Origin of the sequence: Azospirillum sp. B4 (assembly GCF_000333275.1) — a bacterium.
In the GTDB taxonomy this organism is placed as follows: domain Bacteria; phylum Pseudomonadota; class Alphaproteobacteria; order Azospirillales; family Azospirillaceae; genus Nitrospirillum.
In genome coordinates, this window is the sequence record NZ_BACU01000074.1 from 1 (window position 1) to 54,004 (window position 54,004).

The following is a 54,004-nucleotide window of genomic DNA, read 5'->3' on the forward strand; positions in this document are numbered from 1 at the left end:
AGCGCTTGGCGCAGGCGGCGCTGGACCGCGCCTACCAGGATCTGGAACGCCAGGTGGAGGCGCGCACCGCCGACCTGAAGGCCGCCCAGGCCGAACTGGTGCAGGCGGCCAAGCTGGCCATGATTGGCCAGGTGGCGGCGGGCGTGACGCATGAGCTGAACCAGCCGCTGACGGCCCTGCGCGCCCTGGCCGACAACGCCCGCCTGCTGCTGGACCAGGGCCGCAAGGCGGAGGTCAGCCAGAACCTGAGCCACATCGCCGGCCTGGTCGACCGCATGGCCAAGATCTCCGGCCAGCTGCGCAACTTCTCCCGCCGTAGCGAGGGGCCGGCCCAGCCCGTTCCGCTGCCTGGCGCCGTGCAGGAGGCGCTGGCCCTGCTGGACCGCCGGCTGAAGGAGGCGCGGGTCGAGGTGGCTGTGGAGGTGCCGGAGGTGACGGTGGCCTTCGATCCCGTGCGCCTGCAGCAGGTGCTGGTCAACCTGATCCGCAATGCGGAGGATGCGACAGCCGGCCTGGGTTCACCCCGCATCGCCATCACCGCCACGCCGGCCCTGCTGGACCAGCGTTCTGCCGTGCGGGTGGCGGTGGCGGACAACGGCCCCGGCCTGGACCCGGCCGTGCGCGACCGCCTGTTCGACCCCTTCGTCACCACCAAGCCGGGTGGCCAGGGGCTGGGCCTGGGCCTTGCCATCTCCCTGGCCATCACCCAGGAATATGGCGGCCAGCTGGAGGCCCGGGACGGTGCCGATGGGGGCGCCGTCTTCCTGCTGACCTTACCTTTGGTTCCAGTTGAGCATAATGACCCAAGCATCTGATTCCACGCCCATGGTCCTGTTCGTTGATGATGAGGAGATCATCCGGCTGACCGTGCGCCAGACGCTGGAGCTGGCGGGCCTGCCCGTGACGACGTACCCGACGGCGGAGGCGGCGCTGGCCGATCTGTCGCCCCAGACACCGGGCATCCTGGTGACGGACGTGCGCCTGCCGGGCATGAGCGGCATGGACCTGCTGTCACGGGTGCGGGCCGTGGATTCGGAACTGCCGGTGGTTCTGGTGACCGGCCAGGGCGACGTCTCCATGGCTGTGCGCGCCATGCAGGACGGCGCCTACGACTTCATCGAGAAGCCCTTCGTCACCGAGCATTTCGTGGAAGTGATCCGCCGCGCGCTGGAGAAGCGCGCCCTGGTGCGGGAGAACCGGCGCCTGCGCCAGGCGCTGGACCAGAACGCGGCGGTGGAAAACCACCTGCTGGGCCAGAGCCCGGCCCTGGTGCGCACCCGCCGCCTGGTGGCCGACCTGGCGGGCACGGACGTTGACGTCCTGGTGCTGGGGGAGACGGGCACCGGCAAGGAACAGGTGGCCCGCGCCCTGCACGAAGGCGGCCCCAGGGCGGCCCATCCCTTCGTCGCCGTGAACTGCGGCGCCATCCCGGACAGCATGTTCGAGAGCGAAATGTTCGGGCATGAAGCCGGCGCCTTCACCGGTGCCGCCAAGCGCCGGGTGGGCAAGATCGAATACGCCCACCGCGGCACCCTGTTCCTGGATGAGATCGAGAGCATGCCCCTGGGCCTGCAGGTCAAGCTGCTGCGGGTGTTGCAGGACCGGGCGCTGGAGCGGCTGGGCGGCAACGACCGGGTTGCGGTGGACCTGCGGGTGGTGGCCGCCACCAAGGAGAACCTGCTGGACCTGGCCAACGCCGGCCGATTCCGCGCCGACCTCTATTACCGGCTGAGCGTCGTCACCCTGACCCTGCCGCCCCTGCGCGACCGGCGGGAGGACATCCCCCTGCTGTTCCAGCATTTCGCCTTGCAGGCGGCCGCGCGCTTCCGCCGCCCCTATGCCGAGCCGACGCCCGCGCTGCTGCGCGCCCTGATGCTGAAGGACTGGCCGGGCAACGTGCGGGAACTGCGCAACGCCGCCGACCGCCACGTGCTGGGCCTGGGTGAAGATGAGGCGCCGGGCGCCGGGGGCGGCACCTTGGCCGACATCCTGGACGGGGTGGAACGCCACCTGATCCAGGAGGCCCTGCGCGCCAGCGGCGGCCAGGTGACACGGGCGGCGGAAACATTGGGCGTGCCGCGCAAGACGCTGTACGACAAGATGAAACGCCTGAGCATTGGTGGCACGGAATGAGTGGGGGCACCGAATGAACGCCGATCCCGTGATCCTGACCGTGGCGCCCAACGGCGCGCGCCGGGTGAAGACCGACCACCCCGCCATCCCCCTGACCCCGGCGGAGATCGCGGCGGACGCCGCCGCCTGCCTGGAGACGGGTGCCGCCATGATCCACATGCACGTGCGGGACGGCCAGGGCCGCCATCTGCTGGACGCCGACGCCTATGCCGCCGCCACGGCCGCCGTGCGCCAGGCGGTGGGCGACCGCCTGGTCATCCAGGTGACGACGGAGGCCGCCGGCATCTATCATCCGCCGCACCAGATGGCCGTCATCCGCGCCCTGAAGCCGGAAGCGGTGTCGCTGGCCATCCGCGAACTGGCGCCCGACGCCGCGCATGAGGCCGAGGCCGCCGACTTCTTCGCCTGGCTGGCGCGGGAGCGGGTCATGGTGCAGACCATCCTCTATTCCCGCGAGGATCTGCTGCGCTGGCACGACCTGCGTCGCCGCGGCGTGGTGCCGCAGGTGCCGCACTTCCTGCTGTACGTGCTGGGCCGCTACACCGCCGGGCAGGTCAGCGACCCGCGCGACCTGCTGCCCTTCCTGGCCCCCCTGCCCGATGCCGCCGACGACAACACCGGCGACGTGCCCTGGGCCGTCTGCGCCTTCGGCCGGCGGGAGAACGCCTGCGTGCTGACCGCCGCCGGCCTGGGCGGCCATATTCGCGCGGGCTTCGAGAACAACCTGCACCTGCCCGACGGCACGCTCGCCCCCGACAACGCTGCCCTGGTCGCCGCCGCCGCCCAGGGGTGCCGCCTCATGGGCCGGCCGCTGGCGACGGCGGACGGGGTGCGGGCGCGGTTCGGTTAAATTATCGCACATCCGCGATTCCAAAGAAGTCATTCGGCATCACCGCCCCCTCCGTCGCCTGCATGACGGCCCGCATGGCGGCGGCGTCGGGATGGCGCTGGCCGGTGCACCATCGGGCGACGGTGGAGCGGCTGCGGCCGATGCGGCGGGCGAATTCGGCCGCGGTGATGTTCCCGGCATGGAGGTAGTCGGCGAGCTTCATGCACCAAATAGTGCCTAACTGGCAACCATCTGTCAAATTATTGCCGTTATGGCAACTGACGCCGTGTCGCCACTATGGCAACTTCTGCGCATGACGATGTCCCCGCCCAACCGCATCCGTGAACTTCGTGAAGCCAAGGGGATGACCCAGGAACAGCTGGGCGCCCTGATCGGCACCGACAAGACGGTGATCTCCAAGCTGGAATCCGGACGAACCCGCCTGTCGCAGCCACGCATGATGGCGATCGCCGCCAGCCTGGGCTGCGGCGTGGCCGAGTTGCTGGAGCCCGTGGCGGCACATGCCCCCGCCGATTGGGGGCAGGACGCATCCGTGGAGGTGGCGGAGGTCGACATCTATGGCGACCGGCGCGGTGGCTTCCTGGCCAGTGACGACGGCCAGCCGCAAGGCTTCCGCGAGGATGAGACCGTCGCCTCCTGGCGCTTTCCCGCCACCTACCTGACCGCCGAACTGCAGGTGCGGGCCGCCGCCGTGCGCATCGTCGAGGTGCGGGGCGATGGCATGGAACCCACCCTGCTGCCCGGCGACCGGGTCATGGTCAACCTAGCCGACCAGTCCCCCTCACCCCCCGGAATCTTCGCCCTGTGGGATGGGCAGGGCGTGGTGATCAAGCGGCTGGAACTGATCATGGGCAGCCACCCGCCCCTGGTGGAAATCCGGTCGGACAACCCGCTACACCGCGCCTATGAGCGCGCGGCGGCCGACATCGACATCATCGGCCGCGTCGTCTGGGTGGGCCGTCGGCTGTAGGGCACTACCCGCCCTTGATGCGAAAGTTGCTAGCGTGGCAACTTATGGATTGACGAGCGGTTGCCGTTCAGGCACCGTCTGGACATCGCTTGTTCCGCCGATGTTCCCCTTCCGCACGCGCTGTCCGTTTGGAAGCCCTTTCCCTATGGAGAGGCTGATGACCCGTCTTGAACGCACGACGCACTTGTATTGGCAGTTGGCCCGCCTGGCGCGGCACGACACCTTCCTAGCTCTGGTGGTACGCGGCCTGGACGGGTTGGCGGTGGTGGCGCGCACGGCGCCCAGCTATCGCCTGCGCCGGGCGGCCGCGGCCCATGTCGGCATCGCCGCCCGTGCCCACCGCTTCTTGAACGCCGATAGGCTGGAGATGGCGGCGTTTCAGTTGACCGTGACACGCGGCCGGGGTCGCTAGGACAGCCCGACCATTCGGCGTGACGCTCCATGGTCCTCCGGGAGCCCCGTCCGGCACCCCGAGCTTGGATTCCATCTCCCGCCACCATCCTTCCGCCGCCATCGCGCGGATGCAGGTCTGGTCCGAGGCGAGAACATTTCAACACTAATCGTTAGTATCCTAATGTTCTTCGTATGGAACAAACCGAGCCCCATCCCCTTGTGTCTCCCCAGCATCGGGCCTTCGGCCTGACGCTTTGCCACCTTGCGCGGCGCTGGCGGCGGGAGGCGGACGCCGTGCTGAAGACCTATGGCCAGTCCGAGGCGACGGCCCTGCCCCTGGTGGTGCTGGCCCGCCTGGGGGATGGTATGCGGCAGGGCGAATTGGCCGATCACGTCGGGGTGGAGGGGCCGTCACTGGTGCGGCTGGTGGACATGCTGGAAAAGGACGGCCTGCTGGAACGGCGCAGCGATCCCCGCGACCGGCGGGTCAAGACCCTGCACCTGACGGTGGAGGGCCGCGCGCTGGCCGGCCGGTTGGACGATGTTCTGGATGGCATGCGTCAGCGCCTGCTGGCCGAGGTGACACGGGAACAGCTGGAAACGGCGCTGACGGTCTTCGCGGCGGTGGAGCGTGCCATGGGCTGCTCCCTGGGTGGAGCGGCCCCTGAGGCGGGGGGGGCGCCGTGACCCCCGTCCCGCCCCGGATTTCCTCCCTCTTCCGGGATGTCTGGAAGGGTGCGGGGGATTGGATGTTCGCCGCCAAGACGGCCGCCGCCGCCCTGGCCGCCCTCTACATCGGGTTCAGCCTGGACCTGCCGCGCCCCTATTGGGCGGCGGGTACGGTCTTCATCGTGTCGCAGCCGCTGGCCGGCGCCATGCGGTCCAAGGGCGTGTTCCGGGTGCTGGGCACGCTGATCGGCGCCGTGGCCACGGTGGCCATCATCCCCAACCTGGTGGACGCCCCACCCCTGCTGTGCGTGGCCCTGGCCTTGTGGACCATGGCCTGCCTGACACTGGCCCTGCTGGACCGCACGCCGCGCAGCTATATCTTCATGCTGGCCGCCTACAGCACCGGCCTGATCGGCTTTCCCACCGTCACCGACCCGGGGACCGTGTTCGACGTGGCGCTGGCCCGGGTGGAGGAGATCACCGTGGGCATCCTGTGCGCCACCGTGATCGGCAGCCTGGTTTTCCCCCGCGCCATCGGGCCAGTGGTCACCGGCCGGGTGGACGCCTTCCTGGCCGACGTCGCCCGCTGGGCGCGGGAGGTGATGTCGGGCGCGGAGGAAACCGCCATCATCCGGGCCGAGCGGCGCCGGCTGGCCGCCGACGCGGTCGAACTGCAGATGCTGGCCACCCACCTGGACTACGACACCAGCCCCCTGCACGGTATGAGCCAGGAGGTGCGGCAGCTGCGCCAGCGCCTGGTGATGCTGTTGCCCATCCTGTCGGGCCTGGGCGATCGCGTGCGCGCGCTGAAGGACGATGGCCGCGCCCTGCCCGCGGATCTGGAGGCCCTGCTGGCCGACCTGGGCGCCTGGGTGACGAACGTCGATGCCCAGGCGGAGACCACCGCCGGGTTGCGGGCCCGCATCGCCGCCCTGCGCGCCGCGCCCGGCGACTGGCGCGACGTGCTGACCCTGAACCTGCTGGCCCGGCTGAAGGATCTCATGGACGCCGTCCAGGACTGCCGCGACCTGCGCGCCTACATCCGCAGCGGCGGCCGGGTCCGCAAGGTACGCCGCCGCCGGGGCGGTCGCGCCGGGGCGGAGGTGGTGATGCATCGCGACCTGGGCATGGCCCTGTGGTCGGGCCTGGGCGCCGCCCTGGTCACCCTGCTGGGCGCCGCCTTCTGGATCGCCACCGAATGGCCGGAGGGCGCCACCGCCCTGCAGATGGCCGTCGTCGCCTGCTGCTTCTTCGCCTCGCAGGACAACCCGGTGCCCGCCATCGTCGATTTCGCGCTGTACAGTGGCGTGGCCGCCATCCTGGCCGGCCTCTACATGTTCCTGGTGATGCCGCACATCGACGGCTTCGTCATGCTGGCGGTGACCCTGGCGCCCCTGTTCCTGGTGATCGCCCGCGTCATCGCCAACCCGGCCCTGGCCGGGCGGGGCCTGGCGGTGGGGGCCACCATGCCCACCCTGGCCGGGCTGACCAACACCTTCAGCGCCGACTTCGCCTCCTACCTCAACGGCGCCATGGCCCTGGTTCTGGGGATGGGGTTCGCGGCCCTGGTCACGGCGCTGGTGCGCGCCGTCGGTGCCGAATGGGGGGCGCGGCGCATCCTGCGGGCCTGCTGGATCGACATCCGCACCCTGGCCGATCCACGGAACCCGCCGCCGGAGGGGGGGCTGCGCCCAGTCCTGGCCGGCCGCCTGCTGGACCGCATGGGCCTGCTGGTGCCCCGCATGGCGGCCCTGCCGCCTGGGTCGGAGGTGGCGGCCGTGGACGCCCTGGCCGACATCCGCACCGGCATGAACGTCATGGAACTGCGCGGCGTGCACCGTGCCCTGCCGCCCCCGGCCCAGGCGGCGGTGGACACCGCCCTGGCCGCCCTGACGGAGCATTACCGGGCCATCTGCCGCGCGGGTAGGCAGTTGCCGCCGGCGGCCGCCCTTCTGACCCGCCTCGATGACGCCATGGCCACGCTGATGCCGCTGCCCGACCGCCGGCCGCGCCAGGCCCTGCTGGCCCTGGCCGGCATACGCCGCGCCCTGTCCGACGGCGCGCCCGACCTGCCCTCTCCCCCCTCCAGCCCCGAAAGCCTGGCCGCATGATTGGCGAAATGGACATCCATGGCGTCTTCGTCTCCCCGCTGCTGGTGTGGGGTGTCGTCGCCTTTCTCATCTCCCTGGCCGTGCGCTGGGTGCTGCGCCTGGTCGGGGCCTACCGCCTGGTCTGGCACCGGCCGCTGTTCGATTTCGCCATCTACGTCATCGTGCTGGGCGGCGTCGCCGCCCTGTTCCCCACCGTGTTCCCCTGATCGCCCTGGACGTCGCCACCATGCGCAGCCTCATCACCACCCTGATCCGCCTGGCCGTCACCCTGGTCGTGGTCGCCATCGCCGCCCTGGTGAGCTGGCGTTTCTGGATTTACTACATGGAGGAACCGTGGACCCGCGACGGCCGGGTCCGCGCCGACATCGTGGGCGTCACTCCCGACGTCTCCGGCCTGGTGGAGGAGGTGCTGGTGCGTGACAACCAGACCGTCACCAAGGGACAGGTACTGTTCCGCATCGACCGCGCCCGCTTCGCCCTGGCCCTGCAACAGGCCGACGCCGCCGTCGCCGCCAAGAAGGCCAGCCTGGACGAGTCCATCCTGGAGCGGGACCGCTATCAGTCCCTGAGCGCGTCCGCCGTGTCGCGGGAAAAGCAGGAGCAGACGGTGGCCGCCGCCAAGGAGGCGGAGGCCGTGTACATGCAGGCCGTGGCCGACCGCGCCGTCGCCAAGCTGAACCTGGACCGGACGGAGGTGGTGGCGACCGTCAACGGCTTCATCACCAACTTCGACCTGCGCCCCGGCGACTACGTCACCGCCGGCAAGGCGGTCACCGCCCTGGTGGACAGCGACAGCCTGCACGTGCAGGGCTATTTCGAAGAGACCAAGCTGGGCCGCATCCATATCGGCGACAGGGTGACCGTGCGCCTGATGGGTGACCCGCGCGCCTTCACCGGCCATGTGGAAAGCGTGGCCGCCGCCATCGAGGACCGGGAACGGTCGGACGGCAGCAACCTGCTGGCCAACGTCAACCCCACCTTCAGCTGGGTGCGCCTGGCCCAGCGCATCCCCGTGCGCGTGGTGCTGGACAACCCGCCGGCCGACCTGCGCCTGATCCCCGGCCGCACCGCCACGGTGGCGGTGGTGGGTGCCGACGCCGTGCTGAAGGCGCCGTTGACCAAGCTGCCCCATCCGACCGACCCGCAAATGGGCGCCCCCCAGGCGGGCATACCGCAACAGCCGGCTGCCCCGTCGCCCAAGCCCCGCTGACGGGGCATGGCGTCGCACCCCCGACAGGCGGCGGGGGCGGCGCCGTTTAACCTCCTGGAAGCCCTGGGCCGATGGCCTGGGGCCGCGATGACGCGCGGGGGTAGGTCGGTATCATGGCGGTGGTCCCAGGGGCGGAAGGCATGCCCAGCGCGGAAGCCATCCGCGGCGCCATCGTCCGGTTGGAAGGGGTACTGGCATCGGGAGGCGGCTCTGTCGACGTCCGCTACAACCTGGGCGTCCTGCTGCAGGCCGACGGTCGCCGGGACGCGGCCATGGACCAATACCGCCAGGCCTTGGCGCTGGCCCCCTTCGATGCCCGGGTACACAACGCGCTGGGCATCGCCCATCACGACGCGGGCGACCTGGCCCAGGCCATGACCTGTTTTGAGGACGCCCTGGCCAGCGACCCGGACGACCCGCAGGCCCACAACAACCTGGGCCACCTGCTGCAGATCGAGAACCGGCTGGATGACGCGCTGGCCTATTTCGACTGGGCCCTGGCCCTGCGGCCGGATTATCCCGAGGCGCTGAACAACAGCGGCGTGGTCCTGCAGATGCAGGGCCGCCTGGACCAGGCCATCAGCCACTATCGCCGGGCGGTGACCCTGCGTCCCGACTACGCCGCCGCGCACAAGAACCTGGGCATGACCCTGCTGGCCGCCGGCCGATACGAGGAAGGCTGGGCGGAGTTCGAGTGGCGCTGGCGCGACGGGCAACTGGCCGGGGCCCTGCGCCCCTTCACCCAACCGCAATGGCGGGGCGAACCAGCAGCCGGCCGGGTGCTGCTGGTCCATGGGGAGCAAGGCTATGGCGACAGCCTGCAATTCTGCCGCTACGTCCCCCTGGTGGCGGCGCACGGCCTGCGCGTGGTGCTGGAGGTGCCGCTGCCCCTGGTGCGGCTGATGCGCCAGTTGCCGGGGGTGGAAGCCGTGGTGGCCCATGGCCAGGTCCTGCCGCCCTTCGACCTGCATTGCCCGATGATGAGCCTGCCTTTGGCGTTCGGCACCAGCCTGTCCACCATCCCGGCCTCGCCCCGCTACCTGGCGGCGGCGCCGGCGGAAGCGGAGACCTGGCGTCGGCGGCTGGCGGCGGAGGCACCGGGCGACAACCGGCCCAAGGTGGGCGTGGCCTGGGCGGGGGCCGCCCGCGCCGACACGCCCGATGTCGCCGTGGCCGACCGCCGCCGCTCCATGGGCCTGGCGGCCATGACGCCCCTGCTGGACGAGCACAGCGTTCGCTTCGTCAGCCTGCAGAAGGACGCGGCGGAGACGGAGGTGCCGGGCCGCCTGGGCGGCCTGATCGACACGGTGGTGGACTTCGCCGACACCGCCGGCCTGATCAGCAACCTGGATCTGGTGATCAGCGTCGACACTGCGGTCGCCCACCTGGCGGCGGCGATGGGCGTCAGTGTCTGGCTGCTGAACCGCTTCGACAGTTGTTGGCGCTGGCTACGCGGCCGGGATGACAGCCCCTGGTACCCCACCGTGCGCCAGTTCCGCCAACCCCGCCTGGGTGACTGGGGCACCGTCGTTCAATCGGTGCGCGCCACGCTCGTCGACACCTTCACATCCGGATCCCGTTCATGACCGCCCGCCCCGCTTCCCCCCAGACACCGGCACAAAAGGCCTTCACCGCCGCCTTGGCGCAGCACCGGGCCGGCCGGCTGGAGGCGGCGGGTGTCCTGTACCGCAAGGCCCTGTCGCTGGCGCCCCGGCATCCTGACAGCCTGCATCTGCTGGGCGTCGTCGCCTTCCAGCAGAAGCGGATGGCCGAGGCCCTGGACCTGATCGGCCAGGCGCTGGACCTGAAACCGGCCTTTCCCGAGGCGCTGAACAACCTGGGCACGGTGCGGGAGGCGCAAGGCGACATCGCCGCCGCCGCCGACTGCTTCGCCCGGGCGGTGGCGCTGAAGCCCGACTTCGCGGAAGCCTTGAACAACCTGGGCAACGCCCTGAAAACGCAAGGCATGCTGGAACCGGCGCTGGTGGCCCTGAACCGGGCGCTGGACCTGCGGCCGGCCTATGCCGAGGCCCACAACAACCGGGGCGTCGTCCACCGCCTGCAGCAACGTTGGCCGGAGGCGGAACAGGGCTTCCGACAGGCGCTGGCGGCCAAGCCGGGATACGTCAACGCCCTGTACAACCTGGGCCTGGTGCTGCGCCTGACCGGCCGGCTGGAGGAGGCCCTGCCCTGGCTGGAGCAAGCGGTGGACCGCGCGCCCGACCATGCCGAGGCCTGCTTCAACCTGGGCCTCGTCTTCCAGGACCTGGACCGGCACGACGACGCCCTGCCCCATCTGCGCCGGGCGGCCAGCCTGCGCCCCGACGATCCCGTGCCGCACGGCAGCCTGGGCACGACGCTGCAGGCCCTGGGCCAAACGCCGGAGGCGCTGCTGTCCTATCAGCGGGCCCTGGCGCTGAATCCGGATTTTCCGGACGCCCACAACAACATGGGCATCATCCTGCATGTCCATGGGCGGTATGCCGAGGCGGAGTCCTGCTTCTCCCGCGCCATCGCGCTGCTGCCCGATAATCCCAAGACCCACAACAACTTGGGGCTGGCTCTTCTGGCGCAGGGCAAAGGGGGCGAGGCCGTCCAGGCCTTCGAACGGGCCATCGACGCCCAGCCGGACTATGCCGAGCCCTACAACAACCTGGGCATGGCGCAGCATGCCGAGGGCGAGATGGATCTGGCCCAGGCCAACATCCAGGCGGCGCTGGCGTTGATTCCGGATTATCCTGAGGCCCACAACAACTTGGGTGCCATCTTTCAGGCGAAGGGTGAGCTGGATCAGGCGATCGCCAGCTTCCGTCGCGCCATCGCCCTGAAGCCGGACTACGGCGCCAGCCATAACAACCTGGGCATGTCGCTGCTGGCCGCGGGCCAGTATGCCGAAGGCTGGCGGGAGTATGAGTGGCGCTGGCGCACCCGCCAGATGAGCCCCTACGCCCGCCAGTTCCCCCAGCCGCAATGGCGGGGCCAGGAGGCGGCCGGCAAGTCCATTCTGATCCATGCCGAGCAGGGCCTGGGCGACACCCTGCAATTCAGCCGCTACCTGCCCCTGTTGGCGGCACGCGGATTGAAAATCACCCTGGCCGTCCAGCCGCAGGTGGCCCGCCTGCTGCGCCCCCTGCCGGGCGTGGTCCATATCGTGACGGAGGGGGAGCCCCTGCCCGCCTTCGACCTGCAATGCCCGATGATGAGCCTGCCGCTGGCCTTCGGCACCACGGTGGATACCATCCCGGCCCGGGTACCCTACCTTCAGGCAGACCCGGTGGACGTGGCGCTGTGGCGCGACCGGTTGGACCCGGCGGATGGAGCCTTGCGTGTCGGGCTGGTGTGGGCCGGCAATCCCCGGCGCGACCGCCCGGAACTGGCCGCCGTGGACCGCCGCCGCTCCGTGGCGCCGCAGCGGCTGGCCCCCCTGGGCGACCTCAGTGGCGTGCGTTACTACAGCCTGCAGAAGGACGGCGTGCCACCCGAAGGCTTCCCCATGATCGACCTGATGGGCCAGGTGGAGGACTTCGGCGACACCGCCGCCCTGGTCGCCAACCTGGACCTGGTGATCAGCGTCGACACCTCCGTCGTCCACCTGGCGGGCGCCCTGGGCAAGCCGGTGTGGGTGATGAACCGCCACGACAGCTGCTGGCGGTGGTTCCGGGGCCGGACCGACAGCCCCTGGTACCCAACGCTCCGCCTGTTCAATCAACCGGCGCCGGGGGATTGGGATGGCGTGGTGATGGCGGTGCGGGAGGCGCTGGTGGAGTTTCGTCGTACAGCAGCCGGGTAGCCGCGATAAGCCCCGCGACCAGCAACGCGTTCAACCACACCAGTCCAGGGGCATGGAAGACCACGGCTGCGGCCAACACCGTCAGATGGATGGGGAAGAATCCGATATAGAGCACCCAGCCTTTTCGGCCCGAGGGGCTGCCCCTCAGCCCCTTGACCGTGACAGCGCCCCGCTGAGGGCCAAACCAGCCCTTGCGCCATTCCCCGCCCATGAAAAAGCCCCCGCCAAACCCCTCATCGCAGGATCGGGCCAGCGGCTTGATCGGGCAAGGGCCTTTACGCGAACTCAGCCAGCTCCCCTTCCAACCCGCGGCTGCGGCAGGCGGCGGTCAGGGTGTTCAGCAACAGCACGGCGATGGTCATGGGGCCGACACCACCGGGCACCGGGGTGATGGCGCCGGCGATGGCGGCCGCTTCCTCATAGGCGACGTCGCCCACCAGGCGGGTCTTGCCGGCGGCGGCGGCTTCCGGGTCACGGGCCGGCACGCGGTTGATGCCCACGTCGATGACCACGGCGCCGGGCTTCACCCAGTCGCCCTTCACCATCTCCGGCCGGCCGACGGCGGCCACCAGGATGTCGGCGGTGCGGCACAGGGCGGGCAGGTCGGCCGTGCGGCTGTGGGCGATGGTGACGGTGCAGTCGGCCTGCAGCAGCAGCTGGGCCATCGGCTTGCCCACGATGTTGGACCGGCCGACGACCACGGCATGGCGGCCCTTCAGGCTGCCCAGGTGATCCTTCAGCAGCATCAGGCAGCCCAGCGGCGTGCAGGGCACCAATCCTGGCAGGCCCACGGCCAGGCGGCCGACGTTCACCACGTGGAAGCCGTCCACGTCCTTGTCCGGATCGATGGCGGCCAGCACGGCGGCGCTGTCGATGTGCGCCGGCAGGGGCAACTGCACCAGGATGCCATGGATGGCCGGATCGGCGTTCAGGCTGTGCACCAGGGCCAGCAGGTCGGCCTGGGTGGTCGACGCCTCCAGCCGGTGGGTGACGGAGTGCATGCCGGCGGCGTGGGTCTGTTCGCCCTTGTTGCGGACATAGACCTGGCTGGCCGGGTCCTCGCCCACCAGCACCACGGCCAGGCCCGGCTTCAGGCCATGGCGACTGGTGAGGTCGGCGACCTTGGCGCCGATGCGTTCCCGCAAACCCGCCGCGAACGCCTTGCCGTCGATGATGTGCGCCATGACCTGTCCTCCGCACCCGTGTTCAAAGGTGGCCGGACATTAACGGCAGCGCACCGCCGCGCCAATCCCCCCGGGGTGTTCCCCACCCGAACCCTGCCATGCGGCGCCCGCGCGGACAGGGGTCAGGTGCCCGCCTGGTATTTTTATATTTGACGTATAAATTCATATTTGATGTGCTGCACATCGCCGCCGGCCCGCGCGCCGGCCATAAAAATTCCCTGGGAGGGGACATGTCGGACGGCCATCCGCACCACCAAGCGCCACAGCGCAAATGGGTGATCCCCATCGCGCTGATCGTCAGCCTGTTCTTCCTCTGGGGCGTGGCCAACAACCTGAACGATGTGCTGATCGCCCAGTTCCGCAAGGCCTTCGACCTGAAGGACTGGCAGTCGGGGCTGGTGCAGTCCGCCTTCTACCTGGGCTATTTCTTCTGCGCCATGCCCGCGGCCCTGTTCGCCCGGCGCTACGGCTACAAGGCCGCCATCGTGCTGGGCCTGGCGCTGTACGGCGTTGGCGCCCTGCTGTTCTATCCGGCGGCCGAGTTGCGGGCCTACAGCGCCTTCCTGGGCGCGCTGTTCGTCATCGCCAGCGGCCTGGCCTTCCTGGAAACCTCCGCCAACCCCATCATGACCGTGCTGGGCGATCCCAGCGGGGCGGAGCGGCGGCTGAACCTGGCCCAGGCCTTCAACCCCCTGGGCGCCATCACCGGCGTGCTGGTGGGGCGAGAGTTCATTCTGTCCGGCGTGGAATACACGCCCGACCAATTGGCCGCCCTGGATGCCACGGCTTTGGCCCGATTCCGCGATACGGAGGCCATGGCGGCCCAGTCCTCCTACCTGGTCCTGGGCGTGCTGGTCCTGCTGTGGGCGCTGCTGGTGTTCGCCGTGCGCTTTCCCACCCTGAGCGATGGGGTGGAGGAGGATGCGGGCGACACCGCCGCCAACAGCGGCGGCTTCCGCCGCCTTCTGCGCCACCGGCATTTCCTGTACGGCGTGGTGGCGCAGTTCTTCTATGTCGGTGCCCAGGTCGGGGTGTGGAGCTTCCTGATCCGCTACTCCCAGCACGCCGTGCCCGGCACCGGGGAAAAGACCGCCGCGGCCTACCTCACCCTGTCGCTGGCGGCATTCATGGCCGGGCGGTTCGCCGGCACGGCCCTCATGGGCCGCGTCCCGGCGGAACGACTGATGGGGCTGTTCGCCGGCATCAACGTGGTGCTCTGCCTGGTGGGGGCTTTTGGCGGGGGCTGGCTGGGCCTGGGCGCCATGATCGCCACCAGCTTCTTCATGTCCATCATGTTCCCCACCATCTTCGCCCTGTCCCTGCGCGGCCTGGGGCCCCTGACCAAGCTGGGGTCGTCCTGGCTGGTCATGGCCATCATCGGCGGGGCGGCGGTGCCCGTCGTCATGGGGCGTGTGTCGGACATGGCGGGCATCGCCGTGGCCATGGTGGTGCCCGCCGTCTGCTTCGCCGTGGTTGGCGCCTTCAGCCTGGCCGGCCGTTCAGCCCCAGCGGGGGAGCGGGAAGCGCGCCTGAAGGCCGTCGCGACGCACTGAGGGCGGACCATCGATGATCGATGCCCACCAGCACGTCTGGCGACTGGGCCGGCACGGCCACAGCTGGCCCACGCCGGATCTGACGCCCATCCACCGCGACCATGAGATGACGGAACTGGCGGCCCTGGCCGGCCCGCTGGGCATCACCGGCAGCGTACTGGTGCAGTCCCAGCCCTGTGACGCCGATACCGACTTCCTGCTGGATGAGGCGGCGCGCCATCCCTTCGTCCGGGGTGTCGTCGGCTGGGCCGATCTGAAGGCACCGGAGGCACCGGGGCGCATCGCCGCCTTGGCCACCAAGCCCAAGATGCGGGGCCTTCGCCCCATGCTGCAGTCCCTGCCCGTGGACTGGATCACCGACCCGGCCGTCGATCCGGCCATCCGCGCCATGGTCGTCCATGGCTTGACCTTCGACGCCCTGGTCCTGCCGCCGCATCTGCCGGCGCTGCTGGGCTTCGCGCGGCGGCACCCCGACCTGCCCCTGGTCATCGACCACAGCGCCAAGCCCCTGATCGCGCGGGGGGAGATCGACGCCTGGGCGGCGGGAATGCGCGACCTGGCCGCCCTGCCCCAGGTCCATGCCAAGCTGTCCGGCCTGCTGACCGAGGCGGGCGACCGCGCGACGGCCGACGCGCTGAAGCCCTACGTCGACTTGCTGCTGGACGCCTTCGGCCCCGATCGCCTGATGTGGGGCAGTGACTGGCCGGTATTGAACCTGGCGGGTGATTACGCGGCCTGGCTGGGGATGGCCCAAGACCTGGTGCCGGCCGAGGCTCATGCCGCCATCTTCGGCGGCACGGCGCGGCGGTTCTACCGGCTCCAAGCGGCGTCGCATCGGCCCGATGCGTGACTTTTCCTCACAATACCCGGGAATTGTTGGCGGATTGTCCAGCTCAGATCACGAAGATAGGGTTGTTCCGGGCCCGGGGAATGGGTGATCGGCATAGGCGACCTGGGCTGGAGGGCACGAAGATGGCAAGCGAAACAGAGGTGCGGACCGGGCAGTGCCATTGTGGCGCCGTGCGTTTCGAGGTGACCCTCAGTGACGGCTTCAACTCCATCCGCCGTTGCACCTGCTCTTACTGCCGCATGCGGGGCGCCGTCGTCGTCATGGCGAAACTGGGCGGGATAAAGTTCCTGCGGGGAGAGGAGGCGCTGACCAGCTATCGCTTCCACACCGGATCGGCGCAGCACTTCTTCTGTTCCCACTGCGGTATCTACACCCATCACCAGCGACGGTCCGACCAGAGCCTCCACGCCGTGAACGTGGCCTGCCTGGACGGCGTGAGTCCTTTCGATTTCCATGAGGTGCCGGTGATGGATGGCATCAACCACACGAACGACACTGGCAGGCCAACGCGCCGGGCGGGCACCCTTCGCTTCATTCCCGCCGATTGACGATGGCACCGGTTCGACAACGCGGCCCGGCTGGCCATGGCACATCGGTTCCGTAGCCGGACTGGGCGCGCGGCTTAGTCCACAGGGCCGTGGTGCGCCTCCCAGTTTGCGACAAACTGGGCAGCGGTCCCCTTCCCTTGCGGCGTGTTGTAGTATTGCTTCCAATACGCGGCTATTTCAGGAATGTCACCCGCGCTCGGGATGGGCGTCTTGCCGACAATCTTGCCCATGCGGTGATAGTGCACCCGGCACATGGCGGCGGCATACTGGTCATTATCCTGTAGTTCCGAGGAGGACGGCACCTTGCCGTTCAGGAACTGACGGGTGGCATCCGCCAACCCTTCACGATGCTTCAGGAAATTGGCCCAGATATCATTATGCGTATTGGGCTCCATCTGGAATAGGCCCCGCGCCGGGCCGCCGCCCAATTGGACGCGATAGTGCAAGCCGCTTTCCTGGATGGCCGTGCCCAACAGAAGCTCCGTGGGCGCCTGCAGGTCCGCGTCCAGCCCCAACCGCTTCAGTACCACGGTGATGACCTCGTCCACAAACTGCTTGGGCTGGTTGGTATAGTCCGATGCCATCAACATGCCTCCTTGTGCCTGAGGTTGCCCCACGGCGGCCAGAGAGTCGGATACCCACATATTTTTGGAAGAATATCAACCATAAGGCGCATCGCGAAGCGCAAAACATGCATGGTTCCCGACCTTGCGCAGTGGCTAAAGCAGGTCTTCCACCAGCCGGGCGGCCCATTCGCCCAGGCGCTCATCCAGGCCGCGGTGGGCCCACATCTCCAGCGTGATGGCCTTGGCGTGGGTGAGGTCGTTCTGAAACATGGCCTCCATCTCCTGGCCGAAGCCCCGGCCCAGCACGACGGCGTTGATCTCGTTGTTGAGGGCCACGCTGCGCCAGTCCAGGTTGGACGAGCCGACGGTGGACCAATCGCCGTCGATCACTGCCGTCTTGGCGTGCAGGATGGCGTCCGCGTATTCATGGATGTGGACGCCATCCTCCAGCAGGTCCTCGTAATAGGCGCGGCCGGCCATGACCGACAGGGGGCTGTCGCTGGGGCCGGGGACCAGCACGGTCACGTCCACGCCCCGCCGGGCCGCCTGGCGCAGCGCCCGGGCCAGCTCCGGTGTCGGCACGAAATAGCCGGTGGTCAGGTGGATGGAGGTGCGGGCCAGCGCCACGGCCACCATCAGGCTGCGGTAGATCAGCGGTTCGCCCTGGGTGGGCGCGCCGCTTAATGCCTGGACGGCGATGTCGCCGGGGCGGACCGGCGGCGTGGATGGCGGAGGGCCCAGGGCCGGGATGGCGTCTTCCCCCTGCTCGTGGCGCTGCTGTTCCCAGGTTTCGGCGTACAGACGCTCGAAGTCCGCCACCACGGGGCCGGCGATACGCACATCGGTGTCGCGCCAGGGGCGTTGCTCCGGATCGCGGTTCTCCGCCCCCGGCCCCTGATGGTGGCGGCGGTCGTAGACCTCGCTGATGTTCACGCCGCCGACGATGGCCACCGCGTTGTCCACGATCAGCAGCTTGCGGTGGTCGCGGTGGTTGATGTCCAGGGTCAGCAGCGCCGCCGGATCCACCGGGTTGAAGACCAGCAGGTTCACCCCGCCCTGGCGCAGACGGTCGATGACGGAGGCCGGCGTGTCCTGTGAGCCCCAGGCGTCGTAAATCAGGTTGACCTCCACCCCCGCCGCCCGCTTGGCCACCAGCCGCTCCGCGAAGCGGGAGCCCTCGACCCCGTCGAACTCATAGCTCTCCATGTCGATGCGGCTGCGGGCGCCGTCGATGGCCGCATCCATGGCGGCGTAGGTGGCGGTGCCGCTGCGCAGCAAGGTGACGCTGTTGCCCCCCACGAAGGGCGTGCCGGCGATCATCCGCCCCTGGCGCTTCAGCAGGTCCATCCGGCCGGCGGCATCGGCGCCGGCCAGGGCGCGGGCGATGTCCGGATCGGCCGAGGGCAAGGTGGCGCAGCCCGTCACGCCCCCCGCGAGAACGAGGGCGGTCAGGGCGATGATGACGAAGCTTAGGCGGGGCCGCATGGGCCGGATCGTGCCATCGCCGCCCCCGGCCGGCCATTGCGACCAGCGGCGGGATGGGGCCGAAATCCGGCTTAGGCAGGCATAGGCCCCAGCTTAAGCCGTCCAGCCGCCGTCGATGACGTGGATGGCGCCGGTGGTGAAGGATGAGGCGTCGCTGGCCAGGTACAGCGCCAGCTCCGCGATCTCCTCGGCCCGGCCCAGGCGGCCCATGGGTTGGCGCGCGACGAAGGCGGCCTGGGCGGCGGCATAGTCGCCGGTGGCGGCCAGGCGCTCATCCAGCGAGGGGGTCTGCACCGTGCCGGGGCAGATGGCGTTGCAGCGCACGCCCCGGCCCACGAAGTCGGCGGCCACCGCCTTGGTCAGGCCGATGACGGCGGCCTTGGTGGCGCCATAGGCGAAACGGTTGGGCACGCCCTTGATGGAGCTGGCGACGGACGACATGTTGACGATGCTGCCCCTGCCCGCGTCCAGCATGCCGGGCAGGAAGGCGCGAATGGTGCGATACATCGCCGTGACGTTCAGGTCCCAGGAAAAGCCCCAGGCGGCCGCGTCACACTCCAGTATGGTGCCGGCGTGGACAAAACCGGCGCAGTTGAACAGCACGTCTATGTTGCCGATCTCAGCCGCCAGGGCGGCCACGTCCGCATCGCTGCGCACATCCAGTCGCCGGTGGGCGCACCCGGCCACCTCCGCCAGCTTGTCGGCGTTGATGTCGGTGGCGTAGACGGTCGCCCCTTCCCGCGCGAACAGCTCCGCCGCCGCCCGGCCGATGCCCTGCGCCGCCGCCGTCACCAGCGCGGTCTTACCCTGTAAACGTCCCATGGTGGTTTCCTTGTTCCTCTAGCGCCGGCGGGGCATCCGCCCCTCGGCTATCCTCGCGTTCCAGTCCGCTACGCTCACCGGAAAGCTCCGGCGGCCGCAGTCGCTGCCTCGTTTGACAGGCCTTGCCTCAGGCGGCCCGCGTGGGCAGGCAGGCGGGTCCCACCGGCTCGAACGACTTGTAGGTCAGGATGAATTCCTGGTGGCCCAGCGCTTCGGACACGGTGCGGTCGCCCGCCGCCGCCGCCTCGACCAGGCCCAGGATCTCCGCCCCCACCTCATCCAGGGTGGCCCGGCCTTCCAGGATGCGGCCGGCGTTCACGTCCATGTCCGCCGACAGCCGGGTGTAGGTCTCCGGGTTGGCGCAAACCTTGATGACGGGGGAGATGGCGGATCCGACGACGGAGCCGCGCCCGGTGGTGAACAGGATGACGTGGCTGCCCGACGCGATCAGTTCCACGATTTCCGCGTTGTCGGAAATGTTGGGGAAGCCGAAGCGCGGTTCCCCATCCGGCACCACGTCCATGAGGTAGAGGCCGCCCGACGGCGGGATGTCGCCCGGCTTGATCAGGCCGCTGATGGGCGAGGAGCCGGATTTGGAGTAGGCGCCCATGGACTTTTCTTCCTGGGTGGTCAGGCCGCCCTCCGCATTGCCGGGGGCGAAGCTGCCGAAGCCCATGATGGTGTAGTAGCGCTCCGCCTTTTGCACGCAGGCCTCGATCTCGGCGCCCAGTTCCGGCGTCACGGCCCGATCGGACATGATGCGCTCACAGCCCACCAGTTCGCCCGTCTCCTCGAAGATGCAGGTGGCGCCGGCCTCGACCAGCCAGTCGAAGCAGCGGCCCACGGCCGGGTTGGCGGTGATGCCGCTGGTGCCGTCCGATCCGCCGCAGATGGTGCCCACCACCAGTTCATGCCGCGCCATGGGCACCACCGGCGTCTGGTCGGCGATGGCCTTCAGGCGGGCCACGGCGGCCCGCCCGGCCTCGATGGTGGCCTTGGTGCCGCCAGCCTGCTGGATGACCAGGGTCTCCACCGGCCGGCCGCTGTCCGCCACCGCCTGGCGCAGGGCCTCGCGGTTGAAGCTTTCGCAGCCCAGGGACACCAGCAGCACGCCGCCCACATTGGGATGGGTGCACAGCTTGGTCATGATCTGGAAGGCGTAACTGTTGGGGTAGCAGCCCGGGAAGCCGATCAGGTGCACGTCCATGTCGTCGCTGAGATTGACGATGCGGCGGGCCACATGGTGGGCGCATTCCACCAGATAGGCCACGACGATGACGTTACGGATGCCCTTGCGGCCATCGCTTCTCAGAAATCCACGCATCTCAGCCATATCAGTGGCCCCCTTCGCTGCCGCCGACCACCTGTCGTGTATGGCTGGCGATGTAATCGCTTTTCATGTTGTGCATGTGGACATGGCCGCCCACGGCCACGGCGGCGGTCATGGAGCCGATGGGCGCGCCGTATTTCAGCACCTTGTCCCCGGCGGCCAGGGCGCGGCGCGCCAGCTTGTGTCCCACGGTCACGTCCTGAGCGGCGGTGATCGGGATGCCGTCGATGTCCAGGGCGTCGCCGGCGCGGATGGCGGCGCGGACGACCAGCACGTTGTCATCCGGATGCAGCAGGATGAGGGGGGAGATGGGCGTGCTCATGGGGCTTTCGTCGTGTTGCTGGGGGTGGGGGCGGCCGGATGCAGCAGGCCCTCGGCGCGCAGCTCCTGCCACAATCCGGCCGGGATGGCGGTATCCATCAGCGCCGTGGTCTGGGCCACCTGGGCGGCATCGGCCATGCCGGGAATGACACTGGCCACCACCGGGTGCGCCAGGGGGAATTGCAGCGCAGCGGCGGCCAAGGGCACGCCGAACCGGTCGCAAACGGCCTCAAGCCGGCGCACGCGGTCAACGATGGCGGCGGGTGCGGGCTCATAATTGTAGTACAGCGGGGCGTTCCCCCGCGTGCCGTTCACCAGGATGCCGGAGTTGTAGGGGCCGCCAACCACCACCCTCACGCCTTTGGCGGCGCAGGCGGGAAAGAAGGTATCCAGCGCCGTCTGCTCCAGCAGGGTATAGCGGCCGGCCAGCAGCACGACGTCGAAGTCGGCATGGCCCATCGCCTCCAGGCACACCTGCCACTCATTCACACCCAGGCCGATGGCGCCCACCGCCCCCTGGTCGCGAAGTTCCCGCATGGCGCGATAACCACCGTCCAGGAACTGGCGAAGATGGTGGCCATGCGCCGCGCCGTGGGTGGCGACGCCCAGGTCGTGGGCCAGCAGCAGGTCGATACGCCCCCGTCCCAGCCGGCAGCGGCTTTCGGTATAGGACCGCATGACGCCGTCATGGCTGTAGTCGAACACCGGTTCGAAGGGGGCGGCGGCGGCGAAACCGTGGCGCACGCCCTGCCCATCTTCCGCCACGGGCACCAGCACCCGTCCCACCTTGGTCGACAGCAGCAGCTCTCCGTTCGGGTCCAGTTCCGCCAGCGCGGCCCCCAGACGGCTTTCGCTGAGGCCGAAGCCATAGTGCGGTGCCGTGTCCAGATAGCGGATGCCGGCATCCACGGCGGCGGCCACGGCCGCCCGCGCGGCATCCTCCGCCACCGGTTGGTATAGATTGCCGATGGCCGCCGCCCCAAAGCCCAGCGGGGGCAAGGGCGGACGGGTGGGGATGAAGGATGAGGAGGCGGCCGGCACTGTATCCATTACTCCCGGGGCGGGCGATTTTCATTCATATGCGAAATCGACTTCCGCATATAAAATCGCGGTGCGCGTCCGGGAAGTCAAGCGCCGCACGCCATCCTTGTACGCCGTTCTTGCCCCAGGGGGCGTGCAGATGGCATAGCCGGAAGAGCCCCCGCCCTGGCCGGATAATCCCATGACCGCCGCACCCGATGACACCGTGCCTGATATCGACGACGCCGGCGACCTGACAGGCGACGCGGAGGCTGTGCGCAAATACCGGGCGCCGGCGCTGGAAAAGGGTCTCGACATCCTGGAACTGATGGCCAGCCACGGCGCCCCCATGACGCCGTCGCAAATCTCGGCCCGCCTGAAGCGCTCGGTCAGCGAGCTGTTCCGCATGATCCAGGTACTGGAGTTCCGCGGCTACATCGCGCCGGCCGCCGCCGCGGATGGCTATGAACTGACCAACAAGCTGTTCACCCTGGGCATGGCGCGAGCGCCGGTGCGCACGCTGCTGGAGGCGGCCCTGCCCCTGATGCGCGACCTGACGCAGGCCATCGGCCAGTCCTGCCACCTGGCGGTCGCGTCGGATGACCAGATGGTGGTGGTGGCCCGCATCGAGAATCCGGGACACCTGGGCTTCTCCGTCCGGCCGGGCTATCACCGCAGCCTGGTGGAGGCCCCGTCCGGCGTGGTGCTGTACGCGTTCCAGCCGCCGCACATCCAGACCCTCTGGCGCGCCATGCTGGACCGCGCGGTGGGGCCCCAGCGCACGGCGGCTTTCGCGGTCCGCGCGGACGGGGTGCGCGAACGGGGCTTCGAACAGGCGGCCAGCGACTATGCCATGGGCGTGACGGATTTATCCGCGCCGGTGATCGGCGGCAGCGGGGCGGCGGTGGCCGCCCTGACCGTGCCCTTCATCCAGCACACGCCCCTGGTGCGGCCGCTGACGGACACCATCGCCCTGTTGCAGGCCACCGCCCGCCAGATCGCGCAGGATCTAACGGAGCGGGTCTGAGCATGCCGCCCGGATGCCCGGCATGCGCGCATCCGGGGCTGTGACAGGGCGCCGTTTATGCTAGACCCGGGCAACTTCATTCCAAATAACGCCCGCATGCCTTGAGGAATCGTTCGCCGTGACGTCGCAGAAGCCCTCCGCCCCGAACAGCCCCTACGTCCTGGTCCTGACCTGTCCCGACGTGAAGGGCGTGGTGGCCGCCGTCTCCAGCTATCTGGCCGATAACGACGCATCGATCACCGAATCCAGCCATTTCAACGATGCGCTGACCGACACCTTCTTCATGCGCACGGCCTTCCGGCCAGACGGGGCGGGCTTCCCCGACCTGGACAGCCTGCGCCAGGGCTTTCAGCTGATCGCCCGCCGCTTCCGCATGGACTGGCAACTGGTGGACATGACGGTGAAGCCCAAGGTGGTGATCGCGGTGTCCAAGTTCGGCCATTGCCTCTACGACCTGTTGCACCGCGCCCGCAGCGGTTCCCTGCCCATCGACATCCCGGCCGTCATCTCCAACCACGACGACATGCGGTCCTTCGTGGAATGGAGCGGCATTCCCTACCATTATTTCCCTATGAAAGGGGACAAGGCCGCCCAGGAGGCGGCGTTCATGGATGTGGTGAGCCAGTCCGGCGCCGACCTGGTGGTGCTGGCGCGCTACATGCAGATCCTGTCGGCCGACCTGTGCGGTCAGCTCTCCGGCCGTTGCATCAACATCCATCACAGCTTCCTGCCCAGCTTCAAAGGGGCCAAGCCCTATCACCAGGCGCACGCCCGCGGGGTGAAGCTGATCGGCGCCACCGCGCACTACGTGACCACCGACCTGGACGAAGGCCCCATCATCGAACAGGGCATCGAGCGGGTCGACCACACCCACACGCCGGAAGATTTGGTGGACATCGGCCGCGACATCGAATGCGCCGTCCTGGCCCGCGCCGTGCGCTGGCATATCGAACGCCGCATCCTGGTGGCCGGCCAGAAGACCATCGTCTTCAGCTGAGGCCAGCGGCATCCGGACATAAGGAAGGGCGGGACAGCCCACTGGCCATCCCGCCCCTCGTCATTTCAAGTAGGCGTCATCAGCGGGGCGACACGCTGGCGCTGGCGGACGTGCCAGCGGAGCCGTTGACCTTGGCCGAGGTGCCGCCCACGGACACGCTGTCCTGGGTCTGAACCTTGGTGCGGTCACTGACGGAGACGCCGTCCCCGCCCACCATGGCGTTGCCGCCGGTGCCGGTCGAGGCGTCGGTGTTACCCTTCAGCACCGTCGGGCCACGGGTGGCGGCCGACGCGCCGGCGCTGCCGGTGGTCTGGGTGGTACCGGCGGCCGTCCCCTCGGTCACGCCCATGGCGCCGGCCACGGTGCCGTTCTGTGCCTCCTGCGTGGTGGCGGCGGCGCTGGCGGCGGTGTTGCCGGCCGCGCTGGCGTTGGCCCTGGCGGCATCGGTCGCGGCGCTGGTCGTGTTCTGCGTCGTCACGGCCGCGGCATCGCCCGCGCGACCTGCCGTCGCGGCGGCACCGGTGGCGGCTTGGCTGTTAACGCCCGCCGTCACGCCCTGGCGGGTGGCGATGGCGCCGCTGCCAATAGTGCCACCCGTGGTGGTGTTCAGCGTACTGTTCAGGCTACCGGTCACGGCACCAGCACCGTGGCCACCGATCAACTGGGCATTGGCGGTGCCGGCCAGCAGGGCGGCCAGGGCAACGCCACTGAGGAGAAGACGGGAATTCATGGGTCATTCCTCCGTATCGCTGAAGACGGACGCCCTTTGGTACCAGCGCCCGCCTTGCTGTGCTTGCAAAGGTTACCCGGAAACGTGGCCGCAATTTGGCAAAGGAATGGATTCAATTTGCCTGAGGGTGCTTCCGTAACGATGTCTTAATTAAAAATATTCGCTCTCTTTCATTTGCTCTGATATTGGAAGCAACCCGCATCGTTTCACGAAGAAAGGGCGGGGCGCCCTGGGGACGTCCCGCCCGGTCTTCCCAACCAATAACGACGCGCGTCAGCGCGGGGTATTGGTGGTGGTGGTCGTCGTCGTGGAGTTGCCGTACCCGTCCGTCTGGGTCGACTGGCGTTCCACGGTGCTGCCATCCGGCGTCTCGACCTTGCTGCTGCTGCGGGTCGTCTTGGTGCCGTCCGGGTAGGTCGTGGTGGTGGTCCGCGACTTGGTGGTGCGGTCCTCATCCGAACCGGTCACGGAGCTGTAGGAAGTCTCCGTCGACTGGACACTGCCGGGCGCCATCATGTCGGGCGCCGGCGGCTGCACCGTGGTGGTTTCGGTCGTGGTGGTCCGGGACTGGGCCACGGGCACGGCATTCGTCGTGACGGTGCGGGTGGTCGTGGTCTCGGACTGGGCGCAGGCGGCGCCAGCCAACAGACTGGCCAAGGCGACGCCACTCAGAAGAAGACGGGTATTCATGGTTATTCCTCCGCATTTGCGTACGGCGGGCAGCACGTGAAACACGGTGCCCGCCTGCTACACAGCAGAGTTCATCCTGAGAATATGGCTGCAATTTGGCAGGAAATCGGACTAAATTTGCTTAACACTTTGGCGGAATATGGGATATTTTAAAATATATAGGAACTTTATAAGCGACATATACTTCTATCATCGGCCGATAGTCAGGCTGATCATTCAGCCGTCAGCGATAGACGGCGGTCAGCCATTCGGCGACCAGGGCGGGCCTGTCCTGGCCCTCGATCTCGACCGTGACGGTACTGGTCAGCACCAGGCCACCGCCCTTTTCCTCGACCTTGTCCAGGACCTGACGGGAACGGATGCGGGAGCCGGCCGGCACCGGCGCCAGGAAGCGGATCTTGTTGAAGCCGTAGTTCACCGACTTGGCCGCGTCGCGGATCTCCAGCAATCCGTAGCTCATCGCCGCCAGCAACGACAGGGTGAGGAAGCCGTGGGCGATGGTGCCGCCCAGTTCCCACGTGGCGCGCGGCACGTCGACATGGATCCACTGATGATCGGCCGTGGCGTCGGCGAAGGCGTTGATGCGCCCCTGATCCACCACCATCCAGTCGGAATATCCCAGGTCCCGGCCAGCCAGGGCCGGCAGGTCGGCCATGTCGACAGTCAGCATCCACGCGTCCTCCCCCATTTCACGGCCCTTGCACGGCCTGTCCGCCCAGGATGCCAAAATCGCGGGGCTAGGGCACGGACTATGCAGATCGTGGGGCGCATGAATGGTGGTGACCTGAGCCACGGCGGCGCTGGGTACCATGCTGCCCACCGTCATCGTCGGCGTGGCCGCCACCGCCCTGTTGCGCCACCTGCTGTAAGCTGTCGCGGCAGGCGCCAAACGGTTGATCGGCCGCCGCATGCTTGGCATTCTTTTCCGCCAATCAACCGGGGAAAAGGCATCATGATCGAACTCGTCATCGACCAGCGGCGGCGCGACCTGGGCGGGTTCGAGGTCGGGCGCATCCTGCCCGTGGCCCAGCGCCGCCACGTCGGCCCCTTCGTCTTCTTCGACCACATGGGCCCGGTGGACTTCCCCAAGGGCATCCCGCTGGAGCGCGACGTGCGCTCGCACCCGCACATCGGCCTGTCCACCGTCACCTACCTGTTCGAGGGTGAGATCATGCACCGCGACAGCGTGGGCTCCGAACAGGCCATCCGCCCGGGCGAGGTCAACTGGATGACGGCCGGCAGCGGCATCACCCATTCCGAACGCTTCGAGAAGGCGCGGGCCGAAGGCGGCGCCCTGCATGGCATCCAGGCCTGGGTGGCCCTGCCGGCGGCGGACGAGGAAACCGATCCCAGCTTCCATCACTATGGGGCCGAGGACCTGCCGACTTATGAGCATGGCGGCCTGTGGGCCCGCCTGGTGGCGGGGGAGGCGTTCGGCGCCAAGGCTGGGGTCAAGACCCACTCCCCCCTGTTCTATGTGCACTGGGTGCTGCAGCCCGGCACCAAGGCCCAACTGCCGGCGGAATATCCGGAGCGCGCGGCCTATGTCGCCGTCGGCTCGGTGGAGGTGGAGGGCAGGACGGTGGAGGCCGGCCACATGCTGGTGTTCGCCCCCGGCCAGCCGGTGTTGTTCACCGCCGTCACCCCTGCCGTGGTCATGCTGCTGGGCGGGGAGCCGCTGGGCGAGCGCTATATCGACTGGAACTTCGTCTCCTCCCGCAAGGAGCGGATCGAGCAGGCCAAGGCCGACTGGCGCGCCGGCCGCATGAAGCTGCCGGACCTGGACGACAAGGAGTTCATTCCGCTGCCGGGTTAAGCCTTCAGCCGCACGGCACTTACCACGATGCCATCCTCGTCGGCGTAAAGCCAGGCACCCGGGGTAAATTGCACGCCGCCGAAAGACAGGGGCACGTCCACCTGGCCGGCGCCGGTCTTGGTGCTTTTCTTCGGATTGGTGCCCAACGCCTTGATGCCCAGGTCGATGTGGGCCAGGGCGACGCTGTCGCGCACGGCCCCCCACAGCACCAGGCCGGCCCAGCCGTGCTTGAAGGCCAGGCCGGCGATGACGTCGCCCACTAGGGCCGTGCGCAGGGACCCGTGGCCGTCCACCACCAGCACGGCACCCTCCCCCGCCTCCGACAGGGTGTGCTTCAGCAGGGCGTTGTCCTCATGGCAGCGCACGGTGCGGATGGGGCCGTGGAAAGCCGCCCGCGCCCCGAAGGAGCGGAACTGGATCTCGCAGCTCTGCAGGCTGTCCTCGTAGGCGTCGACCAGGTCGGCGGTGCGATGGGTCATGCCGCTTTCCTTCCCTTCCAGGATGATCTCCCCGCGATGATAGCGCGTTTCTGTGCGGCGCGGCAGCAATCCCATACCCCCGCTCTTGCCCATACCCCCGCTCTTGAGTGACTACACGGATGTGTATACTACCGGCTGGCACCGGGTTGGGTGATTGGGCCGGTGTGCGAGCGGGAGATGTGGGGGCGTGCCGGTGGCTTATTCCGTCTATGTGCTGGTGGTGCTGGTGCTGGCCTATGTGCTGGCCTTCGTCGACCGCCAGATCCTGAGCCTGCTGGCGGTGCCGATGAAGGCCGACCTGGGGTTGAGCGACCTGCAGGTCAGCCTGCTGCAGGGGCTGTCCTTCGCCCTGTTCCTGTCCATCGGCGGTCTGCCCATCGGACGGCTGATCGACCGCCGCCGGCGCACGCGGGTGCTGGCCGCCGGTATCGCGGCGTGGAGCCTGTTCACGGCCGCCTGCGGCCTGGTTCGGTCCTTCCCCATCCTGTTCCTGGCCCGGGTGGGCGTGGGCTTTGGCGAGGCGGTGATGACGCCCGCCGCCTATTCGCTGATCGGTGATTTGTTCCGTGGGCGGCGGCTGGGCCTGGCCATCGGCCTTTATAACATGGGCCCCTACCTGGGCGCGGGCCTGGCCCTGATCATGGGCGGGCTGGTGCTGCACCACTTGCCGCCGGATGTCGTGCTGCCCATGGTGGGCGCCTTGCGCGGCTGGCAGGTTATCTTCCTGCTGCTGGGCCCCCTGGGGCTGCTGATGGCCCTATGGGTCGCCAGCCTGCGGGAGCCGGCGCGGACTGGCCCCGGCGCCCAGGTGGTGCCGGACTGGGCCGAGATCCGGGCCTATTACCGCGCCCACGGCGTCAGCGCCTTCACGGTCAACCTGGCCGGCACCTGCGCCGCCATGTCGCTGTACAGCCTGGGGGCGTGGGCGCCCAGCCTCCTGGTCCGCGTCCATCACATGACCCCGCTGGCCATCGGCCAGGGCCTGGGATGGCGCATCATGGCCTTCGGTGCCGGCGGCGCCCTGCTGGCCGGCATCATCGGTGACGCCCTGCGCCGCCGGGGGCTGGCCCCCGGGCGACTGGTGGTGATGGTCTGCGGCGCCGTGGCCGCCGGCCTGTTGCTGTATCCCGCCCTGCGCGCGCCTGATGGAACCACGGCCCTGTCCTGGCTGGGTCCCCTCATCGGCTGCATGACCGTGGCCATCGGGTCCAGCCCCGCCACCCTGCAGGAGATCACGCCCAACCGCCTGCGGGGCGTGCAGCACGCGGCGGCGGTGCTGGTCGCCACCCTGCTGGGCCTGGGGGCGGGCCCGTCCGTGGTCGCCTTGGTCACGGACAAGGTGCTGCGCGATGAAAGCCGGCTGGATCTATCCCTGCTGCTGACCTTGCCGGCCATGCTTGGCCTCTGCGCGCTGCTGGCATTGGCCATCATGCGCCGCTACGCCACCAGCCTGCGGGTCATCGCTCCGGCCGCCGGCGACTGACAGCGTCTTCGTCTCTCCGGACAGTTCGACAGAGCCACAACCCAAAGACTCTATTTTTGTGGGAAACACCCGCAAACGGATGTATGAGTTGGTCCGGCGTTTTTACGCGCCAAGGTTGCGAACGGCAGCCCTGAGCCCCCGGAGGATCCGCATGTACAATACCGCCACATTCCCCGTGCCGGATGGCACGACGATCAAGATCAACGGCTTCACCAATTCCGCCTACTGGGCCCAGCGCATCGTCGTCGAGGCCACGGGCCAGACGCCGGTCACCTGGACCGGCACGGGCAGCCAGAACAACAAGCTGGTCGGCCAGCTGATCCTGCCGCCCGGCAACGGCCGCACCGTCAGCATCACCATGTCCTACGATCCCGGCGGCGGCTACGCCCCCTCCACCGTCGTGAAACTGCCGTTCGACGACCCCAGCCTGTCGGGCTTCGTCATCGGCGGCCAGGATTCCGGCGGGCGCCCTGTGGGACCCGCGTCCTGGAACACCGTCGCCTTCGTGTACTGGTGCCAGGGCTACTGAACCCGCGCCCCTGAAAAAGGCCCCGGATGGCGGTCCGTCCGGGGCCTTCCCATGTCCAAAACCTCAGGCCGCTTCGCGGTTCTGGGCCAGGCGGTCCAGCAGGGCGTCCTGCTGGTCGATCATCTCCTGCGGCGTGTCGCCGCCGAAGCGGCCGAACAGCTCCGACTGGTCGCGCAATTCGGTCTCCGCCTCCACCGGATCCACCGCCATGACGGCGGCGAAGCGCTCCGGCCCGAAGTCCAGGCCGGTCCAGGTCAGGTCGTCGTAGCGCGGCGTCAGACCGAACACGCTGTCCTCCGCCTCGGTGGCGCGGCCACGCACACGGTCCACGATCCACTTCAGCACGCGCATGTTGTCGCCGAAGCCGGGCCAGGCGAACTTGCCGTTTTCGTCCTTACGGAACCAGTTGACCCGGTAGATGCGCGGCAGGTCGTCCAGCTTGCCGGCCATGTCCAGCCAATGGCGCCAGTACTCCGCCATGTTATAGCCGCAGAAGGGCAGCATGGCGAAGGGGTCGCGGCGGATCGCGGCTTGGCCCACGGCGGCAGCGGTGGCTTCCGAGCCCAGGGTGGCCGCCCAGTAGACGCCCTCGGTCCAGCTGCGGGTCTCGAACACCAGGGGGAAGGTGCGCGACAGGCGGCCACCGAAGATGAAAGCGCTGATGGGCACACCGGCCGGGTCTTCCCAAGCCGGATCGATGCTGGGGCACTGGCTGGCGGGCGCGGTGAAGCGGGCATTGGGATGCGCCGCCTTGCGACCACAGCCGGGCGTCCAGTCCTTGCCTTCCCAGTCGATCAAATGGTCCGGCGGGGTGTCGGTCAGGCCTTCCCACCACACGTCGCCATCATCGGTCAGCGCGCAGTTGGTGAAGATGACGTTGGCGTGCAGGGTCAGCAACGCGTTGGGGTTGGACTTAAGGCTGGTACCCGGCGCCACGCCGAAGAACCCAGCCTCCGGATTGATGGCGCGCAGCGTGCCGTCGGGCGACGGCTTGATCCAGGCGATGTCGTCACCGATGGTCCGCACCTTCCAGCCGTCGAAGGCGGCCGGGGGCACCATCATGGCGAAGTTGGTCTTGCCGCAGGCGGAGGGGAAGGCGGCGGCGACATAGGTCTTCTCCCCCTCCGGGTTTTCCACGCCCAGGATCAGCATGTGCTCGGCCAGCCAGCCCTCCTCCCGCCCGAGGATGGAGGCGATACGCAGGGCGAAGCACTTCTTGCCCAAGAGCGCGTTGCCACCGTAGCCGGAGCCGTAGCTGACGATCTCATGCGTTTCGGAGAAGTGGACGATGTACTTGTGCCGGGCGTTGCAGGGCCAGGCCACGTCCTTCCGCCCGGCCGCCAGCGGCGCCCCGACGGAGTGCAGGCACTTAACGAAATCGCCGTCGCCCAACTGGCGCAGCACCGCGGCACCCATGCGGGTCATGATGCGCATGTTCACGGCGACATAGGGGCTGTCGGACAGCTGAACCCCGATGTGGGAGATGGGGGAGCCAAGCGGCCCCATGCTGAACGGCACGACATAAAGGGTGCGGCCGCGCATGCTGCCCTTGAACAGGCCCTGCAGCGTCTGGCGCATCTCGTCCGGATCGGCCCAGTTGTTGGTGGGGCCGGCCTCTTCCGGGGTGGGGGTGCAGATAAAGGTGCGATCCTCCACCCGCGCCACGTCGCCGGCGTCCGACCGGCAGAGGAAGGAGTTGGGCCGCTTGGCCGGGTTCAGCCGGATGAAGGTGCCCTGGGCCACCATCTCTTCGCACAGCCGGTCGTATTCCTCTTGGCTGCCGTCGCACCAATGAACGGCGGCCGGCTGGCAATGGGCGACGACCTCGTCAACCCAGCGCAGCAGGGCTTGGTTGGTGGTGGGGGCGCCGGTAAGGGAAGAGGATGGGGTGACGGTGCTGCTCATGGAATTCTTCTACCTTTCGATCCGCGAAACCGCTGGCGGCAGACCTGACGCTGTCCCGTCCCTTGAAGGCCCGGGGCGCCGGCCGCTCGGAGAAGCTCTAAGTACGCGGAATCGTTCCAAAAAAGGCCGGAGGCCATAGGAAACGACACCACGCCGCTTTTCCGGGCGCAGTCGGTCATGAGGGTATTGGGCTGTAAAAAGGCGCGACGATGACCGTTGACAGGTCAACTATGGACGCGCGCCTTCCCGGCATCGGACAGGTCGGATGCGTCGGGGACATCGGCCCGTGGACAGGATCGTCGATGGATTCCGTGGCTGGACATCATTGTGCGCTACTCCCCGAAGTTGGATACGGGTGGGCCGGTCTTCGCCGCCAGCTCCACCCCGACTTATGGCTGGCCCCTGTCGGGCCCCTGCCGTTTCCATTTTCTACCGCCCGGTCCCCAGATGTCCAGTGGCTTGGCTGTGTCAGCGGCGGTTGGCGAGGCGGCGCGGCGGCAACTCATCCGTTAGGGAATTGACATCAAACGGTATCCGCCACCATGTCCGGGGCCGCCGCGTCACGACGGTAGACCATGAGGACCGACAGCAAACCACACAGCGCGGCGGCGGCCATCCACAGGCCGGGTGCCGCCTTGTCGTCCGTCAACTCGATCAGCCAGGTCGACACCAGGGGCGTGAAGCCGCCGAACAGCGCCGTGGCCAGGCTGTAGGCCAGCGAGAAGCCCACCGTCCGCACCTCCGGCGGCATCACCTCCGTCAGCGTCACGACGGCCGCCGCGTTATAGCTGGCATAGAGGAAGGACAGCCATAGCTCGGCGATCAGCATGTGACCGAAGCTGACGTCATGGACCAGCCAGCTCAGCACCGGATAGGCGGTGAGCATGGCCAGGATGGTGAACGTCATCAGCAGGGGCCGGCGCCCCACCTTGTCGGACAAGGCACCCATCACGGGCAGCCAGATGAAATTGGACAGGCCGACGCAGAAGGTCAGCAGCAGGCTGTCGCCGGCCCCCAGCTTCAGCACGCTCTTGCCGTAGGTCGGGGCATAGACGGTGATGAGGTAGAACGAGACGGTGGTCATCACCACCATCATCATGCCGGCCACCACCAGCCGCCAGTTGGCGGCGATGGACAGGATGCTTTCCCGGAAGCTGGGATGATGCGTGCGGGCCTGGAATGCCGCCGTCTCCTGCAGGGAGCGGCGGATGACGAAGATCACCGGCACGATCAGGCAGCCGATGAAGAAGGGGACACGCCAGGCCCAATCATGGACCTGCTGCGCCGACAGAACCTGGTTCAGCCCATAGCCGATGAGGGCCGCGGCCATGATCGCCGCCTGCTGGCTGGCGGATTGCCAGCTGACGTAGAACCCCCTGGTGTCCGGCGTGGCCATCTCCGCCAGATAGACCGAGACGCCCCCCATCTCCACCCCGGCGGAAAAGCCCTGCAGCAGGCGGCCGATCAGCACCAGGGCGGGGGCCAGCAGCCCGATGCTGGCGTACCCGGGCACGAAGGCGATCAGCACCGTGCCCAGCGCCATGATGGCCAGCGTCAGCACCAGGCCCTTGCTGCGACCGATCCTGTCGATATAGCTACCGAGGATGACCGCCCCCACCGGCCGCATCAGGAACCCCGCCCCGAAGGTGGCGAAGGTCAGCATCAGCGACGCGGTGTCGTTCCCACTGGGGAAGAAGGTGGTCGCGATGTAGGGGGCGTAAAAACCATAAAGGAAAAAGTCGAACATCTCCAGGAAGTTGCCGCTTGTCACGCGCAGCACTGTGGCCAGCCTGGAGGGCTGTTTCATGGTGGAGCCTGGCATATGGGGACCTCAGCGACCGGCTGTGTTGGCGGGCACCAGCCCGGATTTGATGATCAGGGGTGCGGCCTCCGGCGACGACAGGAACGCGATCAGCTCCTCGGCCGCCGCCTTGTCGCGCGCCCCGGCGGCGATGCCGATGGAAAACGGCGTCACCTTCTGGGCGTCATCGGGCAGAGGCCCGACGATGTCGATGCCGGGCAACGGCAATAATTCGCTGATCTGCTGGAAGCCGATCTCCGCCTCGCCGCGGGCGACCACGGCGCCCACAGGCTCCGCCGGGATCATGTGGGCCTTGTCCTTCATGGCGTCGGCGATGCCCAGGCGGTCGAACAGGACCGTGGACAGGAAGACGCCGCTGGCGCTGTCCGAATAGGCGATGGATTTGGCGTGCAGCAGCACCTTTTTCAAAGCGGTGACGGTGGAAATGTCCGGGTGCGGGGCGCCCGCCTTGACGGCCATGCCGATTTTGGACAGGGCCAGAACCCGGTGATCGACGTCCATCACCTCGCCTTCCCGCACCAGATTGTCCAGGCTGTCGCCCACCATGATGACGACGTCGACATCCTCATGCCGGCGCAATCGATTGGGAATGGCCTGCGGTGTGTCACCCATGGAGGGGCCCCACACCGAAACCAGCGTGTGCCCGGTGCGCTTTTCAAATTCGGGCGCCAGGGCCTTGTAGGCGGCGGCGAAGCCACCGGAACTGGCCACGTGCAGATCCGCCGCGCTGGCCGGCAAGGGCGACACCAGCAACAGCAGGGCGACCGCGCGCGAAATGACGCCGCCCGCTGAACGGGGGTCACTTCCGGTCATGTCCGTCTCCTCCGGTTTTAATATCGCCGGCATTGTGCGGCGGAGCCCGGCGGACAGGAATTGCATTTATCTTCTTAATTAATAAATATGACGCATCAATGGGAGGTGCCATGCGGCTGGATTTCGAATTCGGGGAGGTACTGGCCTTCGTCACTGTGGCGCAGACGCTGAACTTCCGCGCGGCGGCGGACAGGCTGCACATCTCCCAGCCCGCCCTGAGCCGGCGGATCGAAAAGCTGGAGGCGGCGCTGGACATGCGCCTGCTGGAACGCACCACGCGCAAGGTGGAAATGACGGACGCCGGCCGGCAATTCCTGAACCACGCCGTCGTCATCCTGGAGGAACTGGACCTCGCCCGCGCCAGCATGGTGGAACGCGCCAGCCGGGCCAAGCAACTGGTGACGGTGGCCTGCGTGCCCTCCGTGGCCAACCACGTGTTGCCGGAAATCCTGCGTCTCTATGCTGAAACCCATGCGGGCGTGCGCATCCGCATCATCGACGAAAGCGCCGGCAAGGTGCTGGATGCGGTGTTGGAGGGCGAGGCCGATATCGGCATCAGCTTCCTGGGGGCCCAGAACGCGGATATCGACTTCACGCCCATCCGCAACGAACCCTATGTGCTGGCCGTCCGGCAGGACCATCCATTGGCGGTCGCGACGACGGCCCGCTGGGCTGACCTGGAGAGGGAACGCCTGATCGCTGTGTCACTGAACAGCGGCAACAGGGTGCTGATCGAAAACGTACTGGCCGGCCTGCCGCGCCGGCCCACCATCCATTATGAGGCCAACCATGTCGCGGGCGCGCTGGGGCTGGTGTCCGCCGGGCTGGGGGTCGCGGTGCTTCCCGGTCTGGCTCTGGCCAATAACGCCTATCCCAGCCTGGTGGGCCTGCCGATGCGGGAACCGGAGCTGAGCCGCACCCTCGGTCTGCTCACCCGGGCCGGAGCGCGGCTGAGCCAGGCCGCCACCGCGCTTCAAGACTTGGTGCTGCGACAGATCAGCGGATAGCTGTGTCTCATGCCTTCTTGGCCAGCAGGGCGCGGCCGGCGCGGCTGGCGTTGGGGCGGCCGATGGCATCGGAGATCCAGCCACCGATGGCGGCCAGCGCGTCCAAGTCCACGCCGGTGGACAGCCCCTGCCCCTCCAGCATGTAGACCACGTCCTCCGTCGCCACGTTGCCGGTGGCGCCCTTGGCGTAGGGACAGCCGCCCAGGCCGGCGACGGAGCTGTCGATGACCCGCACGCCCTCCTCCAGGCTGGCCAGCAAGTTGGCCAGGGCCTGGCCGTAGGTGTCGTGGAAATGCGCGGCCAGTTGGGCCACCGGCACCTCTTGGGCGACACGGCGGATCAGGGCCCGCGCCTTGGCCGGCGTGCCCACGCCGATGGTGTCGCCCAGCGAGATTTCAGCGCAGCCCAGGTCCATCAGGCGGGCGGAGACTTCCGCCACCTTGGCCGGATCGATGGCGCCCTCATATGGGCAGCCCAGCACGCAGGAGACGTAGCCGCGCACCGCCACGCCCGCGTCACGCGCCTGACGGGCGACGGGGGCGAAGCGGTCCAGGCTTTCGGCGATGGAACAGTTGATGTTGCGCTGGGAGAAGGCCTCGGACGCGGCGGCGAAGACGGCGATCTCCGTCACCCCGGCCGCCAGTGCCTGGGTCAGGCCCCGCTCGTTGGGCACCAGCACGGGGAAGCGCACGCCCGCCGGCCGCCTGATCCGCGCCAGCACGTCGGCCGTGTCCGCCATCTGCGGCACCCACTTGGGCGAGACGAAGGCGCCAGCCTCGACCACCGTCAGGCCCGTGGCCGATAGCCGGTCGATCAGCGTCACCTTGGTGTCGGTGGGCACCAGGGCGGACTCGTTCTGCAGGCCGTCGCGGGGACCGACCTCGACGATACGGACGTCCATCATGCCTCATCCCCCCTGACGATGATCAGCTCGGCGCCGTCCGGAACCTGGTCGCCGATGGCGTAGCGCACGGCCTCCACCGTGCCGGGGCCCTGAGCCTTGATGGTGTGCTCCATCTTCATGGCCTCCAACACCACCAGGCCCTGCCCTTTTTCCACCCGGTCGCCAGCCGCCACCAGCACGGCGATGACCTTGCCGGGCATGGGCGCGACCAGGCGCCCGCCACCGCCGGCATCAACCACCCCGACATCCAGGGGGTCGATCAGGGTCAGGCGGTGGTGCCGGCCGGCACGGAACAGGTCAACCTCACGCCCCCGGCGCGACCAGCCGGCCGTCAGACGTTGCCCGCCGATCTCCGCCACCAGGCGGCCATCGCCATGAGCGGTGTCGGGGGCGAAGCGCGCGCTGGCCGAAACCTCCTCCCCCCCGGGCAGGGTGACATCGAAGCCGCCGTCACGCCGCCGGGCCGCCCGCACCTCCTGCGGTTCGCCGCCCTCACGCCCGTCACCGAAGGTCAGCACCTCCGCCACGGCGTCGTTCAGGCGCCAACTGTCGCCCGTTGCCCAGGGGCTCCAGGGATCGTTGGTGCGCGCGGCGGCGGCCAGCGTCTCCGCCCGGCGTTCCAACAGCACACCCAGGGCGGCCAGGGTCAGCGTGTCGCCGGACGGAGCCGCCGCCGGGGGCAGCAGGTCGGCCTGATACCGCTCGATGAAGCGGGTGTCCAGATCGGCCGCCAGGAAGGCGGGATGACCGGCGATGGCGGCCAGGAAGGGGATATTGGCGGCCAGGCCGCCCACTTCCGTCGCCGCCAACGCCTGGCGTAGGCGCCGCACCGCCGCCGGCCGGTCCACGTCCCACACGATCAGCTTGGCGATCATGGGGTCGTAATGGATGGAGATGGCGTCGCCCTGCCGCACGCCCGTGTCCACACGGACGTGCCCCCCCGATGCCGGTCCAGCCTCGGGGAAGCGCAGATGGGCCAAGGTGCCGGTCTGCGGCAGGAAGCCCTTGTCCGGATCCTCGGCATAGAGGCGCACCTCGATGGCGTGGCCGTTGACCGCCAGCTGGTCCTGGCTCAGCGGCAGGGTGCCACCGGCCGCCACGCGCAACTGCCACTCCACCAGGTCCTGGCCGGTGATGTACTCCGTCACCGGATGTTCCACCTGCAGACGGGTGTTCATCTCCATGAAGTAGAAACGGCCGTCGCCGCCCGTCTCCACCGGGTCCAGCAGGAACTCCACCGTGCCGGCGCCGACATAGCCGATGGCCTTGGCCGCCGCCACGGCCGCCGCCCCCATCTCCTGCCGCAGCTCCAGCGGCAGGTTGGGCGCCGGTGCCTCCTCCACCACCTTCTGGTGGCGGCGCTGGATGGAGCAGTCGCGCTCGAACAGGTAGACGCAGTTGCCGTGGCCGTCGGCGAAGACCTGGATCTCCACATGGCGCGGCCGGCCCAGATACTTCTCGATCAGCACCCGGTCGTTGCCGAAGGCGGCCTGGGCCTCGCGCTTGGCCGAAGCCAGCTGCTCATGGAGATCCTCCGCCGAGCTGGCGACCTTCATGCCCTTGCCGCCGCCGCCGGCCGACGCCTTGATCAGCACGGGGAAGCCGATGCGGGCCGCCTCCGCCGCCAGCACGCCGCTGTTCTGCTCCGCCCCATGGTAGCCCGGCACCAGGGGCACGCCGGCGGTTTCCATCAGGGCCTTGGCCTCGGACTTGCCGCCCATGGCGCGGATGGCGCTGGCCGGCGGGCCGACGAAGATCAGGCCGGCGGCGGCGCAGGCCTCGGCGAAACCGGCGTTTTCCGACAGGAAGCCATAGCCAGGGTGGATGGCCTGCGCGCCGGTGCGGGCGGCCGCGTCCAGGATGGCGTCCATACGCAGGTAGCTGTCCCGGGCCGGCGCGGCGCCGATGCGCACCGCCTCGTCCGCCAGGGCCACATGCAGGGCATCGGCGTCGGCGTCGGAATAAACGGCGACCGTGCGGATGCCCAGGCGGCGGGCCGTGCGGATGATGCGGCAGGCGATTTCACCGCGGTTGGCGATCAGCAGCGTATCGATCATCTCACTTGTCCCCTGCCTTGTCCCCGGCGGGCGATTTCACCCAATTGGCCTTGCGCTTTTCCAGGAAGGCGGTGATGCCCTCCCGCCCCTCGTCGGTGGCCCGGATACGGGCGATGCGCTCCGCCGTGTCGCTGATCACTCATCGGTCACCGGCCGGTTGGCGCAGTCGAAGACCAGGGCCTTGGCCGCCGCCTGGGCGGCGGGACCGCCGTCGCCCAGCCGCGTCACCAGCGAGGCCACGGCGGCGTCCAGCTGGTCGGCCGGCACCACCTGGTGCACCAGGCCCAGGGCCAAGGCGTCCGCCGCGCTGAAGCGTTCCGCCGTCAGGAAATAGCGGCGGCAGGCGCGCTCCCCCATGGCGGCCACGACATAGGGGCCGATGGTGGCGGGGATCAGGCCCAGCTTCACCTCCGACAGGCAGAAGGTGGCGCCCTCCGCCGCGATGGCGATGTCGCAGCAGGCCACCAGGCCCACGCCGCCGCCAAAGGCGGCACCCTGAACCACCGCGATGGTGGGCTTCGGGCAGCGATTCAGGGTGCGCAACATGGTGGCCAGACGCAGGGCGTCGGCATGGTTCTGGTCCCGGCTGTAGCCCGCCATCCGGCGCATCCAGTCGAGGTCCGCGCCGGCGGAGAAGCTGGGGCCGTTGCCCTTCAGCAGGATGACGCGCACGTCCGGATCGGCGCCCAGCTGCTCGAACAGCTGGGTCAGCTCGGCGATCACGCCCTCGTTGAAGGCGTTGTGCAGGGCCGGCCGGTCCAGGGTGACGGTGGCAACGCCGACTTGATCCACCGTGGCAAGAACATCGGTCATGGTCTTGATCTCACATCCGGAAGACGCCGTAGGTGGTTTTTTCCACCGGGGCATTGAGGGCGGCGGAAAGGGACAGCGCCAGCACCATGCGCGTCTCGGCGGGGTCGATGATGCCATCGTCCCACAGGCGGGCGCTGGCGTAATACGGGTGGCCCTGGTGTTCATACTGGGCGCGGATGGGGGCCTTGAACGCCTCCTCCTCCTCCGCACTCCAGCTCTTGCCCTGGGCTTCCAGGCCGTCGCGCTTCACGGTGGCCAGCACGCCAGCCGCCTGCTCCCCGCCCATGACGCTGATGCGGGCGTTGGGCCACATGAAGAGGAAGCGCGGGGAATAGCCCCGGCCGCACATGCCGTAGTTGCCGGCGCCGAAGCTGCCGCCGATGATGACGGTGAACTTGGGCACCCTGGCGCAGGCCACGGCCGTCACCAGCTTGGCGCCGTCCTTGGCGATACCGGCGTTCTCATACTTCTGCCCGACCATGAATCCGGTGATGTTCTGCAGGAAAATCAGCGGGATGCCGCGCTGATTGCACAGCTCGATGAAGTGCGCGCCCTTCAGCGCGCTTTCGGAGAACAGGATGCCGTTGTTGGCGATGATGCCCACCGGATAGCCCCACAGGTGGGCGAAGCCGCAGACCAGCGTGGTGCCGTACAGCTGCTTGAACTCGTCGAACTCCGACCCGTCGACCAGCCGGGCGATGATCTCCCGCACGTCGAAGGGCTTGCGGCTGTCGGTGGGGATGATGCCGTAGATCTCCTCCGCCGCATACTTGGGCGCCACCGGCTCACGCAGGGCCACGGCCGGCGCCTTCACCCGGTTCAAATTGCCGACGATGCGCCGGGCGATGGCCAGGGCGTGGGCATCGTTCTGGGCCAGATGGTCGGTGACGCCGCTGGTGCGGCTGTGCACGTCGGCGCCGCCCAGATCCTCAGCGCTCACCACCTCCCCCGTCGCGGCCTTCACCAGGGGCGGGCCGCCCAGGAAGATGGTGCCCTGGTTACGGACGATGATGGACTCGTCCGCCATGGCGGGAACGTAGGCGCCGCCGGCGGTGCAACTGCCCATGACCACGGCGATCTGGGGGATGCCGGCGGCCGACATGGTGGCCTGGTTATAGAAGATGCGGCCGAAATGGTCGCGGTCGGGAAAGACCTCATCCTGGTTGGGCAGGTTGGCGCCGCCGCTGTCCACCAGATACACGCAGGGCAGGTTGTTCTCCCGCGCGATCTCCTGCGCCCGCAGGTGTTTCTTCACCGTCAGGGGGTAATAGGTGCCGCCCTTGACCGTGGCGTCATTGGCCACCACCACGCACTCGGTGCCGGAGACGCGGCCGATGCCGGTCAGGATGCCGGCGGCCGGCACCACGTCGTCATAGACGCCGTGGGCGGCCAGTTGCGACAGCTCCAGCCAGGGGCTGCCCGGGTCCAGCAGGTGGCGCACCCGGTCGCGGGGCAGCAGCTTGCCGCGCGACAGGTGCTTGGCCCGCGCCTTCTCACCCCCGCCCTGCTTGATGCCGGTGACGGTGGTGTGCAGGTCGTCGACCAGGGCGCGCATGGCCGCCACGTTGTCGGCGAAGGCGGCGGCGCGGGTGTCGATCTGGGAAATCAGCTGGGGCATGACGTGGGTGACCCCCTTATGTCAGGCAGGGTGAACCCAGTGGGCTGAAGACGCCTATCAAGAAGCGCTTTCGCGGAACAGTTCCCGGCCGATCAGCATGCGGCGGATTTCGGAGGTGCCGGCGCCGATCTCGTACAGCTTGGCGTCGCGCAGCAGGCGGCCGGTGGCGTATTCGTTGATGTAGCCGTTGCCGCCCAGGACCTGGATGGCGTCCAGCGCGCACTTGGTGGCGCTTTCGGCGGCCAGCAGGATGGCCCCGGCCGCGTCCTTGCGGGTGATCCGCTTGGCGTCCGCCGCCCGGCCCACGGCGTAGACATAGGCGCGGGCGGAGTTCAGCGCCACATACATGTCCGCCACCTTGCCCTGGATGAACTGGAACTCGCCGATGGGCTGGCCGAACTGCTCCCGGTCGTGGACGTAGGGCACCACCACGTCCAGGCAGGCCTGCATGATGCCCAGGGGGCCGGCGGCCAGCACGGCGCGCTCATAATCCAGGCCGCTCATCAGCACGCGGACGCCGCCGCCCAACTGGCCCAGGATGTTCTCCTCCGGCACCTCGCAGTCCTCGAACACCAGTTCGCCGGTGTGGCTGCCGCGCATGCCCAGCTTGTCCAGCTTCTGCGCGCAGGAGAAACCCTTGAAGCCCTTCTCGATCAGGAAGGCGGTGATGCCCTTCGGCCCGGCCGTGACGTCGGTCTTGGCATAAACCACCAGGGTATCGGCATCGGGGCCGTTGGTGATCCACATCTTGGTGCCGTTCAGGACGTAGCGGTCGCCCCGGCGCTCCGCCCGCAGCTTCATGGACACGACGTCGGAGCCGGCGCCAGGCTCGCTCATCGCCAGGGCGCCGACATGCTCACCCGAGATCAGCTTGGGCAGGTAGCGGGCCTTCTGCTCGGGTCGGCCATTCAGGCGGATCTGGTTGACGCACAGGTTGGAATGGGCGCCGTAGCTGAGGCCCACGGAGGCCGAGGCCCGGCTGATCTCCTCCATCGCCACCATGTGCTCGACATAGCCCATGGCCGCGCCGCCGTACTCCTCCTCCGCCGTCACGCCCAGCACGCCCAGGTCACCCAGCTTGCGCCACAGGTCCATGGGGAACTGGTCGGTGCGGTCGATCTCCGCCGCGCGGGGGGCGATCTCCGCGGCGGAGAACGCCGTGACGGCGTCGCGCAGCATGTCGGCGGTTTCGCCAAGGCCAAAGTCCATGGTGGGGAACGCGGCGGAGATCGACATGGCGGGCTTGTCCTCCCTCGGGGAATGTGACATTGCTTATTTACAAACGGTCATACGTTTCTTTCGGGTCGGCCGCAAGGGTGATTTAGGGGTGAAATGGGGCGCGATCTTGACGGACGCCAGCCGTGGCCCGAAAAGTCGCAAGGCCGGGACGGGCTAAGTCCCGGAAACGTTTGAGATTGGATTTTTGGGCATGGTGCGCACGGTGGGCTCTCGCGGCCCGAAGACGATGGAGGCGATCCGCGCGGCGGGCCTGCGCCTGATCCGCCAGCATGGCTATGAGGCCATCACCCTGCGCCAGCTGGGGCAGGAGGTCGGCATCCAGCCCGGGTCCATGTACAACTACATCCAGTCGAAACAGGAACTGCTGTTCATCCTGATCCGCGATCACATGGTGGCCCTGTCGGCCGAGGTGGCGGCGGCGCTCGACGGGACGACCGATCCCCTGGACCGGCTGCGGCGCTTCATCCGTTTCCACGTCTCCTACCACATCAACCGCACCGATGAGGTGTTCATCGGCGGGTCGGAACTGCGCAGCCTGGAAGGGGAGAATCGCACCACCATCCTGGCCATGCGCCGGGAGTATGAGCGCCTGCTGGTCGCCATTCTGGAGGATGGCATGGCCGCCGGCCAGTTCAAGCGCACCGACCCGCCCGTCACCGCCTACGCCATCCTGGCCATGCTGACCGGCGTGTGCGCCTGGTACAACCCCGCCGGCCGCATGGGCGAGGAAGATCTGATCCGCCTGCACCAGGACCTGATCCTGGGCGGGGTGCTGGCGTGAGGATGTCCAGCCGCCTGATGGTGGGCGGCCTGTTCACCCTGCTCTGCCCGCTCGCTCCGCGCCTGGGGATGGCCGCACCCTGCCCCGATGGCGCCGCCGCCACGCAAACCCTGTCCGACTTGGCACACTCCGCCAAGGACGTGCGCTGGGATAGTACGTCCATGGTGTGTGCCGATTTCAACGGCGACGGCGTGCTCGACCAGGCCGTCCTGGGCTATCGCGACCACACGCTTCTGCTGGCGGTGCGCCGGGGGCGCAAGCAGGGGCGCCACGTCCCCCAGATTCTGGAGTTCGCCATCGGCGGCGGCGTCCAAGAGGGCGTGTGTACCCTGCCCGTCACGCTGACCCTCCGTGACCTGGCGTGTGACACCGGGGACGGGCTACTGCCCGGCTGCAAGGCTGGCAAGGGGGTGAAAGCCCTGTCCATTCAGGACGGCGAGTGCGATCCCATCAATCTCTACTGGAGCCATGAGGACAGGGCGATGCTCTGGTGGCGATACTAAGAATCGCCTTTATTCGTCTGAAAACAAAAGACTATCGTAGTCTTGGGCACCGTGCAGAATGTGCACGACATCCACTTGGCCCGCCTGAATGCGATAAAAGATCAGGTAGTCGCGAAAAACACGCCGGCGAATACCGCTTGCTTCATGGGTCGGAAGCAAAGGGAAAGCCTCAGGCATGCGGCCGATTTCAAGTGCGCACCGCTCCAGCTCGCGTATGAAGGTTATCGCACGCGCCTTGTTGTCACGGGCGATGAACAGGGCGATCGTGCGCAAACCAGCCCGGGCGCGGGCTGAAAGGACCACCTTCATTGGCGCGGGGTGTCGGGCAAAGCGGCAATTTCCGCTTCAAGCTCATCGCAGACATCCCGCAGGTCATAAACCCGCCCCGCTTCGATATCCGCGACCCCTTCGGCCAAGGCGGCATCCAGGGCGGTGAGACGACGCTCCCGCGCCTCCAGCAGACGCAGGCCATCACGAACGACTTCGCTGGCGTTGTTGTACCGGCCGCTGTGCAGTTGACTCTGAATGAATTCCTCGAAATGGCGGCCGAGGGTGTAGCTGCTGGGCATCATCTCACCTATCTCTATCATTCAATGATAGTGCCTCCGCCCATGCAGGACAATAAGGCGCATCAGGCCAAACCCAGCTGCCACGACACGCCGAACCGATCCGCCAGCCAAGCATAGCGTGGACTGAAGGGGTAGGCGTCCAGCGGCATGAGGACGCCGCCCCCCTCCGCCAGCGTGGCATAGGCGTGGTCCAGGGCGGCGGTGTCGGTGAATTCCACGAACAGCGATGCGGACGGCGTGAAGGTGAAGGCGTGGGTGATGGGGCTATCGATGCACAGCACTTCCTGCGCGCCGATGCGGAAGCGGGCCTTCTGCACGCTGCCGGCGGCACCGGGGCCTTCGGCGTCATAGCGCGTCATTTCCAGCACCTCCACATCCGGAAAGGCCGAGGCATAGAGGGCCAGGGCCCGGTCGGCCTGGGCTTGCCCATCCACCGGATTGAACATGAGGAAGGGGGTGACGGTGGCAGTCATGTCTGGGCACCTCATCCGAAAGAAGGACAGTATGCCTCGGCCAGCACCCAACGCCAGAGCCCTCCCCCTTGAACGCTCACAACGCCGGCGGCATGGCCTCCAGGAAGCGCGCCACCTCCACCGGGGTGCCCAGCGGCACCACGGCCTGGAACGGCATACGGTGCAGGTAGACGGGCCGTCCCGCCCGGATCAGGTGGTTGTAGAGCGGGGCGATGTACTTCTCCCCCTTCGCCATGTTGGCCGGGTCGGCGAAGAACTCGGCATAGGAGCGGGCATAGAGGGTGAAGGAGGAGAACCAGTAGAGCCCAACCGTGGCATCGTCGGAGATGCGCTCCTTCTCCCTTAGCTCCTGGATGCGGCCGGTCCCGTCGGCGCGGGCAAAGCTCCACGCCGCCCCCGGCCCGGGAAAGCACGGGACCCAGCCGTCACCGCGCACGGCGTCCGCCGGCAGGTGGGCGGGGTCCACGTGGGTATCGATGTTGTAGACCAGCATGGGCCGGTCGGGATGGGCGACCGCTGCCTGGGCCGCCAGCGCGCTGGTCGCCTGGCCGTCCGTCAGGGCGTCCAGTTCCACCACGGCCACGTCGCGGATGCCCAGCGCTTCCGCCTGCGCGCGGATGAAGCCCTCCGCCCCGTCCTGGCGCAGGGCCACGAAGATGAAGGGCGATCCGGCAGTGATGAAGGAGCGCAGGCTGAGCATCGACCAGGCGAACAGGGTGCGGCCGTGCGCCTCGATCCGGTACTTGGGCACGGTGTAGCCTGCGTCGCGGAAGCGCTGGCCCATGCCCGCCATGGTGATGATGACCGTGGGCGGGGGCGTGGTGGACATGGACGTGCGATCTCCCTCAGGCGGCCCCGGCGCGCGCCGTTTCGATCTCATCCAGGATGGATTGGGCGGTCAGGGCGAAGCCCAGGATCTTCTTCGGCACGTCGATGTGCAAGGGCGCCATGCTGATGAACAGCGAGGCCTCGCACAGCCGCACCAGCAGCGGGTCGAAGCCCGCAGGGGTCAGGCGCTCGCGGAATTGCGCCTGGGCCCAGTCGCGGTCACCGGCGTTGTTGGCCAGGGTCAGGCGCAGGTCGGCGTCCAGCGCCACCTCATACTGCCCGCTGTTGACGAAGTCATAGCCGCCCAGGATGGAATGGGACAGCTTGGCGACGTCGTAATAGGGATCGGTGTGCAGCTCATCGGCCGACTCAACCCCGCGCGGATCGATGAAGCGCAGAAGCTGCGTCGTCTTGGAATAGAGGATGTTGGAGAAGCAGAGGTCGCCGTGGCCCACCACCAGGCGGTCGGCGGGGAAACGGTCGCGCAGGGCCTCATAGGCCGCCAGATAGCGCTCCACCAGGGCATCCACGCCGCCCACGGCCCGGGCCAGCAGGGGCGCCAGGTCACGATAGGCCGGCAGGCCCTTCAGCAAGGCCACCCGGTCCACCACCTTGTCGCGGTAGAGCCGGTCCATGACCGCCCTGCCCTCCGGCCGGGCCACCCGTTTGGCCGGCCGCTGGGTGACGTAGCTGAACACCCGGTCCAGGAACAGGCCGAAGTCCGCCGGTGTCATGACGCCGTGCACCCACTGGATGCCCATGTCGGCGATCAGCAGACGCTCCATGCGATAGCTGGCGGTCTCCCCATCATCCTGGAAATCGAAGGGCTGGACGAAGTAGATGCGCTGCTGCGCCGGCAGCAGGCCGTAGTACTCGAACTCCCGCCGCAGCTTGGCCCGGTCGCGGGAGCGCTTCACCAGGGTGTAGTCCGGCCCGTCGCTGATGGAGTTGAAGTGGCGGGCATCGAAATTGTTGGCCAGGAAGCCCACGAACTGCGCCGGGTCGCGCAGGTCGACCAGACCCAGATCCGCCTGATCGGGGGTCGTGAAGTCCTTGCGCCGCCGGGACACGAATTCCCGCAGGCGCCCTTGGGCCAGCGCGCCCACGGCCCCCTCCGCCAGGCGCTGTTCCACCAGCACCAAGCCGGTCCAGTCGGCGGCGGTGCGCACCGGCCAGGCGTGGTTGCCGGCACTCTGGGACAGGGCCTTCAGCAGCTGAGTCAGGTGACCACGCGGGCCGGTGGCGGCCAGGTTGGCGGGAAACAGCAGGAACTGGGTGGACGCCGGGGCCGATCCCGCCCGCTCCGCCGCCTCATCCACGGCGGCACGGGTGGCCAGTACCACCGGCGGGGGCAGGCCCGCCTCCTGCGCCGCCTCCTGCGCATGGCGAAGCAGGGTGCGACGGCCGTGGATCAGGCCGCCGAAGCTGGTGACGCCGGTCATGCTGAGGATGTCGTCGGGAACGCGGCGGCTGTCATCGAACAGTATGGTCAGGCCCATCGCAGCCCCCTCTCAACCCCGGTGCGGACATCTCGCCCCACGGCGATGCATGGCCCAACACTGATGCGTGCCCCAACAATAATGCATGGATTGTGCCAGCCGCCCCTGAGGCGGCGCAAGACGCCAATCCAGCGCCCTGGGATGGTGCGCCCGGGGGCGGCACCCCACCCAGGGTCGTGGCCAGGGCGGATGGACACGGCATAAGGCGGGAAATTGACGTTTTCCACTCGACGGCGGTCCCCGGAGAGGCCGAAGATCGGCACAGGACAAGGGGGGATGATGACGGTCCCCATGATCACAGACGGTTTTCAAACGGCTTCCATTCCCACCAGAATTGGCCTCCATCACAAACGGCCCCCATCACAAACGGATCGCTTCCATGCCTGGCACCGTGAACCATATCCCGCCCGTCCCCGACGCCCAGAGCTGCCTGCATGCCGAAGGCCCCCGGCTGTCGCCGCTGGTCTGGGGCGCCTGGCGCTCGCGCGAGGGGGAAGAAACCGACACCCCGGCAAAGCTTGCCCGCTTCCTGGACGGATGCCTGGAACTGGGCATCAGCAGCTTCGATCATGCCGACATTTACGGCGATTACGGGGCGGAGGCATTGTTCGGCCAGGCGCTGAAGGAATGGGGCGGCAAGCGCTCGTCCCTGCAGTTGATCACCAAGTGCGACATCGCCCTGCTGTCGCCCCAGCGCCCCGGCCATGTGGTCAAGCACTACAATAGCTGTGGCGACCATATCGTCGCCTCGGTGGAACAATCGCTGCGCAACCTGGGCACGGACTATATCGACCTGCTGCTGCTGCACCGGCCCGATCCGCTGATGAACCCGGACAACACCGCCGACGCGCTGGACCGGCTGTTGCGCTCCGGCATGATCCGCCATGTCGGCGTGTCCAACCACAGCCCATCGCAAGTGCGCCTGCTGCAATCGCGCATGGCGCGGCCGCTGGTCACCAACCAGATCGAATTCTCCGTCACCACGCTGGCCCCCCTGTTCGACGGCACGCTGGACCATGCGCTGGAAATGCGCATGCGGCCCATGGCCTGGTCGCCCCTGGGCGGCGGCGGCCTGTTCACCGGCGCCACGGAACAGGCGCGCCGTACCCTGGCGGCGCTGGAGGCCGTCGGCGGGGAGATGGGGGTGGGCGACCCCGGCACGGTGGCCCTGGCCTGGCTGATGCGCCACCCGTCGCGGCCCGTGCCGGTGCTGGGCACCAGCCGGCTAGAACGCGTGCGTACCTACATGCGGGCGGCGCAGCTGAAGATGCAGCGCCAGCACTGGTTCCAAATCCTGCAGGCCAGCCAGGGGCATGAAGTTCCCTGAACCCTTGACGATGGTGCCATTCCGCATGGTGCCACCGGGGATGGCCGGAAGTGTCGGGTGGATGTCCTTCCGCCCGGCGCCCGCCCGGCCGATACTGCCCGCCATGACGTGTCCTTAGGCGGACATGGGTGGCGGGGATGGGGAATGACGCGCGTACCGGCATGCATCGGGATAGTGGGCTATGACGACGTCAACGCCCTGGACGTGACCGGCCCCGCCGAGGTCTTCGCCAATGCCGCCGACCTGGCGGAATGGGGGCTGGCGGAATGGGGGGCCGCCGGCGCGCCACCGGCGTCGCGTCCCTACCGCGTCGTGCTGATCGGCGTCGCGGCCGGATCTTTCACCAGCGAGTCCGGCCTGACCTTCACCCCCCGCCACAGCCTGGCGGCCGACGACGTGCCGGCACTGGACACGCTGGTCATCGCCGGGGGCAAGGGCCTGCGTGAGCCCGCGACCAATACCGCCGTGGCCCGGTGGCTGGCCGGCAACGCCCAGCGCTTCCGCCGGGTGGCCAGCGTCTGCACCGGCATCTACGGCCTGGCGGCCAGCGGCCTGATGGATGGCCGCCGGGTCACCACCCACTGGCGCTTCGCCGACGACGTGGCCCGCCGCTTCCCCGCCCTGAGCGTCTGCGGCAACGCCCTGTTCCTGAAGGACGGCCCCTTCTACACCTCGGCCGGGATCACCGCCGGCATCGACCTGGCGCTATCGCTGGTGGAGGAGGATCACGGACCGGCGCTGGCCCTGGCGACGGCGCGGGAACTGGTGGTGTTCATGAAGCGGCCAGGTGGCCAGGCGCAATTCTCCGAACCCCTGCGCTTCCAAAGCCGCGCCTCCGACCGCTTCGCCGACCTGTCGGCCTGGATGCTGGGCAACCTGCACCGCGACCTGTCGGTGGAGGAACTGGCCCTGCGCGTGAACCTCAGCCCCCGGCAGTTCCGCCGCCGCTTCACCGCCGCCTTGGGCCGGCCACCAGCCGACTACGTCGCCGACCTGCGCCTGGGCGAGGCCTGCCGCCGTCTGGTCCAGCCCGGCGTGAGCGTCGACAGCCTGGCGCCGGCCATCGGCTTCCGCAGCGCCGACGCGTTCCGCCGGGCCTTCCGTCAGCGCTACGGCGTTTCCCCCAGCCAATACCAGGCGCATTTCTCCCCCGCCGGACCGGGCGACAAGACCATGGCCGGCACCGCCTGAGTTTCCATCCCCCTTGAATCAACGGAGGGCCCCATGGCCTGGTTTCCCCCTGTCCGCCGCGTCGCGACGGCGCTGCCCCTGCTTTGCCTGCTGATGGCGCCCGCCACCCTTTCGACCGCGGCTGAAGGGCCTTACACGCCGCAGTTCGACAAGGACGACAAGCTGACCTTTCCCGCCGGCTACCGCGACTGGGTCTTTCTCACCAGCGGCCTGGACATGAGTTACGGCCCCGCCATGCGCATGGGCCATTCAATGTTCGACAACGTCTTCGTGAACCGCGAGGCCTACCAGGCCTTCAAGGAGACGGGGACCTGGCCGGACAAGACCACCTTCGTGCTGGAGGTGCGCGGCGCGGCCGACAAGGGCTCCATCAACAAGAACGGCCATTTCCAGACACCGGAGGTGATGGGCCTGGAGGTTCATGTGAAGGACATGGCCCGCTTCCACGACGATGGATGGGCCTTCTACGCCTTCGATGCAAACGAGCTAACGCCCAAGCCGGCCGAGCAGTTGCCGGTGGAGCAGAGCTGCTACAGCTGCCATCAGAGCCACGGGGCGGTGGACACCACTTTCGTCCAATTCTACCCCACGCTGAAGCCCATCGCCGCCGCGAAAAAGACCTTCAGCGCGTCCTACCTGGCCGAAAAACCCTAGGCGGAGCCTACTGGCAACCACCAGCGGAAGGGGGGCATTCTTCCTCAGCGGCAAATGTGACCTCTCCTGACACGGGGTCATTGCCGTATTGCCAGGGATGGACTATCAGTGCGCGTCGACAGTTTGAAGCGCGGTCATGAAGCCCGGCCTTAGCCCCCTCGCCCCATCCACCCCCGATGCCCCGGCGCCGGCGCCGGCGGGGCCGCCCCCGTCGCGCGCCACCGCGCAGGGCACCCCCGGGAGTGCCCCAGGGGGAAGCGCCCAGGGGGGAAGCGCCCAGGGGGGCCAGGACGGCACCCGCGAGCGGCTGATCGACCAGGCGCACACCCTGCTGGCCCAGGGGGGCCTGAAGGCGTTGAGCGTCCGCAACCTCGCCGCCGCCGCCGGTCTGTCCACCAGCGCCGTGCCCTATCACCTGGGCGACAAGGACAGCCTGACCCACACCGTTTTCGGCGCGGCGATGGAGCGGGACCGCGAGGCCTGGCGGCGGTTCCGCGTCTCACTGGGCGACGAGGGCCTGCCCGTCTTCGCCCTGGCCGACGCCCTGGTGGCGCAGGCGCTGGCCCTGTCGGCCCGCCAAGGCACCATTGAGCTGGTGTGGTATGAGTTGATCCACCAGGCCCGCCACACCCCCGCCCTGCGCCCCATCCTGGCGCGATGGTATGAGGAACGGCGGGGCCGCCATCGCGACCTGTTCGCCCTGGCCGGCCTGCCCACCCATGTCGCCGACCTGATGACGCATTACCTGGTGGGCGACCATTCCACCCTGCTGGTGGCCGGCGGCGCCTCGGGCTTCGCCCTGTCGGTGGTGGAGAACATCCGCCACCTGTGCGATCCGGAGGACGGCCGGGCCGCCCTGTGGCACGACCGCCTGCGCCGCCCGGCGGGCCAGGATGACGGCCTGGACCAGGCGGGCGAAACGGAACAGCGCATCGTCGCCGCCGCCGTCGCCACCATCATCGACCAGGGCGTGGCCGCCGTGACCCACCGCGCCGTGGCGCAGCGGGCAGGCGTCTCCCTCTCCTCCACCACCTACTATTTCCGCTCCCGCGGGGACATCATCCGCCGCGCCTTCCAGTACATCCATGAGGAGTTGCGGCGGGAAATCCCCGCCGTGCATCATGAATTGCCGCCGCTGGCCCTCTTCCTGCGCGCGGTGGCGGACCACATGCTGGCGCCGGTGGACGGGGGTCGCATCGCCGGCCGCAACACCACCCACGCCCTGGGCGACTTCGCCCTGGAATCCTGCCGCGACGCCACACTGGCGCCCTTGTACCTGACCTTCCGCCAGGGCCGGGGCGCCCGCATCGGCGTGGCGCTGGCCATGGTGCTGCGGGGCCAGGCACCCCTCTCCTCCTTCCAGGCGCAGATCATCTCCACCTGGATGCAGGGCCGTGCGCAGATCCTGCACGCGCTGGACGCCCCGCCCGATGTCGATGGCTACGCCACGGAGATGATGGGCCTGCTGCGCTATCTCCAGCCCGCCATTCCCAAGGGCTAGGTTAGAGCAAAGCGCGATCACCTGTGATCGCGCTTTGCTCTTAAGCTGTTCATGATAGAGCGGATTTACACAATCAGGTGATTCCACCTGATCGCGTTCCGCTCTAAAATGCTAGTCGTGCATAATGCCGGCCGGCCAGGACCCAGGCGCGGGCTTCCGCCGCCCGCTCACCCTCCAGCACCCGGCGCAGATGGGTCACGCGGCGGTCCTGGTCGCGACTGTCCAGCACCGTGTAGATATGGGTGTAGGTGCCGTGCCGGCGGTGGATGACGGCGTAGGTCCGGGCGACGCAATCCGCCACGCCCGCCAGGGCCATCCGCTCCTCCCGCAGCAGGTGCACGGCGTCGCCGGGGTGCGTGGTGAGGCCGGGCGCCATCTCGAGGACGGCCAGGGGCTCCTCGGGCTGCGAGATAGCGGCGACGGCTTGGGGAAAGGCGGCGGGGATATGCATGGGGAACAGTCCACTCCAAACGGGATGGAACCGGCCATGCGACCATACGCTGCTACCCACTTGGTTGCCGCCGCCCGGGAACCGGGGGCCGCCACATCTCCGCCTCAGCGGAAACCACCTTGCCTGGGCTGGCAGGTTGGTGCGGGACGCCGGCCCCGCTCCTGATGCAACAATGCCGGCATCGGTGCCGACGGCTGGTGGGTACTCCCACCGCTCACGCCTGGCAAGCGCTCAATTGGGCATGGCTGGTCCAATCCCGGGCGGTCCAGTGCGGGGCCAGCACCAGGGCCCGGCCAGTGGCGACGATGTCGCCATCCCGGCCGCTGTCGTGGATACGGCAGATGGTGGCCAGGTCGACAAGGCGCTTCTCCGGCCGCAGGCGGGTGACGGTCACGGTGGCGGCCAGGGCCGTGTCCAGGGGTACCCGGCGCCAGAACACCGTCTCCTGCTTCAGATAATTGGTGCCCGGCCCCGGCAGTTGGACGCCCAGCAGGAAGGAGAACAGGCTCAGCACCAGGGGCTCGCGCAGGCGATGGCCGGCCAGGCGCTCATAAGCCCCCAGGTCGGGGTCGGCGTAAAGCCGGGTGACGGTCGCGGAAGGGCCGACCGGCGGCGCGCGCCAGCCCTCGTCTGGGGTCAGCGGCGCCAGGGTGGCGATACCCTCACACACCGCCTGGCCATCCGCCTGCCGGCGGGCCGCCACGCGGACCTGGGTCCCGTCCTGCGGTTCGGCATGGAAGGCCAGCGCCTCATCGGCGTAGGCCGGCGCCGGGAAGGTCACCGCCAACCGGGCCAGGGGCTGCCCCGGCAGAGCATCGGCGGCCAGGCCCCTCAGGATGGCGCACAGCAGGGCGCCATGGGCCACGGTGCGGCCGAAACGGGTGCGGGCGGCGTGGGCCGGGTCCAGGTGGATGGGGTTGTCGTCGCCCGACAGCCGGGCGAAGGCCCGGAAATCGTCCTGGCTCAGCGTCCGGTCGAGCCTCACGACGCCAGGTCCAGGCCCGGCGGGGGCACGGCCAAGCGGTGCTTCTGGATCTTGCCGGCGGCGGTGCGCGGGAAATCATCCACCAGCACGAAATGGCGTGGCACCTTGTAACCGGCCAACAGCGCGCGGCAATGACGCGCCAGACCGTCGACCTCCGTGCCCGGTTGAACGCGCACGTGGGCCTGGCCCACCTCCCCCCAGACGGGATCGGGCACGCTGACCACCGCCACCTCCAGCACGGCCGGATGGCGCAGCAGGGCGTTCTCCACCTCCACCGGGTAGACGTTCTCGCCACCGGAGATGAACATCTCTTTCAACCGGCCGGCGGGGTAGTAGTAGCCGTCGGCGTCCTGGCGCACCAGGTCGCCGGTGCGCAGCCAGCCGTCGGGGGAAAAGACGGCGGCCGTGGCGGCCGGCTGGCGCCAATAGCCGGGCGTCACCGCCGCCCCCTTGACCCAGGCCTCGCCCACCTGCCCGGGGGCCACGTCCCGCCCGTCGCCGTCCACCACCCGCACCCGGCACAGGATCTGCGGCTTGCCGATGGAGCCCACGCGGGCGACGGCGCCGGCGGGGTCGTTCAGGAACAGGGTGGGGCCCGTTTCCGTCATGCCCATGCCGTTGCAGACCAGGGCGCCGCGTTCCACGAAGCGCCGGGCCAGGGCGTCATCCAGCGGCGCCCCGCCGCAGGCCCAGCGCCGCACCGCCGACAGGTCGGTGTCCCTGAACCGGGGGTGCAAGGCCAGTTGGCGATAGACGGCGGGCACGCCGAAGAAGGTGGTGATGCGACCCTGGGCGATCAGGTCCAGCACGGCGCCGGCATCGAACGCCGACTGCACCAGCACCTCCCCCCCGGCCATCAGCAGCGGCAGGGTGTGCAGGTTGATGCCCGCAGTGTGGAACAGCGGCAGATAGTTCAGCGTGCGGTCATTTTCCGACAGATCAACGCCCTGGCGCAGGTTGACGTAGTTCGCCATGGCCATGCCGTAGGTGTACAGCACGGCCTTGGGCTCCCCGGTGGTGCCGGAGGTGTAGAGCAGGTACCAGATGTCGTCCGCCGGCCAGGTGTCACGCGGCGGCAGCGGCGGCTGGGCCGCCACATTGGCGTCATGACCATCATCCAGGTCGATGGTGGCGGGGCCAAGGACCGCCAAAGCCTGGGCGGTGCCTCGATCCTCCTCCCCGTGGACCAGCAGCCGGGGCTGGCAGTCGGCCAGCACGCGGGCCAGTTCCGCCGCCGGCATGCGCCAGTTCAGCGGTACCAGCAGACAGCCGCGCTTGGCGCAAGCGAACAGCAGGACGAAGAAGTCCGGGCGGTTGCGGCACAGCACGGCCACGCGGTCGCCCGGTTCCACGCCCAGGGTGGCCAGCAGGCTGGCGGTGCGGGCGGCGCGGTCGTCCAGATCGGCATAGGTCAGCGTCCGGCCGGTGGTGCCGCCGCCGGTCAGGTCCACCAGGGCCGTGCGCGCCGGCGTCAGCCGCGCGCGCTGCGCCGTCAGGTCGAACAGATC

General features: G+C 68.6%; 53 protein-coding genes, 1 pseudogene and 1 riboswitch. Of the genes and pseudogenes, 26 read left to right on the forward strand and 28 right to left on the reverse strand.

Going from position 1 to position 54,004, the window contains the following annotated elements; all coding sequences use genetic code 11:
* From I55_RS03040 to I55_RS03050, 3 genes are all read left to right on the forward strand, one after another.
* Positions 1 to 815 (forward strand): sensor histidine kinase (locus tag I55_RS03040; protein ID WP_044559027.1); only part of this gene is annotated, 815 nt, incomplete at its 5' end.
* A gap of 10 nt (positions 816 to 825) precedes the next feature.
* A complete protein-coding gene (locus I55_RS03045; RefSeq protein WP_376739163.1) occupies positions 826 to 2,133 on the forward strand; it encodes a sigma-54-dependent transcriptional regulator in 1,308 nt (435 codons plus the stop codon).
* 13 nt (positions 2,134 to 2,146) lie between these two features.
* Positions 2,147 to 2,983 (forward strand): 3-keto-5-aminohexanoate cleavage protein, encoded by an 837-nt coding sequence (locus tag I55_RS03050; protein WP_044559029.1) that lies wholly within the window; start codon positions 2,147 to 2,149, stop codon positions 2,981 to 2,983.
* Position 2,984: 1 nt separating this feature from the next.
* On the opposite strand, the gene I55_RS03055 is transcribed toward I55_RS03050, so the two are convergent.
* Positions 2,985 to 3,185 (reverse strand): DNA-binding transcriptional regulator, encoded by a 201-nt coding sequence (locus tag I55_RS03055; RefSeq protein WP_044559030.1) that lies wholly within the window; start codon positions 3,183 to 3,185, stop codon positions 2,985 to 2,987.
* Positions 3,186 to 3,275: 90 nt separating this feature from the next.
* Here I55_RS03055 and I55_RS32675 point away from each other — a divergent pair, with 90 nt between their 5' ends.
* The 8 genes from I55_RS32675 to I55_RS03095 all read left to right on the forward strand — a co-directional run bounded on the left by I55_RS32675 (position 3,276) and on the right by I55_RS03095 (position 12,126).
* Positions 3,276 to 3,953, forward strand: a complete 678-nt coding sequence (locus I55_RS32675; protein ID WP_049973785.1) for a helix-turn-helix domain-containing protein — start codon at positions 3,276 to 3,278, stop codon at positions 3,951 to 3,953.
* Between the two features lie 157 nt (positions 3,954 to 4,110).
* Positions 4,111 to 4,365 (forward strand): hypothetical protein, encoded by a 255-nt coding sequence (locus I55_RS03065; protein ID WP_148293550.1) that lies wholly within the window; start codon positions 4,111 to 4,113, stop codon positions 4,363 to 4,365.
* Positions 4,366 to 4,538: 173 nt separating this feature from the next.
* Positions 4,539 to 5,033, forward strand: coding sequence for a MarR family winged helix-turn-helix transcriptional regulator (locus I55_RS03070; protein ID WP_083900805.1), 495 nt, complete (start codon positions 4,539 to 4,541; stop codon positions 5,031 to 5,033).
* A 62-nt stretch (positions 5,034 to 5,095) separates the two neighbouring features.
* A complete protein-coding gene (locus I55_RS03075) occupies positions 5,096 to 7,126 on the forward strand; it encodes an FUSC family protein (protein WP_044559032.1) in 2,031 nt (676 codons plus the stop codon).
* A gap of 8 nt (positions 7,127 to 7,134) precedes the next feature.
* Positions 7,135 to 7,332, forward strand: coding sequence for a DUF1656 domain-containing protein (locus I55_RS03080; protein ID WP_252180992.1), 198 nt, complete (start codon positions 7,135 to 7,137; stop codon positions 7,330 to 7,332).
* A gap of 20 nt (positions 7,333 to 7,352) precedes the next feature.
* Entirely contained in the window at positions 7,353 to 8,336 is a 984-nt protein-coding gene (locus I55_RS03085; RefSeq protein WP_044559034.1) for an HlyD family secretion protein, read from the forward strand.
* A gap of 140 nt (positions 8,337 to 8,476) precedes the next feature.
* Complete coding sequence (locus I55_RS38920) at positions 8,477 to 9,922, forward strand: tetratricopeptide repeat protein (RefSeq protein ID WP_159107097.1); 1,446 nt, start codon at positions 8,477 to 8,479, stop codon at positions 9,920 to 9,922.
* Positions 9,919 to 12,126 carry a tetratricopeptide repeat protein gene (locus I55_RS03095; protein WP_049973787.1) on the forward strand — a complete coding sequence of 736 codons (2,208 nt, stop codon included), beginning with the start codon at positions 9,919 to 9,921 and terminating at the stop codon, positions 12,124 to 12,126. The genes I55_RS38920 and I55_RS03095 overlap by 4 nt, the downstream gene beginning before the upstream one ends.
* A gap of 275 nt (positions 12,127 to 12,401) precedes the next feature.
* Here I55_RS03095 and folD read toward each other — a convergent pair whose 3' ends face one another.
* Positions 12,402 to 13,310 carry a bifunctional methylenetetrahydrofolate dehydrogenase/methenyltetrahydrofolate cyclohydrolase FolD gene (gene folD, locus I55_RS03100; RefSeq protein WP_044559035.1) on the reverse strand — a complete coding sequence of 303 codons (909 nt, stop codon included), beginning with the start codon at positions 13,308 to 13,310 and terminating at the stop codon, positions 12,402 to 12,404.
* Between the two features lie 230 nt (positions 13,311 to 13,540).
* On the opposite strand from folD, the gene fucP reads away from it, so the two are divergent.
* The 3 genes from fucP to I55_RS03115 all read left to right on the forward strand — a co-directional run bounded on the left by fucP (position 13,541) and on the right by I55_RS03115 (position 16,261).
* Positions 13,541 to 14,863 (forward strand): L-fucose:H+ symporter permease, encoded by a 1,323-nt coding sequence (gene fucP / locus I55_RS03105; protein ID WP_044559074.1) that lies wholly within the window; start codon positions 13,541 to 13,543, stop codon positions 14,861 to 14,863.
* Positions 14,864 to 14,876: 13 nt separating this feature from the next.
* A complete protein-coding gene (locus I55_RS03110) occupies positions 14,877 to 15,713 on the forward strand; it encodes an amidohydrolase (protein ID WP_044559036.1) in 837 nt (278 codons plus the stop codon).
* A gap of 122 nt (positions 15,714 to 15,835) precedes the next feature.
* Complete coding sequence (locus tag I55_RS03115) at positions 15,836 to 16,261, forward strand: GFA family protein (RefSeq protein WP_044559037.1); 426 nt, start codon at positions 15,836 to 15,838, stop codon at positions 16,259 to 16,261.
* A gap of 74 nt (positions 16,262 to 16,335) precedes the next feature.
* Here the strand turns inward: I55_RS03115 and I55_RS03120 are convergent, their stop codons facing one another.
* The 6 genes from I55_RS03120 to I55_RS03145 all read right to left on the reverse strand — a co-directional run bounded on the left by I55_RS03120 (position 16,336) and on the right by I55_RS03145 (position 21,835).
* Positions 16,336 to 16,845 (reverse strand): hypothetical protein, encoded by a 510-nt coding sequence (locus I55_RS03120; protein ID WP_044559075.1) that lies wholly within the window; start codon positions 16,843 to 16,845, stop codon positions 16,336 to 16,338.
* A gap of 135 nt (positions 16,846 to 16,980) precedes the next feature.
* On the reverse strand, positions 16,981 to 18,312 hold the full coding sequence (locus I55_RS03125; protein ID WP_044559038.1) for a phosphatidylserine/phosphatidylglycerophosphate/cardiolipin synthase family protein: 1,332 nt from the start codon (positions 18,310 to 18,312) through the stop codon (positions 16,981 to 16,983).
* Between the two features lie 93 nt (positions 18,313 to 18,405).
* Positions 18,406 to 19,134, reverse strand: coding sequence for an SDR family oxidoreductase (locus tag I55_RS03130; protein ID WP_044559039.1), 729 nt, complete (start codon positions 19,132 to 19,134; stop codon positions 18,406 to 18,408).
* A gap of 127 nt (positions 19,135 to 19,261) precedes the next feature.
* Positions 19,262 to 20,467 (reverse strand): UxaA family hydrolase, encoded by a 1,206-nt coding sequence (locus I55_RS03135; RefSeq protein WP_083900806.1) that lies wholly within the window; start codon positions 20,465 to 20,467, stop codon positions 19,262 to 19,264.
* Position 20,468: 1 nt separating this feature from the next.
* Entirely contained in the window at positions 20,469 to 20,786 is a 318-nt protein-coding gene (locus tag I55_RS03140; RefSeq protein ID WP_044559041.1) for a UxaA family hydrolase, read from the reverse strand.
* Positions 20,783 to 21,835, reverse strand: a complete 1,053-nt coding sequence (locus tag I55_RS03145) for an aldo/keto reductase (RefSeq protein WP_044559043.1) — start codon at positions 21,833 to 21,835, stop codon at positions 20,783 to 20,785. The genes I55_RS03140 and I55_RS03145 overlap by 4 nt, the downstream gene beginning before the upstream one ends.
* A gap of 172 nt (positions 21,836 to 22,007) precedes the next feature.
* Between I55_RS03145 and I55_RS03150 the strand changes: the two genes are divergently transcribed.
* Together I55_RS03150 and purU are read left to right on the forward strand one after the other, a co-directional pair.
* Positions 22,008 to 22,832, forward strand: a complete 825-nt coding sequence (locus I55_RS03150; RefSeq protein WP_083900807.1) for an IclR family transcriptional regulator — start codon at positions 22,008 to 22,010, stop codon at positions 22,830 to 22,832.
* Positions 22,833 to 22,950: 118 nt separating this feature from the next.
* Positions 22,951 to 23,829 carry a formyltetrahydrofolate deformylase gene (gene purU / locus I55_RS03155; RefSeq protein ID WP_044559044.1) on the forward strand — a complete coding sequence of 293 codons (879 nt, stop codon included), beginning with the start codon at positions 22,951 to 22,953 and terminating at the stop codon, positions 23,827 to 23,829.
* A gap of 79 nt (positions 23,830 to 23,908) precedes the next feature.
* Here purU and I55_RS36770 read toward each other — a convergent pair whose 3' ends face one another.
* The 3 genes from I55_RS36770 to I55_RS03170 all read right to left on the reverse strand — a co-directional run bounded on the left by I55_RS36770 (position 23,909) and on the right by I55_RS03170 (position 25,919).
* Positions 23,909 to 24,559, reverse strand: a complete 651-nt coding sequence (locus tag I55_RS36770) for a hypothetical protein (RefSeq protein WP_044559045.1) — start codon at positions 24,557 to 24,559, stop codon at positions 23,909 to 23,911.
* A gap of 273 nt (positions 24,560 to 24,832) precedes the next feature.
* Positions 24,833 to 25,249 (reverse strand): hypothetical protein, encoded by a 417-nt coding sequence (locus I55_RS03165; RefSeq protein ID WP_148293551.1) that lies wholly within the window; start codon positions 25,247 to 25,249, stop codon positions 24,833 to 24,835.
* Between the two features lie 223 nt (positions 25,250 to 25,472).
* Positions 25,473 to 25,919: a MaoC family dehydratase gene (locus I55_RS03170; RefSeq protein ID WP_044559047.1), complete on the reverse strand. Its 447-nt coding sequence runs from the start codon at positions 25,917 to 25,919 to the stop codon at positions 25,473 to 25,475.
* Positions 25,920 to 26,201: 282 nt separating this feature from the next.
* On the opposite strand from I55_RS03170, the gene I55_RS03175 reads away from it, so the two are divergent.
* On the forward strand, positions 26,202 to 27,065 hold the full coding sequence (locus I55_RS03175) for a pirin family protein (RefSeq protein ID WP_044559048.1): 864 nt from the start codon (positions 26,202 to 26,204) through the stop codon (positions 27,063 to 27,065).
* Here I55_RS03175 and rraA read toward each other — a convergent pair.
* Positions 27,062 to 27,544, reverse strand: a complete 483-nt coding sequence (rraA, locus tag I55_RS03180) for a ribonuclease E activity regulator RraA (RefSeq protein ID WP_044559078.1) — start codon at positions 27,542 to 27,544, stop codon at positions 27,062 to 27,064. The genes I55_RS03175 and rraA overlap by 4 nt on opposite strands.
* Before the next feature lie 187 nt (positions 27,545 to 27,731).
* On the opposite strand from rraA, the gene I55_RS03185 reads away from it, so the two are divergent.
* Both I55_RS03185 and I55_RS03190 read left to right on the forward strand, forming a co-directional pair.
* A complete protein-coding gene (locus tag I55_RS03185) occupies positions 27,732 to 29,027 on the forward strand; it encodes an MFS transporter (protein ID WP_044559049.1) in 1,296 nt (431 codons plus the stop codon).
* A gap of 151 nt (positions 29,028 to 29,178) precedes the next feature.
* Entirely contained in the window at positions 29,179 to 29,556 is a 378-nt protein-coding gene (locus I55_RS03190; protein ID WP_044559050.1) for a hypothetical protein, read from the forward strand.
* A gap of 63 nt (positions 29,557 to 29,619) precedes the next feature.
* On the opposite strand, the gene I55_RS03195 is transcribed toward I55_RS03190, so the two are convergent.
* The 3 genes from I55_RS03195 to I55_RS03205 form a co-directional block, all read right to left on the reverse strand.
* Positions 29,620 to 31,461, reverse strand: coding sequence for a phosphoenolpyruvate carboxykinase (GTP) (locus I55_RS03195; RefSeq protein ID WP_044559051.1), 1,842 nt, complete (start codon positions 31,459 to 31,461; stop codon positions 29,620 to 29,622).
* A 523-nt stretch (positions 31,462 to 31,984) separates the two neighbouring features.
* Positions 31,985 to 33,268: an MFS transporter gene (locus I55_RS03200; protein ID WP_085939925.1), complete on the reverse strand. Its 1,284-nt coding sequence runs from the start codon at positions 33,266 to 33,268 to the stop codon at positions 31,985 to 31,987.
* A 24-nt stretch (positions 33,269 to 33,292) separates the two neighbouring features.
* Entirely contained in the window at positions 33,293 to 34,096 is an 804-nt protein-coding gene (locus I55_RS03205) for a substrate-binding domain-containing protein (protein ID WP_044559055.1), read from the reverse strand.
* Between the two features lie 110 nt (positions 34,097 to 34,206).
* Between I55_RS03205 and I55_RS03210 the strand changes: the two genes are divergently transcribed.
* Complete coding sequence (locus I55_RS03210) at positions 34,207 to 35,103, forward strand: LysR family transcriptional regulator (protein WP_044559056.1); 897 nt, start codon at positions 34,207 to 34,209, stop codon at positions 35,101 to 35,103.
* Between the two features lie 7 nt (positions 35,104 to 35,110).
* Here I55_RS03210 and I55_RS03215 read toward each other — a convergent pair whose 3' ends face one another.
* From I55_RS03215 to I55_RS03235, 5 genes and pseudogenes are all read right to left on the reverse strand, one after another.
* Complete coding sequence (locus I55_RS03215) at positions 35,111 to 36,007, reverse strand: hydroxymethylglutaryl-CoA lyase (RefSeq protein ID WP_044559057.1); 897 nt, start codon at positions 36,005 to 36,007, stop codon at positions 35,111 to 35,113.
* Complete coding sequence (locus I55_RS03220) at positions 36,004 to 38,064, reverse strand: acetyl/propionyl/methylcrotonyl-CoA carboxylase subunit alpha (protein WP_044559058.1); 2,061 nt, start codon at positions 38,062 to 38,064, stop codon at positions 36,004 to 36,006. The genes I55_RS03215 and I55_RS03220 overlap by 4 nt, the downstream gene beginning before the upstream one ends.
* Position 38,065: 1 nt before the next feature.
* Positions 38,066 to 38,877, reverse strand: a pseudogene (locus I55_RS03225) (enoyl-CoA hydratase/isomerase family protein).
* Between the two features lie 10 nt (positions 38,878 to 38,887).
* Positions 38,888 to 40,495 (reverse strand): carboxyl transferase domain-containing protein, encoded by a 1,608-nt coding sequence (locus I55_RS03230; RefSeq protein ID WP_044559059.1) that lies wholly within the window; start codon positions 40,493 to 40,495, stop codon positions 38,888 to 38,890.
* A gap of 57 nt (positions 40,496 to 40,552) precedes the next feature.
* On the reverse strand, positions 40,553 to 41,731 hold the full coding sequence (locus tag I55_RS03235; RefSeq protein ID WP_044559060.1) for an isovaleryl-CoA dehydrogenase: 1,179 nt from the start codon (positions 41,729 to 41,731) through the stop codon (positions 40,553 to 40,555).
* A gap of 193 nt (positions 41,732 to 41,924) precedes the next feature.
* On the opposite strand from I55_RS03235, the gene I55_RS03240 reads away from it, so the two are divergent.
* Together I55_RS03240 and I55_RS03245 are read left to right on the forward strand one after the other, a co-directional pair.
* Complete coding sequence (locus I55_RS03240) at positions 41,925 to 42,515, forward strand: TetR/AcrR family transcriptional regulator (protein ID WP_044559061.1); 591 nt, start codon at positions 41,925 to 41,927, stop codon at positions 42,513 to 42,515.
* A complete protein-coding gene (locus I55_RS03245; RefSeq protein WP_159107098.1) occupies positions 42,512 to 43,018 on the forward strand; it encodes a hypothetical protein in 507 nt (168 codons plus the stop codon). Before I55_RS03240 ends, I55_RS03245 begins: the two co-directional genes overlap by 4 nt.
* Before the next feature lie 9 nt (positions 43,019 to 43,027).
* Here I55_RS03245 and I55_RS03250 read toward each other — a convergent pair whose 3' ends face one another.
* The 5 genes from I55_RS03250 to I55_RS03270 all read right to left on the reverse strand — a co-directional run bounded on the left by I55_RS03250 (position 43,028) and on the right by I55_RS03270 (position 46,387).
* Positions 43,028 to 43,327, reverse strand: coding sequence for a type II toxin-antitoxin system RelE/ParE family toxin (locus I55_RS03250; protein WP_044559063.1), 300 nt, complete (start codon positions 43,325 to 43,327; stop codon positions 43,028 to 43,030).
* The gene (locus I55_RS03255) at positions 43,324 to 43,590 is read right to left on the reverse strand and encodes a type II toxin-antitoxin system ParD family antitoxin (RefSeq protein WP_252180993.1); all 267 of its coding nucleotides are present in this window, start codon (positions 43,588 to 43,590) and stop codon (positions 43,324 to 43,326) included. The genes I55_RS03250 and I55_RS03255 overlap by 4 nt, the downstream gene beginning before the upstream one ends.
* Before the next feature lie 59 nt (positions 43,591 to 43,649).
* Positions 43,650 to 44,060, reverse strand: a complete 411-nt coding sequence (locus I55_RS03260) for a VOC family protein (RefSeq protein ID WP_044559064.1) — start codon at positions 44,058 to 44,060, stop codon at positions 43,650 to 43,652.
* A gap of 76 nt (positions 44,061 to 44,136) precedes the next feature.
* Positions 44,137 to 44,889 (reverse strand): hypothetical protein, encoded by a 753-nt coding sequence (locus tag I55_RS03265; protein ID WP_044559065.1) that lies wholly within the window; start codon positions 44,887 to 44,889, stop codon positions 44,137 to 44,139.
* Between the two features lie 16 nt (positions 44,890 to 44,905).
* On the reverse strand, positions 44,906 to 46,387 hold the full coding sequence (locus I55_RS03270; protein ID WP_044559066.1) for a hypothetical protein: 1,482 nt from the start codon (positions 46,385 to 46,387) through the stop codon (positions 44,906 to 44,908).
* 379 nt (positions 46,388 to 46,766) lie between these two features.
* Here I55_RS03270 and I55_RS03275 point away from each other — a divergent pair, with 379 nt between their 5' ends.
* The 4 genes from I55_RS03275 to I55_RS38925 all read left to right on the forward strand — a co-directional run bounded on the left by I55_RS03275 (position 46,767) and on the right by I55_RS38925 (position 51,060).
* A complete protein-coding gene (locus tag I55_RS03275; protein ID WP_044559080.1) occupies positions 46,767 to 47,714 on the forward strand; it encodes an aldo/keto reductase family oxidoreductase in 948 nt (315 codons plus the stop codon).
* A 144-nt stretch (positions 47,715 to 47,858) separates the two neighbouring features.
* On the forward strand, positions 47,859 to 48,905 hold the full coding sequence (locus I55_RS03280) for a GlxA family transcriptional regulator (protein ID WP_044559067.1): 1,047 nt from the start codon (positions 47,859 to 47,861) through the stop codon (positions 48,903 to 48,905).
* A gap of 33 nt (positions 48,906 to 48,938) precedes the next feature.
* Positions 48,939 to 49,559 (forward strand): cytochrome P460 family protein, encoded by a 621-nt coding sequence (locus I55_RS03285; RefSeq protein WP_083900808.1) that lies wholly within the window; start codon positions 48,939 to 48,941, stop codon positions 49,557 to 49,559.
* A 136-nt stretch (positions 49,560 to 49,695) separates the two neighbouring features.
* Positions 49,696 to 51,060, forward strand: a complete 1,365-nt coding sequence (locus tag I55_RS38925) for a TetR/AcrR family transcriptional regulator (RefSeq protein WP_044559068.1) — start codon at positions 49,696 to 49,698, stop codon at positions 51,058 to 51,060.
* 103 nt (positions 51,061 to 51,163) lie between these two features.
* Here I55_RS38925 and I55_RS36775 read toward each other — a convergent pair whose 3' ends face one another.
* From I55_RS36775 to I55_RS03310, 3 genes are all read right to left on the reverse strand, one after another.
* Positions 51,164 to 51,511 (reverse strand): hypothetical protein, encoded by a 348-nt coding sequence (locus I55_RS36775; RefSeq protein ID WP_044559069.1) that lies wholly within the window; start codon positions 51,509 to 51,511, stop codon positions 51,164 to 51,166.
* A 50-nt stretch (positions 51,512 to 51,561) separates the two neighbouring features.
* A riboswitch (SAM-I-IV-variant riboswitch) is annotated at positions 51,562 to 51,684 on the reverse strand.
* A 41-nt stretch (positions 51,685 to 51,725) separates the two neighbouring features.
* Positions 51,726 to 52,496: a MaoC/PaaZ C-terminal domain-containing protein gene (locus tag I55_RS37580; RefSeq protein WP_085939923.1), complete on the reverse strand. Its 771-nt coding sequence runs from the start codon at positions 52,494 to 52,496 to the stop codon at positions 51,726 to 51,728.
* On the reverse strand, positions 52,493 to 54,004 hold a 1,512-nt coding region (locus tag I55_RS03310), incomplete at its 5' end, for an AMP-binding protein (RefSeq protein WP_064742461.1). The genes I55_RS37580 and I55_RS03310, both read right to left, overlap by 4 nt.

Excerpts from the sequence above, each read along its gene's own strand:
- I55_RS03045 (WP_376739163.1), top strand. The coding sequence starts at position 826 with ATGGTCCTGTTCGTTGATGATGAGGAGATCATCCGGCTGACCGTGCGC.
- I55_RS03050 (WP_044559029.1), top strand. The coding sequence starts at position 2,147 with ATGAACGCCGATCCCGTGATCCTGACCGTGGCGCCCAACGGCGCGCGC.
- I55_RS03055 (WP_044559030.1), bottom strand. The coding sequence starts at position 3,185 with ATGAAGCTCGCCGACTACCTCCATGCCGGGAACATCACCGCGGCCGAA.
- I55_RS32675 (WP_049973785.1), top strand. The coding sequence starts at position 3,276 with ATGACGATGTCCCCGCCCAACCGCATCCGTGAACTTCGTGAAGCCAAG.
- I55_RS03065 (WP_148293550.1), top strand. The coding sequence starts at position 4,111 with ATGACCCGTCTTGAACGCACGACGCACTTGTATTGGCAGTTGGCCCGC.
- I55_RS03070 (WP_083900805.1), top strand. The coding sequence starts at position 4,539 with ATGGAACAAACCGAGCCCCATCCCCTTGTGTCTCCCCAGCATCGGGCC.
- I55_RS03075 (WP_044559032.1), top strand. The coding sequence starts at position 5,096 with ATGTTCGCCGCCAAGACGGCCGCCGCCGCCCTGGCCGCCCTCTACATC.
- I55_RS03080 (WP_252180992.1), top strand. The coding sequence starts at position 7,135 with ATGGACATCCATGGCGTCTTCGTCTCCCCGCTGCTGGTGTGGGGTGTC.
- I55_RS03085 (WP_044559034.1), top strand. The coding sequence starts at position 7,353 with ATGCGCAGCCTCATCACCACCCTGATCCGCCTGGCCGTCACCCTGGTC.
- I55_RS38920 (WP_159107097.1), top strand. The coding sequence starts at position 8,477 with ATGCCCAGCGCGGAAGCCATCCGCGGCGCCATCGTCCGGTTGGAAGGG.
- I55_RS03095 (WP_049973787.1), top strand. The coding sequence starts at position 9,919 with ATGACCGCCCGCCCCGCTTCCCCCCAGACACCGGCACAAAAGGCCTTC.
- folD (WP_044559035.1), bottom strand. The coding sequence starts at position 13,310 with ATGGCGCACATCATCGACGGCAAGGCGTTCGCGGCGGGTTTGCGGGAA.
- fucP (WP_044559074.1), top strand. The coding sequence starts at position 13,541 with ATGTCGGACGGCCATCCGCACCACCAAGCGCCACAGCGCAAATGGGTG.
- I55_RS03110 (WP_044559036.1), top strand. The coding sequence starts at position 14,877 with ATGATCGATGCCCACCAGCACGTCTGGCGACTGGGCCGGCACGGCCAC.
- I55_RS03115 (WP_044559037.1), top strand. The coding sequence starts at position 15,836 with ATGGCAAGCGAAACAGAGGTGCGGACCGGGCAGTGCCATTGTGGCGCC.
- I55_RS03120 (WP_044559075.1), bottom strand. The coding sequence starts at position 16,845 with ATGGCATCGGACTATACCAACCAGCCCAAGCAGTTTGTGGACGAGGTC.
- I55_RS03125 (WP_044559038.1), bottom strand. The coding sequence starts at position 18,312 with ATGCGGCCCCGCCTAAGCTTCGTCATCATCGCCCTGACCGCCCTCGTT.
- I55_RS03130 (WP_044559039.1), bottom strand. The coding sequence starts at position 19,134 with ATGGGACGTTTACAGGGTAAGACCGCGCTGGTGACGGCGGCGGCGCAG.
- I55_RS03135 (WP_083900806.1), bottom strand. The coding sequence starts at position 20,467 with ATGGCTGAGATGCGTGGATTTCTGAGAAGCGATGGCCGCAAGGGCATC.
- I55_RS03140 (WP_044559041.1), bottom strand. The coding sequence starts at position 20,786 with ATGAGCACGCCCATCTCCCCCCTCATCCTGCTGCATCCGGATGACAAC.
- I55_RS03145 (WP_044559043.1), bottom strand. The coding sequence starts at position 21,835 with ATGGATACAGTGCCGGCCGCCTCCTCATCCTTCATCCCCACCCGTCCG.
- I55_RS03150 (WP_083900807.1), top strand. The coding sequence starts at position 22,008 with ATGACCGCCGCACCCGATGACACCGTGCCTGATATCGACGACGCCGGC.
- I55_RS36770 (WP_044559045.1), bottom strand. The coding sequence starts at position 24,559 with ATGAATTCCCGTCTTCTCCTCAGTGGCGTTGCCCTGGCCGCCCTGCTG.
- I55_RS03165 (WP_148293551.1), bottom strand. The coding sequence starts at position 25,249 with ATGAATACCCGTCTTCTTCTGAGTGGCGTCGCCTTGGCCAGTCTGTTG.
- I55_RS03170 (WP_044559047.1), bottom strand. The coding sequence starts at position 25,919 with ATGCTGACTGTCGACATGGCCGACCTGCCGGCCCTGGCTGGCCGGGAC.
- I55_RS03175 (WP_044559048.1), top strand. The coding sequence starts at position 26,202 with ATGATCGAACTCGTCATCGACCAGCGGCGGCGCGACCTGGGCGGGTTC.
- rraA (WP_044559078.1), bottom strand. The coding sequence starts at position 27,544 with ATGACCCATCGCACCGCCGACCTGGTCGACGCCTACGAGGACAGCCTG.
- I55_RS03190 (WP_044559050.1), top strand. The coding sequence starts at position 29,179 with ATGTACAATACCGCCACATTCCCCGTGCCGGATGGCACGACGATCAAG.
- I55_RS03195 (WP_044559051.1), bottom strand. The coding sequence starts at position 31,461 with ATGAGCAGCACCGTCACCCCATCCTCTTCCCTTACCGGCGCCCCCACC.
- I55_RS03200 (WP_085939925.1), bottom strand. The coding sequence starts at position 33,268 with ATGAAACAGCCCTCCAGGCTGGCCACAGTGCTGCGCGTGACAAGCGGC.
- I55_RS03205 (WP_044559055.1), bottom strand. The coding sequence starts at position 34,096 with ATGACCGGAAGTGACCCCCGTTCAGCGGGCGGCGTCATTTCGCGCGCG.
- I55_RS03210 (WP_044559056.1), top strand. The coding sequence starts at position 34,207 with ATGCGGCTGGATTTCGAATTCGGGGAGGTACTGGCCTTCGTCACTGTG.
- I55_RS03215 (WP_044559057.1), bottom strand. The coding sequence starts at position 36,007 with ATGATGGACGTCCGTATCGTCGAGGTCGGTCCCCGCGACGGCCTGCAG.
- I55_RS03220 (WP_044559058.1), bottom strand. The coding sequence starts at position 38,064 with ATGATCGATACGCTGCTGATCGCCAACCGCGGTGAAATCGCCTGCCGC.
- I55_RS03230 (WP_044559059.1), bottom strand. The coding sequence starts at position 40,495 with ATGCCCCAGCTGATTTCCCAGATCGACACCCGCGCCGCCGCCTTCGCC.
- I55_RS03235 (WP_044559060.1), bottom strand. The coding sequence starts at position 41,731 with ATGTCGATCTCCGCCGCGTTCCCCACCATGGACTTTGGCCTTGGCGAA.
- I55_RS03240 (WP_044559061.1), top strand. The coding sequence starts at position 41,925 with ATGGTGCGCACGGTGGGCTCTCGCGGCCCGAAGACGATGGAGGCGATC.
- I55_RS03250 (WP_044559063.1), bottom strand. The coding sequence starts at position 43,327 with ATGAAGGTGGTCCTTTCAGCCCGCGCCCGGGCTGGTTTGCGCACGATC.
- I55_RS03255 (WP_252180993.1), bottom strand. The coding sequence starts at position 43,590 with ATGATGCCCAGCAGCTACACCCTCGGCCGCCATTTCGAGGAATTCATT.
- I55_RS03260 (WP_044559064.1), bottom strand. The coding sequence starts at position 44,060 with ATGACTGCCACCGTCACCCCCTTCCTCATGTTCAATCCGGTGGATGGG.
- I55_RS03265 (WP_044559065.1), bottom strand. The coding sequence starts at position 44,889 with ATGTCCACCACGCCCCCGCCCACGGTCATCATCACCATGGCGGGCATG.
- I55_RS03270 (WP_044559066.1), bottom strand. The coding sequence starts at position 46,387 with ATGGGCCTGACCATACTGTTCGATGACAGCCGCCGCGTTCCCGACGAC.
- I55_RS03275 (WP_044559080.1), top strand. The coding sequence starts at position 46,767 with ATGCCTGGCACCGTGAACCATATCCCGCCCGTCCCCGACGCCCAGAGC.
- I55_RS03280 (WP_044559067.1), top strand. The coding sequence starts at position 47,859 with ATGACGCGCGTACCGGCATGCATCGGGATAGTGGGCTATGACGACGTC.
- I55_RS03285 (WP_083900808.1), top strand. The coding sequence starts at position 48,939 with ATGGCCTGGTTTCCCCCTGTCCGCCGCGTCGCGACGGCGCTGCCCCTG.
- I55_RS38925 (WP_044559068.1), top strand. The coding sequence starts at position 49,696 with ATGAAGCCCGGCCTTAGCCCCCTCGCCCCATCCACCCCCGATGCCCCG.
- I55_RS36775 (WP_044559069.1), bottom strand. The coding sequence starts at position 51,511 with ATGCATATCCCCGCCGCCTTTCCCCAAGCCGTCGCCGCTATCTCGCAG.